Genomic DNA, 57,671 nt, shown 5'->3' with positions numbered 1-57,671 from the left:
CGTCCAGGCCCGGCTGGAAGCCGCCGGACACGCAGTGCTGCGGACGCGGGAGCCGGGCGGCACGCCCATCGGCGAAAAGCTGCGCTCCCTGGTGCTGGACCATGGCCACGGCGAGATCGACGCCCGCACCGAAGCTTTGATTTTTGCCGCCTCACGGGCGGCCCACGTCCAACAGGTGATCCTCCCGGCTCTGGAGCGCGGCGAGATTGTGCTGTGCGACCGTTTCATCGACTCGTCGGTGGCTTATCAAGGTGCCGGGCGGGAACTGGGCATCGCCGCGGTGCGGGACATCAACCTGTGGGCCACGGCTTCGCTGCTGCCCGATGTCACGGTGCTGCTCGATGTTGCGCCCCACGACGGCCGCGACCGGCGGCTGGCCGGCGAAGCGGCCGAAGACCGGCTGGAATCCGAGCCGGATGACTTCCACGGGCGGATCAGGGCCGCGTTCCTGGAACTGGCCGCGGCGCGGCCCGACGAGTACCTGGTGCTGGACGCCCGAACCGACCGCGGCGCCCTGACCGACGCCATCGTTAAGCGCATCGACGGGTTGCTGGCATGAGCGTCTGGTCCGATCTGCCCGGCCAGGCCGCTGTGGTGGAGCAGCTCAGCCGTGCCGCAGCCGCCGAGCGGCCCAACCACGCCTGGCTGTTCACCGGTCCGCCCGGCTCCGGCCGGTCCAATGCTGCACGGTCCTTCGCCGCCGCGCTGCTGTGCGAGCAACCAGATCCCGCCGCCCGCGGCTGCGGGGAGTGCCATGCCTGCCACACCGTTTTGGGCGGCACCAACGCGGACGTCTCCGCCATGGTGACGGAGAACGTGTCCTTCACCATCCGCGAGGTCCGCGACTGGGTCACCAAGGCGCAGGACAAACCGTCTTCGGGCCGCTGGCGCGTGATCATCATCGAAGATGCCGACCGCATGGCGGAGCGGACCACCAATGTGCTGCTCAAGGCCATCGAGGAGCCGCCGCCGCGGACCATCTGGCTGCTCTGCGCGCCGAGCCCGGCGGACGTACTGGTCACCATCCGCTCGCGCTGCCGCCCCGTGGGCCTGCGCATTCCCCCGGTGGGCGATGTGGCCGAACTGCTGGTCCGCCGCGACGGTGCCACGCCCGAACTCGCGGAGTTCGCCGCCCGGGTTTCGCAGAGCCACATCGGCGTGGCCCGACGGCTTGCCGCCAATGAGGACGCCCGCAGCCGCCGGGATACGATTGTCCGGCTGCCGCTGCGCCTGCGCGGCGTCTCCGATGCCGTCATGGCCGCCGGCGAACTGGTGGAAATCTCCAATGCCGACGCCGCCGCTGCCTCCGAGCAGCGCAACGCTGCCGAGCGCGAGGCCCTGCTGCACACCCTCGGCGCGCCGGAGAAAGGCACGTTGCCGCCAGCCATGCGCAGCCAGCTAAAGCAGCTGGAGGACGAGCAGAAACGACGGGCCAAGCGCAGCGTGAGCGATTCCCTCGACCGCGTCATGATCGACCTGACCACGTTCTACCGGGACGTCCTGGCCCTCCAGCTGGGCGCGTCGTCGGACCTGGTCAACGAGTACCTGCGGCCGGAGCTGACCTCCTACGCGGAACAATCGACCCCCGAGAAGACGTTGGAGAGGTTGGACGCCATCGCCCAGACCCGCAAACGGCTCAGCACCAACGTGGCCCCGGTATTGGCCATGGAGGCCATGGCAGTCAGCCTGCTCTGATTCTTGACCACAATCCAGGAGAACAATTGATGCGCACCCTACCGCGACGATCCGGCCCCAGCGCCAAAACCGCAGCGGCCGCCGTCGTGCTTTTCCTGCTGGCCGGGTGCGGGCTGCTGCCAGGCACAACTCAGGCCCCGCCGTCGCCGTCGCCTGAAGTGGTCGGCAGCGTGGACGAGCAGCTGAGGCCCTACTACAACCAGTCGGTCAGCTGGGAAAGCTGCGAAGGCCGGTTCGAGTGCGCGGACATCGAAGTCCCGGTCGATTATGCCGATCCGGACGGCGAGAGTATCAAGATCGCTGCGATCCGCAGCACCACGGACGGCGATTCCTTAGGATCCATCCTGCTGAACCCCGGCGGTCCAGGCGGTTCGGGCTATGACACCGTGCGTGGCTCGCTGGAGCAGATGACCACCGAGGAACTGCGCGGCAGCTACGACATTGTGGGCTTCGACCCCCGCGGTGTGAAGCGTTCGGCCCCGGTCACCTGCATGACCGACGCGGAGCGGGATGCCGCACGGGAGGTGCAGTATGACCTGGACAGCGATGCCGGCATCGCCGAAGCCAGGGAGGACGCGGCCGAGCTGGCCGAGAAGTGCGCGGCGAAGACCGGCGAAGTCCTGGCCCACGTGGACACCGCCAGCGCCGCCAAGGACATGGACATCATCCGCGCGGTGGTCGGGGACGCCAAGCTGAATTACCTGGGCTTCTCCTACGGCACCTTCCTCGGAGCAACCTATGCGGACCTCTTTCCGGAGCGGGTGGGCCGGATGGTGCTCGACGGGGCGATGGATCCGTCGCTGACCAATGAGCAGGTGACGCTCGGCCAGGCCAAGGCGTTCGAAGGCGCGATCCGCAGCTACGCGGAAAGCTGCCTGGCGTCCGCGGAATGCCCCCTGTCCGGAACCGTGGACCAGGCCGTCGGCCAGATCCAGGATTTGATCCAGTCCGTCGAGGCCAACCCGCTGACTGCCGAGGACGGCCGCCTCGTCACCGTGAGTACCTTCGTCTCGGGGTTCATCGTTCCGCTGTACAACGACGTGAACTGGCCGCTTCTGACCCGTGCGCTGGACGGCGCATTCGACGGCGATCCGACGGACATGCTGTACCTCGCAGACCTGGGCGCCGAGCGTCAGGCGGACGGCAACTACACCTCCAACAGCACAGCGGCCTTTACCGCCATCAACTGCCTGGACTATCCGATGGAATCCGATTTGGCGGGCATGAAGGAAAATGCGGCGGAACTAGAGGAAGCCTCGCCAACGCTGGGCCGGTACCTCGCCTACGGCGGCACCACCTGCGAGAACTGGCCGGCGGAGCCGGTGCGCACGCCCGCACCGGTTGACGCAGCGGGAGCGGATCCGATCCTGGTCATCGGCACCACCGGCGACCCGGCCACCCCGTACGAATGGGCCGTTTCCATGACGGATCAGCTGGAATCTGCCTCACTGCTGACCTACGAGGCGCAAGGGCATACCGCGTATAGCCGCGGCGACAGCTGCGTGCAGGACGCCGTGGACAGCTATTTCATCGAGGGCACGATGCCGGACGAGGGCACTGTTTGCTAAGCCGGTTTTGACCAGCGCGCCCTTGCTCTCCTATAGTTGTTCCTTGTGGATTCTGGCCGGTTATCCGGCTTGGAAGCCCGGCCTCCTTAGCTCAGTCGGTAGAGCGTTTCACTCGTAATGAAAAGGTCGCCAGTTCGATTCTGGCAGGGGGCTCCAGTTCAGGGGATTCGAGTTTGTCTCGAATCCCCTGAACACGTTAACGGCAAGTTTTGCTGCTGAATTGTTGGGTTCGGGCGGGGACGAGTTCTTCCCAGCCGAGGGGCGCCTGCAAATTTCGGGCGTCGGCTAGGCTGTCGTCATGCCCCGTCCTTCGACATCTCTCGCCGCTGCTGCCATCCTGCTTCTTGCGTTGACCGCCTGCATAGGCGGCGCGTCGACTGAATCAGCAAACCTGAACGAGACCGATCCGGCGCTCTGGGCGCGGACCGCCTTAGGAGATGACGAGTGGCAGGGGGCAGGAGCCTCGATGAGCGCCGGCGGCCTTGCACCGGGCAGTGACGCCGGGATGAGCTTAACACCGGAGAATCCCGGCTGGCACCGAATCGATATGGCCTGCAAAGGCCCCAGTTCCATGTCGGTGAAGATCACTGGGGCCGACAGTGAAATCAGTTCCGGCATCATTCCCTGCGGGGCGGCCGTTAGGACCACTGTGGAACTGCCCGCCACCCTAATCGATATAAAGGTGGACGGGGCGAACGCCAGAGGGATGTGGGCCGTGGCCATGGCGCCGACGGAAGCACCATAGCTCCCTGGCCGGTCGAGCCGATAACGAGAACCCGCCGACGGACCCGACATCAGATTCCCGACCACCACAGTGGATAGCCTGCCCTGCTAGCCGCCGAGGTACAACGCCGCTCCCACGATGACCAGCAGCAACCCGATCAGGCTCAGGCTCAGCAGAACCGTCCGCACATGCCCGAACGGTTCGCCGGGCCGCCGCGGCCGCGAGTATCGATACGCGATGGTGGGAAGTCCCAGAATCAATCCGAGCACGATGAGCACTATTGCCAGCTGCATGGGTTCAGGTTAGGTCAGACTTCGGGCCAATGGCGGTCCACAGCCGAATGGCTCCGCTATTGCCCGGCGGCGCCGCTACCGGGTTTCAAGGTAGCGCTGCGCGTCCGCGACGTCCTCGATCACGATATCGGCGCGCCGTCGTACGTTTTCAACGCTGGCCGAACCGCTGGAGGGTGCATCGGAGTGTCCGGGATCCAGCCGGATCATGGCGGCGGCCTGCGCGGCCGCGGCCAGGGAGTTGCCGGCCTTGGACAGGCAGCGGTGGACGGCGGCCAGGTTCCCGCCGGGGATATCCATGCCATCGCTCGGATACAGCTCGTGGGCTGCCATACAGTAGGCACGCACCCTGGGCAGCAGCGCGGCGAGTTCGTCGGCGATGACCAGGAGCTCGCCGTAGAGTTCCTCGTCTTGGACGCCTTCAAGAACCTGATGGTAGCGGTCCAGCCCGCGGCGGAACCGGTCATGGGTGCGCCGCCAGATGCCTTTGCCCAGTTCCTTATCGTCCCGCCGGGCCTGGCGGGCGGCTCCGAACAGCGCCACCGGGCTCAGAGGTACTGGCCCGGGGTGCGGGTGCCGGGACCGGCCGGGTTTTCCGATTCCGCTCCGTCAGCGCGGCGGGGTTCCCCGTCGTTACCAATGACCACGCCGGGGGCGACAACCGTGCCGGGCGGGAGCTGGCGCATCTGCATCCGCGCCGCCATCTGCTGAGTGGCGGCCTGCTGCGCGGCGATGGCGGTCTGGATACCGTGGAACAGCCCTTCGAGCCAGCCGACCAGCTGGGCCTGGGCGATCCGCAGTTCGGCGTCCGACGGCGTGGAGTCGTCGGTGAAGGGCAGGTTGATCCGGTGCAGTTCGTCGATGAGCTCCGGGGCCAGGCCATCCTCGAGTTCCTTCACAGAGCGTTCGTGGATCTCCGCCAGCCGGTTCCGCGCGGCATCATCCAGCGGGGCGCTGCGGACCTCTTCCAGCAGTTGGCGGATCATGGTCCCGATCCGCATGACCTTGGCGGGTTCATCCACCAGGTCATGGAGTTGCGAGCCCTTCTTGCCGTTTCGGCCCGCTTCGTCCCGGGTCTCGGCTTCTTCCGCGCGCTGCTGGTCAAGGGTGAGAGCTCCTTCGATGGCCGGTTCTTCCGTCTGAGGTATCTGCTCGTCGCTCATGGTTTCATCTTGCCAGAGGCCGAAGCTAAATCCAGCTTTGCTCCCACACAATCGCCCCCGCCTCACGATCGCCGGAAACTCCGCCGGAGTACAAACCGTCACAAACCGGCACCCGCCCCGAAGCCTCCGTGAGGAGCTCGAGGCGGGTGCCGCCGTCGTTATTCAGCTGTAAGCCGCTAGCAGCAGCGGCCTTCCGGATTGCGGTCCTGGCGGTCCGTCTTGTCCCGCCAGAACTCGCGCTCGGTCATGGGCGGGGTACCGGTGTGGGTCCGCGCGTGGTGGTCAAGATACGACTGGTAGGCGTTCTCGCCCATCAGGGACTTGAAGTACCAGACGAAGCCCTTCCAGCCGGCGTGTGCTTTGCCGGCGGCCTGGTTGAGTGCCTTGTTCGAAGACATGGTCATCAGTGCTTCGACCGCGCCAGCCGCTTGTCCTGGGGCAGTTCGTCCCAACGCTTCTGCAATTCGCGCTCCGGTGTTGTGGCGATGAATCCGGCCGGCGCGTAGGTGGCCGAGACGACGGCCGGGTCCTCATGCGACTTTTCGCCGCCGCGCTGCCAGGACTTGACGGTGGCGATGATAGCGGTGGCGATGACAATAATGGTCAGCACCACGAACACGATGGACAGCGTGCCCTGGACCCAGGTGTTCCGGACGACGGCCTCCATCGCTTCGACCGACCCTGCGTTGCCCAGGCTGGTCTCGCCGTTGGCCAGCGCTTCCTGGTGCGCGAAGTGGTTGGCCCAGTATCCCACCCGTACGTCCGGCGAGAAGATCTTCAGGATCGACGCCCAGATGGTGATCACTGCGGCGAAGGCCAGCGGGAGGGCGATGATCCACAGGTACTTGAATACGCCCTTCTTGGCCGCGATGGCCATGCAGACCGCGAGCGCGATCGCCGCGAGCAGCTGGTTGGCGATGCCGAAGAGCGGGAAGAACGTGTTGATGCCGCCCAACGGATCCGTCACCCCGAGTATCAGGATGTACCCCCAGCCGGCCACCATGATCGCCGTACAGATCCAGACCCCGGGGCGCCAGGACATGTCCTTGAACTTGGGAGCGAAGTTGCCGATGGTGTCCTGCAGCATGAAGCGGGCCACGCGGGTTCCGGCGTCGACGGCGGTGAGGATGAACAGCGCTTCGAACATGATGGCGAAGTGGTACCAGAAGGCCATCAGACCCACCCCGCCGATCAGGCTTTGCATGATCTGGGCGAGGCCGACGGCGAGGGTCGGGGCGCCGCCTGTTCGTGAGACCACCGACTCCTCGCCGACGTTGGCTGCCAGCTGGGTCAGCATGTCCGGGGTCAGGTTCACCCCGGCCAGGCCCAGGCCGTTGACGAAGGCTACCGCACCCTCCACGGTGCCGCCGGTTGCGGCGGCCGAGGAGTTCATCGCGAAATAGATGCCGCGGTCAATGGAGATCGCGGCGACCAGGGCCATGATGGCCACGAAGGACTCCATCAGCATGCCGCCGTACCCGATGAACCGGGTCTGCTTCTCCTTGTGGACCATCTTCGGCGTGGTGCCCGAAGAAATCAGCGCGTGGAAACCGGAGAGGGCGCCGCAGGCAATGGTCACGAACAGGAACGGCCACAGGGAGCCGGGTACTACCGGCCCATCGGTCCGGCCGGCAAACTCGCTGATGGCAGGGATGTTGATTTCCGGACGCACCAGCACGATGGCTACGGCCAGCATGACGATGGTCCCGATCTTCATGAAGGTGGAGAGGTAGTCGCGCGGGGCCAGCAGCAGCCACACCGGCAGCACCGCGGCGATGAAGCCGTAGATGATGATGCCCCAGGCGATGGTGATGCGGTCCAGCGTGAAGACGGCCACGCCCCAGTCGGTTTCGGCGATCATGCCGCCGCCGATGATCGCGGCGATCAGCAGCACGAAGCCGATGATCGAGATTTCGCTGACTTTACCGGGGCGGATGAACCGCAGGTAGATGCCCATGAAAATGGCGATCGGGATGGTCATGGAGACCGAGAAGACGCCCCACGGGGATTCGCCCAGCGCGTTGACCACCACGAGGGCCAGGATGGCGACGATGATGATCATGATGGCCAGCGTGGCGATCAGGGCGGCGGTGCCGCCGATCAGGCCGAGCTCCTCGCGGGCCATCTGGCCCAGCGAGCGTCCGCCGCGGCGCATCGAGAAGAACAGCACCAGGTAGTCCTGCACCGCACCGGCCAGAATCACGCCGATGATAATCCAGATGGTACCCGGCAGGTAGCCCATCTGGGCGGCCAGGATGGGACCGACCAGCGGCCCGGCCCCGGCGATCGCCGCGAAGTGGTGCCCGTACAGCACCCGCCGGTCCGTGACCACATAGTCTTTGCCGTCTGCTTTGTACTCCGCTGGCGTGGCCCGCTTGTCGTTGGGCCTGGTGATCTTGTTCTCGATGAACTTCGAATAGAAGCGGTAGAAGATCAGGTAGGTGCAGACCGCGGCAAAGACGAACCAGATAGCGTTGACGGTTTCGCCCCGCACAAAGGCGAGCATCGTCCAGGCCACGCCGCCCAGCAGCGCGATGGCTATCCAGATGGCGATCTTCAGCGGCGGCCACCGGCGCTCCTCGGCGGCGGCGATTTCCGGGTCGAGGGCTACCGGCGGAAGGTTCGGATCCTGGACCAGGACATCTGAGTCACGGTCCGGATCCGGCGCGGATCCTGCTGTTGGTGTATGGCTCATCATTGCTCCCTGTTGAGACGCACGGCGGATAAAAAGCGTACTTATCAGCAATCTAACAGCCACGTGCATCAAGTCACAGGGATTCGGACTCCCAATAGCCGAGCAGGCTGGAGTATGCGCCCAGCGGCCCTCCGCTGCGGGGGTCCGCCGGGTTTCCCCCTTGCCAGGCGGCGCTAGTCGGCCGCGGTGGTGAGCAGGATCTTGCCGATGTGCTCGCCCGAATCGAAATACTCGTGCGCCTCGGCGGCCGAATCCAGCGGATAGGTCCGGCCCACCTGCGCGGCGATATCCCCTGAGGCGACCAGCGGCCAGACATGGGTCATGACCGCCCGCACAATCGCGGACTTCTCCTCCACCGGCCGCGAACGGAGTGTGGTTCCTATGACGGCGGCGCGCTTGGACATCAGCTGTCCGAGGTTCAGTTCCGCCTTGGCGCCGCCCTGCAGCCCGATGACGACCAGCCGGCCGGAGGTGGCCAGGGCATCCAGGTTGCGTTGCAGGTATTTCGCCCCGACGACGTCGAGGATCACGTCAGCGCCGCGGCCACCGGTGGCTTCCATGACCCTGGCGACAAAGTCCTCTTCCTTGTAGTTGATCAGGACCTGGGCACCCAGGGGACGTACGACGTCGAGCTTGGCCTGGGAGCCGGCAGTCACCATGGGCAGGCCACCGAACGCGCGGACCATCTGGACCGCCATCGTGCCGATGCCGCCGCCGCCGCCGTGGATGAGCACGCTTTCGCCCGCCTGCACCCCGGCCGCCATAAAGAGATTGGAGAAGATGGTGGCCGTCACTTCCGGCAGCGCCGCGGCGGTGACCAGGTCCACCCCTTCGGGCACGGTCATGAGTTGGCCTGCAGGCACCGCAACCTGCTCCGCATAACCGCCGCCGGCCAGCAAGGCACAGACCTCGTCGCCGACCTGCCAACCGTTGACGTCGTCACCGAGCGCAGCGATGCGGCCGGAAACTTCCAGGCCGGGAATGTCCGAGGCGCCGGGCGGCGGCGGGTAGACTCCGCGGCGCTGCTGCACGTCCGCGCGGTTCAAACCGGCGGCAACGACGTCGACAATCACCTCGCCCGGCTTGGGCACCGGCGGCTGGACCTCACGGACCTCGATGACCTCGGGACCGCCTGTGCCTTCGTAAAAAACCGCCTTCATTCACGCCTCCTGGTGCACGCCGAAAACCGGCCGGAGTTTTGATATCTCCGGCCCCTCCGTGACACACTACTAGGCAGGGAAGGTTGTCCGAGCGGCCGAAGGAGCTGGTCTTGAAAACCAGTAGGCGGTAACCCCGTCTCATGGGTTCAAATCCCATACCTTCCGCTCCCTGTTACTCAAGGGCCCCGGTTCCGGGGCCCTTGAGCTATTTAAGCGCCGACACTGTTCCGCGGGCTGCGACTTTTGTCAAGACTTCCCGAGCGACACGGAAGTTCCGAAGCCCTTCTTTCACAGAACTATTCCCTTGGTACTACCCGCGCGGTAACCTCTCGTTCATCCTGCTGGGCTGGGATGGTCAGGTGTGCTCGCACACCATCACTGCCTTGCTGCCGGACCGGCTCGCCTTGGGTGCCGTCCTCCGGCACACCTTTATGGGGAACCGAAACTGGAGATACCGTGCCAAAGGCTGCTTCATCTATGAAGGCCACGCTGGGCGCTGCATTGTCGATCGGCCTGCTGGCCGTTCCCTTCGCAGTCCTGCCCGCCGTGGCAAATGAATCCGACCCGGAACCGACCACGGCCTCGTCGCCTGTGGTGACCGGGCAATCCGGCACCGAGACCGCGCCGGCGACCACTCCGGCAACCGGACCGGAAGAGGGCGCCGATCTGGAGGACTCCGGCACTTCCGAACCTGCTGCGGAAGCCCCCGCAAGCGGACCTGCACAGGCGCCTGTGGAAGCGCCCGCTGAAGACCAACCGGTTGAAACTCAGGACGTCGGCGACACCTACGAGCTGAACCTGCTGGGCATCAACGACTTCCACGGCCGCATCGACGACAACACGGTGAAGTTTGCCGGCACCGTCGAACAGCTGCGGGAGCAGAACCCGGATGGCACGCTCTTCACTTCGGCCGGCGACAACATCGGGGCTTCCCTGTTCGCCTCGGCTTCCCAGGACGACCAGCCGACCATCGAAGTCCTGAACGCGCTGGAATTGGCGACCACCGCCGTCGGCAATCATGAATTCGACAAAGGCTTCGCAGACTTGAACGGGCGGGTTTCCGCCAACTCCAGCTACCCGCAGCTTGGCGCCAACGTGTATACGCAGGGCACCATGACTCCCGCGCTGCAGGAATACGCCCTGGTCGAGGTGGCGGGACTGACGGTTGGCGTCATCGGTGTGGTCACGCAGGAAACCTCGACGCTGGTCAGTCCCGGCGGCATTTCCACGCTGGACTTCGGCGATCCGGTTGCAGCTGTCAACCGTGTTACTGCCGAGCTGACAGACGGTACCGGCGACGAAGCAGACATCATCCTGGCGTCGTACCATGAGGGCGCCGCCACCGGTGCGAGCCTGGACGCTGCGCTGGGCAGCGCCGTCTTCGCACGCATCGCCAACGAGACCTCCGCCGAGGTGGACGCGATCTTCACCGGGCACACGCATCAGGCCTACACCTTCGACGCTCCGGTACCGGGTGCCACCGGCGAAACACGGCCGATCGTCCAGACCGGGCAGTACGGCGGGAACATCGGCCAGATCCAGCTCAGTGTCACCGAGGGCGAGGATAACGGCGAGGCGACCTTCGATGTTACGAGCTACGAGATGGCCCTTGTACCCCGAGTGGCGATCCCGGACCAGGACGCTGCGAACGCGGATGAGCTGAACAAGGCCCTCGATGACGAGCTGGCGAAGAAGTACCCCCGGGTAGCCGAAGTCCGGAGGATCGTCGACGCCGCCCTGGCCGAAGCCGAAGTGGTGGGGGCACGGCAGGTCGGCTCCGTGACGGGCGATATCACCACGGCCTTCACGCCCGACGGCGAGGACGAGGATACGCTGCCTGAGCGCGACGACCGCGCCTCCGAATCCTCGCTGGGCAACCTGGTGGCGGACTCGCTGGTGGAAACACTCTCCGCCGAGGGACTGGGCGGCGCCGAGATCGGTGTAGTCAATCCCGGCGGCCTGCGCTCCGAGCTCTATTACGCGCCTGACGGAACCATCACGTTCGCCGAGGCCAACGCGGTGCTGCCGTTCGTAAACAATCTATGGACCACCACGCTCACTGGCGCCCAGTTCAAGACGCTGCTGGAGCAGCAGTGGCAGCTGGATGCGGACGGCAATGTGCCCAGCCGTCCGTTCCTGAACCTCGGCCTTTCGGACAACGTCAACTACACCTACGATCCGGACGCCGAACAGGGCAACCACATCACCGGCGTGTGGATCAACGGCGAGCAGTTGGACGAAGCCCGCGAGTACCGGATCGGCACGTTCAGCTTCCTGGCGCAGGGCGGAGACAACTTCCACGTCTTCAACGATGGCACCGATACCCGGGATTCCGGTCTGATCGACCGTGACGCGTGGATCGCCTACCTGGAGCAGGACAGCCCGCTGTCCCCGTCCTTCGACCGCCGCGCGGTGGCCCTGACGGGTGCGCCCGCCACGGTTGAGCCGGGCCAGCAGGTGTCCTTCGAGGTCTCCAAGCTGGACCTGACCTCGCTGGGCGCTCCGGTCAACACCGAGCTGACCCTGCGCTACGAACCGGCCGACAGCGGCGCCAGCGCCTTTGCCCGCTCCGTTCCGGCCGCAGCGCTGCCCACCACGCTGGGCACTTTCGACGTGATTAACGGGGCCGCAACTGTCTCCTTCACCGTTCCGGACGAGCTGAGCGGGGGCGTCTTTACGCTCACCGCATCCGAGTCCGGCACGCTGGTGCGGCTGCCGATCGAGGTCCCGGTGGCTGAACTTCCCGCCGATGACGGCCGCGGCCAAAACGGCGATGATGCCGGCAATGACCAACCCGGTGATCGGGCCGATGACAATGCCGACGACCTGCCCGGCGTTGCAACCGGTCCGAACAACGACGGCGGCGCTCTCGCCTACACGGGTGTCAGTGGCGTCCTGCCGCTCGGAATCGGCGCGCTGGTGCTGCTTGCCGGCGGAACCGCCGCCGTAATTGCGGCCCGCAGACGCGGCCCGGCGGATTCCGCCGAGCACTAACACCACGCCAGTGAGGGTTTTCTTCTGCGGAAGGAAACCCTCACTCTTGTGCCCGAAGACCTGCCCATCCTTGACCCCCAACCAAGAGGAAGAGAACAATGACCTCCAAGTCAGGTAAGACCGCGACAGGCAGATCGGTGCTGGGTGCGGCGGTCGCCGCAGGCCTGTTCGCCGCGACGCCGCTGGCCGCGTTGTTGGCACTCCCGGCGAGCGCGGCGGAACCGGCGGACACCGCCGTCGTTATCAATGAGGCGTATGTCAACGGCGGAAGCCGCAATGCGCCCTACACCCATAAGTTCGTTGAGCTGTTCAACACAACGGACTCCCCCGTCACCTTGGACGGCATGTCCCTGCAGTACCGCTCGGCCACAGGCATCAAGAATCCGAACGGCGTGGTGCCGTTGCGCGGCACGATTCCGGCCAACGGCTACTTCCTCGTCGAGGGCGGCAGCAACGCCGATAACGGTGTTGCTCTGCCGGAGCCGGACATCAGCAGCGGCGCGCTGAATCCGGCCGGTGCGTCCGGCACCATTGTGCTGGCCGACCAGCCGGGAACCTTGGACGGGCTGGCTACCGGTTCGGTGACCGATGACACGCGGGTACTGGATCTACTGGGCTACGGCAGCTCGAACACCTTCGAGACCGCGGCCGCGCGATCGCCTGGCGGGACCGCCAACCCGCTCTCGATGAACCGCACCGGTGGCGTGGACACCAACGACAACTCCGCCGACTTCACGTTGAGCGACCAGGTCACGCCGACCAATTCCGGCGGAACCGGCGCCGAGCCCCAGCCCGAGCCCGAGCCGGCCGAGGAACGGACCATCGCCGAAATCCAGGGCACGTCGGACGTCTCGCCCCTGGCTGGGAAGAACGTGACAACCCGCGGCATAGTGACGGCGGTGTACCCGGAGGGCGGGTTCAACGGCTACTACATCCAGACGCCGGGTACCGGCGGCGACATAGCAGAAGGCCATGCGGCCTCCCACGGTATCTTCGTCTTCTCCTCCGCCACGGTGGACGAGGTTGCCCTTGGTGACCACGTCGAGGTCACCGGCGGGGTCAGCGAATACTACGGGCTGACCGAACTGACCGTTGAAGAGGACGGGCTGGTCCTGCTGGACGAACCGGCTGAGCAGGTGAAGCCTGCCGCCATCGAGTGGCCCGCCAGCGACGGCGAGCGGGAGAAGTTCGAAGGCATGCTGCTCGACCCGCAGGGCAGCTTCACCGTGACGGACAACTACTCGCTGAACCAGTACGGCGAGATCGGCCTGGCCGCCGGCGACCAGCCGCTGGTCCAGCCCACCGCCGTCGGCGCCTACGGCTCGGACGAGTTCTGGGCTGAAACGGAGAAGAATGCCGCGCATTCCGTGACCCTGGACGACGGTGCCAGCACCAACTACCTGGGCTCCGACGCCAACAAGGACATCCCGCTGCCGTATCTGACCCCGGAGACCCCTGTCCGGGTGGGCTCACCGGCGTCCTTCGACACGAACGTGGTGTTGGACTACCGGTTCGGCCTGTGGCGTTTCCAGCCGCTGACCCAACTGACCGCAGCCAACAGCGAAACGGTCCAGCCGGCGTCGTTCTCCAATACCCGCACCTAAACGCCGGAGGACGTAGGCGGCAACGTCAAGATCGCCTCCTTCAACGTGCTGAACTACTTCACCACCACCGGCGACCAGCTGGACGGTTGCAAGGCCTACACGGACCGGGACGGCAACCCGGTCACCGCCCGGAACTGCGATGCGCGCGGCGCTTACGACGCCGAGAACATGGAACGGCAGGAGGCCAAGATCGTCGCCGCGATCAACGCCCTGGACGCCGACGTCGTCGCCCTGGAGGAGATCGAGAACTCCGCACAGTTCGGCAAGGACCGCGACGACGCCCTGGCCACGCTGACCGCCGCCCTGAACGAGGGCCTCGCCGCCGCCGGCGAAGATGCAGCATGGGACTACGTCCGTTCGCCGGAAGAGCTGCCTGAGCTAGAGGACGAGGACTTCATCCGCACGGCCTTCATTTACAAGAAGGACGCCGTGCAGACAATCGGCGATTCCGTCATCCACAACGACACCGATGCCTTTGCCAACGCCCGCAAGCCGCTCGCTCAGACCTTCAAGGTCAAGCATGGCGGCGCGGACACGAAGTTCATTGTGGTTGCCAACCACTTCAAGTCCAAGGGCTCGGCTCCGTCCTCGGGCGAAAACGCGGACCACGGCCAGGGTGCGTGGAACGCAGCGCGCACCGAGCAGGCGGCATCCCTGGTGGACTTCGCCGAGTCGATGCAGGAGCGGTCCAGCACGGAGAAGGTCTACCTCACCGGTGATTTCAACTCCTATGCGCAGGAAGATCCGATCCGCGTCCTGACGGAGGCCGGCTACATCGACCAAGGCGGCAAGACCGGCGAGCACAGCTACAACTTCGACGGCATGGTGGGCTCGCTGGACTACATCTTCGCTTCGCCCGCGGCCGACGCCGTGGTGGAAGGCGCGGACATCTGGAACATTAACTCGGTCGAATCGATCGCGTTGGAATACAGCCGGCACAACTACAACGTGACCGATTTCTACGCCCCGGACATGTTCCGGGCCAGCGACCACGACCCGATCGTCGTCGGCTTGGACCTGCCGACCGCGCGGGACAAAGCGCACGGCAAGCGGTAGGGGCGGGAGGAAACCTGTCAGGCGGCGCCCGCGGCAGAGCCAGCCTTTGCCCGGGCGGCACCGGAGGGCTTGGCCGCGTCCAGAATGGCGCGCGCAATATCGTCCGCGTCCTTCAGGGTGCGGCTGCCCTGGCGCACCGGCGCACCGGCTTCCGCGGCAATGGATGTCCCCCACTGCACCGAGGACAGCTGCAGTCCCAGCACGTAGAGGTTCTCCACGGGCCGGCCGTTGACCCCGATGGGGCGGTACGGCGGCCGGGTGACATCCAACCCCGACGTCGGAACCGGCGCCCCTTCGGCACCGAGCATCTGCTTGGGCCGGACCAGCCCGGCCTCCAGCAGGTGGCGCAGCAGCGCGGAGCGGTTCTGCGCCACCCGGTTGGCCGGCATCATGGCTTCCATCAGATACGTCGCGGAGTACGCCGCGCCGTCAACCCAAGGCGACGTGGCGCGGAACCTTCCGGTCTCCGGATCCACCTCGAACTGCGGGTCCGGTCCCACGAACTCGACGATTCCGGCGCGGGCGAGCGCCGCCAACTGCTCGATCCGCAGGGCCGGGGGCCCGCTCGCGAGGCCTTCCACCAGCGGTTCGAACCAGCCACGCAGCTCGGCGAGCCAGGACTCATCGGTCAGTCCGCCGTCGGCCACAATCTCCTTGAGCAGACTGCGCCCCGCGTTCAGCGCTCCGATGGCCATCTTCAACGGGTCGTCCTCGCCCAGCGCCGAGCCGGCCGCATCTGCCTCTAGATAAGCCACCATGGCTTGCTGGTACTCCTGCGCGGAGGCGAACTTCCGTCCGGCGAAAGGTCTGGCCAGCGCCTCGACGTCCAGCAGCCTTCCGGGCTCAATATGTTCGTCCAGGTACCCGCGGATACGGTTGCGCAGGGTCGGGCTGCCGGGAACGGTTTTCTGGTCCAGCAGCTCCTGAAGCCCGGCAAGGAACTGGCGCGGATTCCCGTTGATGCTCCCGGGCTCCACCCTCGCCAGCGTGGCATAGTACGTCCACAGTACGTCACGCTGCAGCAGCGGCCACAGGTCGTGGTCGAAACCCGGCTGCACACCGGCGTCCGCGAAGAGCCGCGCGGCGGACGGCGTGAAATAGCGAAGTTCGACGCCGGTGGGAAGGTACGTCTGCAGCCTCGCCTTGGCACGGTACGGGGTGCCGCGGCGGGAACCGGCCACCAGCTTGGGCTCCTTGCCGGAGGGTACGTACCGCATGGGTTCAGTGTCCGACGCCGGCAGGAACGATCCGCCCCGGCCTTGGGTCAGCTGGATCATCACGTCAAAGAAGTTCAGGCCCATGCCGCGGACCAGCATGGTGCGGCCGGCCGGGATGCGGCTGAAGTCGAGGTCCGCCGGCACATTCGGCGGCAGGTAGTGCAGGCCGTACCGCGCGGCTTCGTCCTGCAGGTTCTGCTGTTCCGGGTTCAGCGCGGCAGGCAAATGCCCCAGCGCCAGTACCACGGCGTCCGCATCCAAGGTGGTGCCGTCCGCGAGGGCCAACCGGCTGGTCCCGTCGAGCCGGTGCAGGTGGGTGGCCTCGGTCGCGTGGACGTGGACCACCACATGGTTTCCGGCCGCCTCGTTCAACCGGGCGAACGTCCAGGCCAGGTACCTTCCGTACAGTGTCCGGCTGGGGAAGTCCGAGGCCGTGAGCGACCGGGCCTCGTCTACGTCCTCCGGCGGGACATCGCTGATGCTCCCGGCAACGACGGCGGACCGCCATCCCTCAAAAGACATTCCGGCCACCGCTGCGGCTCCCAGTTCCCCGGTCGGCACCACGGTGGGAAAGAGCGAGGGAGTGTTCATCAGGAACAGGCGGGACTGGCCGGCACGCCAGACATGGCCGGGGCCCGGCGGGTACGGATCGATGAGGTGGATGTGCACTCGGCCGGTCTCGCCACGGTCCCGGTGATTGGCCACCAAGCGTTCCAGCACGGAGGTCCCGCGTGGGCCCGCGCCCACGACTGCCACCCGATAGCCGCGCTGAGATTCCATGCCTTCTAGCGTAACCGGGCCCGGGCATCGGCCCGCTCCGGGCCCCTCCCGGCTGCTCCCACCAGGCCGCGACGGCCCGATTGCCCGACCTTGCCTAGGATGGGAAGCATGACTCAGGAGCCTACCCACCTGCCCGACGACGAATTCCGCTGGCTCGAAGACATTTACGGCGAGAAACCGCTGGACTGGGTCCGCGACCAGAACGCCCGTACCCAAGCCAAGCTGGTAGACGAGAAGTTCCTTCAACTGGAGCAAAGCGTGCTTGAGGTACTGGACTCGGAAGACCGCATTCCGGCCGTCACCAAGCGGGGCAACTTCTACTACAACTTCTGGCGGGACAAGACGAACCCCCGCGGCCTCTGGCGCCGTACCACGTGGGAGAGCTACCTGCAGGACTCGCCCGAGTGGGACGTTTTGCTCGACGTCGACGCGCTGGCCGCGGCCGAAGGTACGGAATGGGTCTTCGCCGGTTCGCAGTTCCTCCGCCCCGCGGACGGCACCAGCTACCGGCGCGCGCTGCTGCGGCTCTCCCCCGACGGCGGGGACGCGGTCACGCTGCGCGAGTTCGACGTCGAAACCCGCAGCTTCGTGGACGGCGGCTTCGAGATTCCGGCAGCCAAGACCTACGCCAGCTGGCTGGACGAGGACACCATCCTGCTCGGAACGGACTTCGGACCCGGCAGCATGACCACGTCCTCCTACCCGCGCACCAGCCGCATCCTACGCCGCGGCCAGAGCCTGGCGGACGCCGAACCGTACTTCGAGGTGCCCGCCGAGCATATGCTGGCGCAGGCCGTCCACGATTCCACACCCGGATTCGAGCGCGAGATCGCGGTAGACGTGATCGACTTCTTCAACTACCGCAACTACCTCAGGCGCGACGGCGGATGGCTGCCCATCGACGTGCCCACGGACGTGGAAGTCGGCCTCCACAAACAGTGGCTGACCCTGCGCCCGCAGACCGACTGGCAGCCTTCCGGCACCGGCACCACTTATCCGGCGGGCTCGCTGCTGGCGGTCGGGCTCGAAGCTTTCCTCGCCGGCGGGCGCGACCTCATCGCGCTCTTCACGCCGGATGCCGGCACCTCGCTGCAGTCCTGGAGCTGGACGCAGAACTTCCTGCTGCTGAACCTGCTGCAGGACGTCTCCTCGCAGGTGCTGGTCCTGGACCCGGCGAAAGACTGGACGTCAGCAGAACTCGACGCCTGCCCGCCGCTGCACTCGGTGGATGCCTCGGCCGTGGACGATGAGGACAGCGACGACTACTGGCTGGTGGCCACGGGTTTCCTCACGCCGTCCACGCTCTCCCGCGGCACCGTTTCAGGCGGGCCGGCGACGGCGGTGAAGTCGTCGCCGTCGTTCTTTGATGCCTCCGGCCACACGGTGGAGCAGCATTTCGCCGTGTCCAAGGACGGCACCAAGATCCCGTACTTCCAAGTGGGGCCCAGAGACCTTACGTACGACGGCGGCAATCCCACGCTGCTCTCGGGTTACGGCGGGTTCGAGGTTAGCAGGACGCCCGCCTACAGCGGAACCGTCGGGCGGGCCTGGCTGCAGCCGCGCACAGCAGACGGACGCGGCGGAGTGTACGTGCTCGCCAACATCCGAGGCGGCGGCGAGTATGGCCCGTCCTGGCACCGCGCCGCACTGCAGGCAAACCGGCACCGCGCCTACGAGGATTTCGCGGCCGTCGCGCAGGATCTGATGGACCGCGGCGTGACCCGGCGGGAGCGTCTGGGCTGCTCGGGCGGTTCCAACGGCGGGCTGTTGGTGGGGAACATGCTCACCCGGTACCCGCATCTGTTCGGGGCGGTCTCCTGCGGGGTACCGCTGCTGGATATGGCCCGCTACACGAAGCTGTCCGCGGGGTACTCGTGGATTGCCGAATACGGCGACCCGGAGGACCCGGCCCAGTGGGACTTTATCCGCACGTTCTCGCCGTACCACCTGCTCGAGCCGGGAACCGACTACCCGGACACCTTGATCTGGACGGCAACCTCGGATGACCGGGTCGGACCGGTGCAGGCGCGGAAGATGGCGGCCCGGATGCGGGCCATGGGTGTGCAGAATGTCTGGTTCCACGAAGCGCTCGAAGGCGGCCACGCCGGTGCCAGCGACAATAAACAGGCCGCCCGCCTGCAGACGCTGTCCAACACCTTTTTGTGGAACGCGCTCACCGATTGATGCCTGGAGCACGGCGGCGGAGACCGCCTGTTGGCGCCCGTTTTGATCTGGCCCGGTTATCTGGGTAATCTTGATGGGCTGGCAACAGCATCTTGGAGACGTGCCAGAGCGGCCGAATGGACTTCACTGCTAATGAAGGGTCGGGGTTAAACTCGACCGGGGGTTCAAATCCCCCCGTCTCCGCGTTTGGCCCCTGCAGTTCCGCGAGGAACCGCAGGGGCCTTTTGCGTTTCCGCATTGTATTTCCGCAGGGTCCGTGGCCGGTGCCCGCCCGGCGGCCGGGCGGGAGCCTGCTCAGTCCCGCGGCATCAGGCCTTCAGGGCCAGCGCGAACGGCAGCACGGCTTCGGCTCCGGCCCGGCGCAACGTGCGGCCGGCAACCGTCACGGTCCACCGGCTGTCGGCCAGATCATCCACCAGCAGAACCGGCCCCGGGTTGTCCGCCAACCATTCGGCTCCACCGGCCGGCACATCGAACTGGTCCCAGACGTCGGCCAAGCGGTACGCGCTGTTGCCGCCCGGACCGCTCTTCGGACCACCGCCGGACATGGACAGAGCGCCCAGGTAGGGCATCCGCCCGATGCTGGCCAAGCCCTCGGCCAGCGACCCGACCAGTTGCGGGCGGGTCCGGGACGGCACGCTGACCACCGCGACGGGCCGCTGGGCCCAGCCCCATTCCGCGAGCACTCGGACGCAGGCCTGGAGGGTCAGTTGGTCCAGCGGTTGGTCCGGTGTCTGTTCGGACAACAACTCGCGCAGTTTTCCGCCCCAGCCCAGATCCGTCAGGCGGGCCAACGCACGTCCGGGCAGGTTCGCTTCCGCCGGTCCGATCTTTCCTTTGACTTCCACACCCAGCCGGTTCATGCCGGTGGGCCACATGGCACGCGGATCCAGTTCGACGCCCACCCGGTGCAGCGCCGCATCGGCGCTTTGGGTGGCAGACTCGGCCACCGATTCTGCGTACCAGCGGCCGGCGCAGTTGTCGCAGCGGCCGCACGGTGCCGCCGCAGGATCATCCAGCTCGCGGGACAGGAATTCCATCCTGCAGCCGGTGGTGCTCTCGTAGTCCAGCATGGAGTTCTGCTCGGCGACGCGGGCCTTGGCAATTCGCTCGTAGCGCTCGCGGTCATAATCCCAGGGCTGTCCGGTGCCTTCCCAGCCGCCCGAAACCCGCTGCACGGCCCCGTCCACGGCCAGCACCTTGAGCAGCAGCTCCAGCGGGGAGCGCTTGAGATTGACGCGGGTTTCCAACGCCGCGGTGGACAGGACTGTCCCGGGCTGCGCCAGTTCCCGAAGCACTGCCAGCGCGGTGTCCTCGTTCGGCATGGACGCGGTGGCGAAGTACTCCCAAATGTCGCGGTCTTCGCGGCCGGGCAGCAGCAAGACATCAGCGTTCGGCGTTCCACGGCCAGCGCGGCCAACCTGCTGGTAGTACGCCACCGGTGACGACGGCGCCCCGAGGTGCACCACGAATCCTAGGTCCGGTTTGTCGAACCCCATGCCCAGGGCGCTGGTGGCGACCAGTGCCTTGACCCGGTTGTCTTTCAGCGCAGCCTCGGCAGCCTCGCGGTCTGCCGGGTCCGTCCGGCCGGTGTAGGCGAGCACTTCGTGGCCCGCTTCGCGCAGCAGCCGGGCGGTATCCTCGGCGTTGGAAACGGTCAGGGCGTAGATGATGCCGCTGCCGGGCAGCTCGTGCAGATGCGTCAGCAGCCAGCCCAGCCGTGCCCTTGCATTGGGCAGGCGCAGCACCCCCAGCCGCAGCGATTCCCTGGCCAGCGGACCGCGGATGGTCAGCACCCGTCCGCCGGCAGCAACGTCACCGGCAAGGGCCGCGGCCCCGAGCTGTTCTTCGATGTCATGGACCACGCGCGAGTTTGCGGTCGCGGTAGTGGCCAGTACGGGCACGGATGCGGGCAGCTGCTCAATCAGGTCCCGGATGCGCCGGTAGTCGGGGCGGAAATCATGGCCCCAGTCCGAGATGCAGTGCGCCTCATCGATCACCAGCAGGCCCGAACTGCGGATCAGTTCCGGCAACTGTTCATCCCGGAACCGCGGATTGTTCAGCCGCTCCGGGGAGACCAGCAGGACATCCACGCTGTTGCCCGCCAGTTTGGCGCGGATATCGTCCCATTCCAACTGGTTGGCCGAGTTGATGGCGGCGGCGCGGACCCCGGCGCGTTCGGCCGCGGAGACCTGGTCCCGCATCAGCGCGAGCAGCGGGGAGACGATCAGGGTCGGCCCGGCGCCCCGGGCACGCAGCAGCAGGCTTGCCACGAAGTAGACGGCGGACTTTCCCCAGCCTGTCCGCTGGACCACCAGCGCTCGCCGGCCACCGGCAACCAGAGCTTCCACAGCCTCGAACTGCCCCGAGTGGAACTGCGCCTCCGGATTTCCCACCAGCCGGCGGAGGATTTCGGTTGCTTCTTCCCGAAGGTCGGTTACCTGTCCGGTCATGCTCTGCAAATCAGCCATTACCCCAGTATTACAGCCGCGCCTGACAGTCCTGTCGGTTATCCACAGGGGTTCCTTATAAGCTAGGGCGGTGACGAGTCTCGATCTTAGTGTTTCTTTCCAGGAGTCCTTCAAGGCGTACGACGTGCGCGGCATCGTCGGCAAAACGATTACCGCGGCCACGGTGGAGGCCACCGGCGCCGCGTTCGTGGACGTCCTCGGACTGGCCGGTCAGACCGTCCTGGTAGGCGGCGACATGCGCCCGTCCTCCCCCGAATTCGCCGAGGCCTTCGCCCGCGGTGCCGCGGCCCGCGGGGCGAACCCGAAGATGCTGGGCCTGATCTCCACGGACGAGCTCTACTTCGCCTGCGGCACGCTGTCCGCGGCCGGTGTGGTCTTCACCGCCTCGCACAACCCGGCCGAATACAACGGCATGAAAATGGCCCTGCCCGGCGCCGTCCCGGTCTCCTCCGACACCGGCTTGTTCGAGATCCGCGACACCGCCGCCCGCTACCTCGCCGACGGCATCCCCGCCTCCGCCCCCGGCACGCGCAGCGAACAGGACGTGCTGGCCGACTACGCCGGCTACCTGCGCTCCCTGGTGGACCTGACCGGTTCCCGGCCGCTGAAGGTGGTGGTCGACGCGGGCAACGGCATGGCCGGGCTCACCACCCCCGCAGTCCTGGGCGACGGCGTGCTTCCGGCCCTGCCGCTGGAAATCGTCGAGCTGTACTTCGAGCTCGACGGCACGTTCCCGAACCATCCGGCCAACCCGCTGGAACCGGAAAACCTGCGCGACCTGCAGGCCGCCGTCGTCGCGCACGGCGCGGACATCGGCCTGGCGTTCGACGGCGACGCGGACCGCTGCTTCGTGATCGACGAGACCGGCAACCCGGTCTCCCCCTCCGCCGTCACCGCGCTCGTGGCCCGCCGCGAAATCGCCCGCGCCAAGGCCGCCGGCGAGGACACCCCGGTCATCATCCACAACCTGATCACCTCCCGCGCCGTGCCCGAACTCGTCGCCGCCGACGGCGGCCGCGCCGTGCGCACCCGGGTGGGGCATTCCTTCATCAAGGCCGTCATGGCCGCCGAGGGCGCCGTATTCGGCGGCGAGCACTCCGCGCACTACTACTTCCGCGACTTCTTCAACGCCGACACCGGCATGCTCGCCGCGATGCACGTCCTGGCTGCCCTCGGCGAACAGGGGACGCCGCTCTCGGCCCTGGCGCACGAGTACGAGCCGTACGTTTCCTCCGGCGAGATCAACTCGAAGATCGAGGACAAGGACGCCGCCGTCGGCCGCGTCCGCAACCGGTTTGCCGGCGAGGACGTGGACATCGACGAACTCGACGGCGTGACCTTCACCGCCCGCGACGGCTCCTGGTGGTTCAACCTCCGCCCGTCCAACACCGAACCCTTCCTGCGCCTGAACGCAGAAGCCACCGACACCGCAACACTGGACAAGGTCCGGGACACCGTCCTGGAACTGGTAAGGGAATAACCAATGAGCACAGAGGGCACTTCGTGGCGCGAAGGCATAGAACCTGAGGTCCTGAATGACATCGACACGCTCTTCGGCACCGGCCTGGGCATGGCGCAGGAACAGCTGGAAGAACACGGCGCCTTCCTGCCGGTCGGCCTGGTGATGACCAACGACGGCGAGCTGCGGCTGATCGCCGTCCAGCCCGAGGACATTGAGGGCGATGAAGAATCCGACGAGGTGGACGCGGATGCCATGATCCAGGACATCTACACCGCGCTGCAGCAGGAGAAGTCGCAATTCCGCGCCATCGCAGTGATCAGCGACATCTACCTGCCCGACAATGACACGGACGCCATCCACGTCGCCACCGAGCATTCGTGGGGCGCCGCCATCGCGGCCATCCAGCCCTACAGCCATGACGACAACGGCGAATGGACCTACCCGGAACCGTTCATCGACCCGCAGGACCGGATTGTCTGGCCGCCGGCCTAACCCGGGCGGAGCATCAACGCAGCGGCGTTAGAATGCCTGCATGCGGATCAATGCCTTCTCTGACGTGTGCCTGCGCGCCCTCATGCTGCTCAGCGCCTCGCTCGATGGCGAACTGCTGACCACCCAGGCCATCGCCGACGGCGTCGGGACTCCCTACAATCACGTAAGCAAAGCGGTTCTGAAACTGCGCTCCCTCGGCCTCGTGGAGGCGGTCCGCGGCCGCTCCGGTGGCGTGCGTTTGAGCGCCAAAGGGCGTACGACGACGGTGGGCTGGCTGCTGCGCGAACTGGACGAGCGCGAAGACGTCGTCGACTGCGAAAGCGCCGCCGGCAACTGCCCGCTGAGCAACAACTGCAGCCTGCGCGGGGCCGTGCGCCGCGCCCGCGAAGCCTTCTACCGTGAACTCGACGATCTGGTCGTCTCAAGTTTGCCCCGTCAGGGCCAAATGGAGCCGGTCTTTGTGATGTTGAACACACGCCGCCCGGCTTAACCGCGAAAAATCAAGGAGTTTTCTACACGCGGTAGAAATGTGGATTCAAACCGGCATTTGGAATGCTACTTTTGAGCCATCAACCACCTTCTGACCCAAGGAGTAACGATGCTCTCGGAGAAATCCCGCCCCATCATTGAAGCCACCCTCCCCCTGGTGGGCGAGCGGTTGGGGAGCATTACACCGAACTTTTACAGCCGCCTGTTCGCGGCGCATCCGGAACTCCTGCACGGGCTTTTCAGCCGCGCCAACCAGCGCAACGGGGAGCAGCAGAAGGCCCTGGCCGGCTCCATCGCCGCCTTCGCCTCCGCCATGGTCGCCAACCCGGACCTGGTCCCCGAGACCATGCTCAGCCGCATCGCCAACAAGCACACCTCGCTGGGCATCACCGAAGACCAGTACGACATCGTCTACAAGTACCTCTTCGAAGCCATCGCCGAAGAGCTGGCCGATGTGATCACCGCCGAGATCGCCGAAGCCTGGACCGAGGTCTACTGGCTGATGGCCAACGCCCTGATCAAGATTGAAAAGGGCCTCTACGCACAGCAGGCCAATGACAAGATGTGGATGCCGTGGCAGGTCGTGGAGAAGAACCCGGCCGGTACCGGCTCCATGACGTTCGTTCTTGAGCCGGCGGACGACACCCCGGTCACGGCCGCCCGCCCCGGCCAGTTCGTCAGCGTCAAGGTCCAGCTGCCCGACGGCCTGCGCCAGGTCCGCCAGTACTCGCTCTCCGCCGACGTCGACTCCACCGACCGCCGCGTCTTCACCACCAAGCTCGACGACGGCGGCGAAGTCTCCCCCGTACTCCACCGCAACGTCCAGGTCGGCGACGTACTCGAGCTCTCCAACCCCTACGGCGACGTCACCTTGGACGAGGGCGACACACCGGTGGTCTTCGCGACCGCAGGCATCGGCTGCACCCCCTCCGCCTCAGCGCTGCGCTCCCTCGCCCGGCAGGGTTCCAGCCGCGAAGTAATAGTTCTGCACGCGGAAAAGAACCTGGAAGCCTGGGCCCTGCGCGACCAGATGGTCAACGACATCGAAAAACTCGACGGCGCCAACCTCAAGCTGTGGCTCGAAGAACCGGCCGAAGGCGCGAACACAGGCTTCATGTCCCTGCAGGATGTCGAGCTTCCCGCCGATGCCTCCGTCTACGTGTGCGGCCCGCTGCCGTTCATGAAGTCCATCCGCAGCCAGGCGATCGACGCCGGGATCCCCGCCACCAAGATCCACTACGAGGTCTTTGGCCCGGACCTCTGGCTCGCCTCGGCCAACTAACGCCCTTCGAAGAACCAGCCATCATCCCAAACGGACGGCGGCCCGGAAACGACCGGGCCGCCGTCGTTGTTAACACCCAACGTCAAGCATGCCCATCGCCGTCAGGAAGGACCAGGCCTGCCGACCCATCTACCAGCACCTGCTGGCCGTCCTGCAGCACCTTGGTTCCGGTGCCGGTTCCCATCACCGCGGGGATGCCGTACTCGCGGGCCACGATCGCGGCGTGCGAGCCTAGGCCGCCGGCATCCACGACGACGGCGGCGGCACGCTGGAACAGCGGCGTCCATGAGGGATTGGTGTACGGGCACACGAGGATCTCCCCGCTGGCCAAGGTGCCGAAGTCTGCCGGCGAGCGGATCACCCGCACCCGTCCCGCCGCCCGGCCCGCACTGGCCGCTGTGCCGGAGACGAGGGCATTCCCGTGCCGCCGCCTGCCAGGGAAGAGGGCATCCATCGGCAGCAGCGGGATGCCTTCAAGCTCACGGCGTTTCGCCTCGCGCGCCAGCACCACGCGGCGGTATCGCCCGCGTTCAGCCGCCGGCAGGGCCCCCTCGTACCTTGTCATCGCCTGGAGTTCGTTGAAGCGCAGGTGATGGACCTGGTCCGCGTCCTCCAGCACCCCGGCCGCGGCCAGCCGCTGCCCGAGCTCCAGCAGTGCCCGGCGCAGCGGCGGCAGCAGTTTGGTTGCATAAAAGTGCGAGTCTTCGCGGAACGCCGTGCCGGTCTTAGATGACGTGACGGCGCTAAGGACCTGACGCCTGAGCGGTTCGAACCGGAGGGCAGGATGCCTTTCCAGTTCCCGCAGCGCCTGCCCCGTCTGGTCAGCGCCCTGGTGCCGCTCGCCCAGCATCGCTTTGACCAGACTCAGCACAACGTCGGGAGCCGCGGACCATGTGGGCGCGCTGCTGAGGACCACGCTGACCGTCTCGCGGTGGCCGTACTCCGCCACAAAAGCATCGAAATCCGCGCGGAATCCGGCGAACTCCGGCTCCAGCAGCCGGACAAGCAAGTCTGCCGGGGCCAGCTCGTTGAACGCTGCGGACAGGTCGGCGTTGGTCCGAACGCCTTCCGCGAGCTGCTCGAGACCGCGGTTGGCCTGGCTGGTACGGGTCTCAGCGCCGGCGATCAACGCAGCGGCCAGCCGCGGTTTGCCCAGCAGCAGCAATAACAACCGCAGCTTGCCCTGCGGAATGAAGGCGCCGGGCAGATAGGCCGCCCGCAGTTCGGTAATCCAGTGAATCGCGGCGAAGGCGTCCTCGGCCAGCCGGATGACCTCCTGCCAACGCAGCGGCTCGGGATCCCGCGCATTCAGCTGTTCCACCTCGGCCAGGAATGCGGCGAACCGGCCGTCCTCGGTCCACTTTTCCGGCTTGAATCGGTGGACGCGCAGGGCAATGGACAATGGCGCGACCAGGGTTCGGAGTGTGGGCCGCGGGATCGGCGGAACCAGCCGGACCACGACCCCGTCCTCTTCCGGCAACAGTTGTTCAATGGTCGGGAACCGCACGCCGACGCTGCCCGCCATGCCCCGAAGCATGGCGCCGATTCCCCGGTCCATCCAGCCGGAGACGTCCAACGGGTACGGACGCTGCGTGAACATTTCCAGAAAGAAGGGCCCCATCAGTTTCTGGAACCGGTTCAGTTTAAGCGGCTGCGGCGGCAGGGCTGTCATCGGACGGGACTGAAGGATATAGACCCGGCCCCCGGCAACAGCCCACTCCATGTCCTGCGGCCGGCCGAACAGCTCCGCCGACTGCCTCGCTAGCCACGCGAGTTCCGCGAGCTGTGCCGGGCTGAGTGACGGCTCCAGGTCCGCGGTTCCTTGGTCCTCGCCGGTTCCGCCGTCGTCGTACGCGTGAATCACTACTTCGCGTCGACCAGGGGCGTAAGCCATCAGCCGTCCGGCACCGTCGAGAACGTAATGGTCCGGCGTGACCAGGCCGGAGACCACTGCTTCCCCCAACCCGCTGCTTGCATCCACGACAATTTCATCCCGCGCACCGGTTACCGGGTTAGCACTGAACATCACTCCGGCAATCTCTGCCGGAACCATCTCCTGAACGACGACGGCGATGGCCACCTCATGCGCGTCGATCCCCTGCCGCTGGCGGTACGCGATCGCCCGGTCCGTCCAGAGCGAGGCCCAGCAATCCGTCACGGCCTTGATCACTGCGTCCTCGCCGACAACATTGAGGTACGTGTCCTGCTGCCCTGCGAAGGCTGCGCCCGGCAGGTCCTCGGCTGTGGCACTCGAACGCACGGCCACCGGCTTCGACCCCAGCTGCGCATAAGCATCCGCTACTGCCGCCCGGATTTCTGGCGGAACGGCCGTGGCGGCAAATTCCGCTCTGATGCTGGCGCCGTCAGCGCCGGATTGCAGCAGTTCTGCCAGTTTCGCGCCCAGCGGGGTGGAGCCCAGCAGGGCGGCGTAGGCCTGGGTCGTAACGACGAAGCCGTCCGGCACCGGAAAACCGTTTCGGATCAGCTCACCGAGGTTGGCGCCCTTGCCGCCCGCCACGACAATATCCCCGGCACTGAACCCGGCCAAGCGTCCTACAAATGGGCTTTTTGTCATTCCGAGGCTCCTCCGGGGGGTCGCGGACGGCGGGTCCTCTACAAGATACGCCCGAAGCCAGTTAAAGGAAGCAGGCACCGACGCATTTGTCGGGACCTGCTTCCGTACGGCCTAGCGGCAGGGAACCTTACACGTCGAAGCGCTCCTGCAGCACCTTCAGCTGTGCGGACAGCTGTTCCGGCAGGGACTCGCCGAAGCGGGCGTACCATTCCTCGATGCCCTTGAGCTCTTCGGCCCATTCAGCAGGATCAACCTTGACGGCTTCTTCAACCTGTTCCGGCGTCATGTCCAGACCGGTGAGATCGAGGGAGTCCGGCGTCGGCACGAAGCCGATCGGCGTTTCCGTGGCGTCGGCCTTGCCTTCGATCCGCTCGATGGCCCACTTCAGCACTCGGGAGTTGTCCCCGAAGCCCGGCCAGGCGAAGCCACCGTCGGCCGTGCGGCGGAACCAGTTCACCAGGAAGATCTTGGGCAGACGCTCCTGATTGCCCTTGCCGGAAACGGTGATCCAGTGGCGCAGGTAATCTCCGGCGTCATAGCCCATGAAGGGCAGCATGGCCATCGGATCACGGCGGACCACGCCCACGGCACCGGCTGCAGCAGCAGTGGTTTCCGAGGACAGCGTGGAGCCCATGAAGATGCCGTTGGTCCAGTCGCGGGCCTCGGTGACCAGCGGGATGGTGGTCTTGCGGCGGCCGCCGAAGAGGATGGCGTCGATAGCCACGCCCTGCGGGTCGTGGTACTCCGGTGCCAGCATGTCGACCTGGTCGATGGGCGTGCAGAACCGCGAGTTCGGGTGCGCGGCGGGACGTCCGGCCTCCGGGGTCCATTCGTTGCCCTGCCAGTCGGTCAGGTGCTCGGGAACTTCATCCGTCATTCCTTCCCACCAGACACCGCCGTCGTCGGTCAGTGCCACGTTGGTGAAGATGGAGTTGCCCTTGGCAATGGCGCGCATGGCGTTGGGGTTGGTGCTCCACCCCGTACCCGGCGCAACACCGAACAGGCCAGCCTCGGGGTTGACCGCCCGCAGCTCGCCGTCCTTCCCGAAACGCATCCAGTTGATGTCGTCACCGAGGGTCTCGGCCTTCCAGCCTTCGATGGTCGGGTCCAGCAGGGCCAGGTTGGTTTTGCCACAGGCAGACGGGAATGCCGCCGCGACGTGGTACGCCTTGTTCTCCGGGCTGGTTAGCTTGAGGATCAGCATGTGTTCGGCAAGCCAGCCCTCATCGCGGGCCATGACGGACGCGATGCGCAGGGAGTAGCACTTCTTGCCCAGCAAAGCGTTGCCACCGTACCCGGAACCGTACGACCAGATAGAGCGCTCCTCGGGGAAGTGGACAATCCACTTCTCCTCGTTGCACGGCCACGGCACATCCTGCTGACCCGGCTCCAGCGGAGCACCGACGGAGTGCAGTGCCGGCACGAAGAAGGCATCCAGCTCTTCGATCTTGCGCAGCACATCCGAGCCGATGCGGGCCATGATGCGCATGGAGGCGACCACGTAAGCGCTGTCAGTAATTTCGACGCCGAACTTCGGATCTTCTGCGTCCAGGTGCCCCATGACGAACGGGATCACGTACATAGTGCGGCCACGCATGCTGCCGGCGAAGCGCTCCCGCAGGATGCCCTTCATCTTGGCCGGATCCATCCAGTTGTTGGTGAAGCCGGAGTCGCGTTCGTTCTCCGAGCAGATAAACGTCCGCTCTTCGACGCGGGCCACGTCCTTGGGATCGGAGGAGCCGGCAAAGGAGTTCGGGAACAGCTCGGGGTTCAGGCGCTTGAGCGTGCCTGCCTCGACCAGTTCATCCGTCAGTTGCTTGTACTCGGCTTCAGACCCGTCCACCCAATAGACTGAGTCAGGCTGCGTCAGCTCGGAAACTTCGGCAACCCAGGCCAGAAGCTTGGCATGTGTAGTTGGTGCGTTCTTGAGTGTTTCGTCAAGAACCGGCTGACGCGCGTTATCGCCCATGACTCTTCCCTTTCTCGGGCCAGTGGTGTGTATTGATGCTATGGGCCATGGAGTAGACCGGACTGCAGCTTTGTAACGCGCAGCACTGTTCAGGAGTAGTGTCAACCGCGGAAAATCAAGGTTTTTCGATTCGAGCGCCGCGGATTAAGTGATAAAGGTCATATAGACCGGTCTAGTTCACAATCGTCACCGATCGCCGAAACACGGAGTCATCCGCATGATTCCGCGGGTTTTAAGGAGTGGCAAGCCTCACCCCAGCGCCGATTTGGTGACCGGAAGGAAACACGCTAGAGTTATATCCGGCCGCGAGGCCAAAGCGCCCATAGCTCAGCTGGATAGAGCGTCTGTCTACGGAACAGAAGGCCGGGGGTTCGAATCCCTCTGGGCGCACCATTCAAGATGAGGCCCGGTCAACATTTGACCGGGCCTCATTTTTGTTTCCGGAACCGTCAATGCGCGAACGGTCTCTTTTGAGGCTGGCCTATCGCACCAGCTGACACCCTAAACACCACTCGGCCGGCCGCTTGCGAAACTTCTAATGAGCCACCTGCTTGCTCACGCCCAGGACTGCGGCAATGGCCGCCCAACTGACGTCGGCGTTCCGAGCTTGCAGCACCCGGTAGTGCTCCTGCCGCTCCAATTGCAGTCAGGCCTTGCGGACTGCACCGAGTTCCTGCAGCGGTTCGCGACCTTCGGCCTGGCGGAGATCAGTTTTCGAGGCCATGCGGTCAGGTACGTTGACGACATTGGCGCGTTAATCGTTAGAAGGGTGGTGGGGTGTAGAGGTCCGGTGGTGGTGGTTCGGTTGGTGGGCGGATGGACCAGCTGTTTTCGGGGGTGCTGGTCCATTCGTGGCCGGTCCGCGATTTCCAGGTGGTGCTGCCGTCGGGATATTGGGTGACTGTCCAGCCGCCGGCGTGTTTGGCAATGTGTTCGGGTTTGCAGAGCGCTTTGAGATTTCCGAGCACGGTTTTACCGCCGTCTTCCCAGGCGATGGTGTGGTCGACCTCGCAGAACCGGGCTTCCACGTGGCAGCCGGGGCCGCTGCAGTGCCCGTCGCGTAACCGGACGAGGCGTTTGAGCCATTCGGGCGGGTGCCGCAGGTCTTTCGCGGCCGCGACCGCGGTGCGGTACTCATCGGTCAGCACCAGCAGCCAGGATTTCGCGAGCCCGGCGAGGTTGCGGGCCATGTCCGGCGGGATCGGCCCGTACCCGGCGAGTTCGCCGGGCTCCTCGCTCAACCCCGCCGCGGTCTCCAACGACAACGTGACCGCGACACTGGCCGTGATCCCGGCCCCCGCCCCCGTCCCCGTGCCGGCACAGGTGCCCGTGCCGCTCCCGGTACCCTTGCAGGTTCCGTTCCCGGTGACTGTGCTGCCGTTGCAGGTGCAGCCGCCGGTGCGGGTGCCGGGGTTGAGGAGCAGGTCGGTGATGACGTCGGCGCGCAGCTGGGGCAGGGTCCGGGCTTCTTCGGGGCCCTGCAGCTTCTTCGCGAGGGCCTGGACGAGGTTGAACACCATGACTGCCTTGTCCGCGGCGCAGCGGAACCAGACTTCGGCCATCCCGTCATCCTGTGGCACGAGGCCGGCATTGCGGGACCGGTCCGCGCGTTCGTGGCGCACGGTGAGGGTTTCCGGGTGCAGCCGTTCACGGGCCTTGCGGGCACGGGCCTGCACACTCTCCACCGTGATCTTGCCGGCCTGGGGCAGGACGGCGGCCTCGAACGCCGGCAGCAGGTCCTCGGGCAGGTCCTGGGAACCGCGGGCGATCGCGGTGGCCCGCGGCAGGTCCAGGTGGGGAGCCTAGAGATTTCGGACAGTGGACCCTCATAAAATTAGAGGGACTACTGAAATGAGGAACGTGCAGAATGTCTGCATCACAACGACGGTTCACCCAGGAATTCAAGGACGATCTGTGCCAGGAGGTCATCACAACCTCCAAGACAATCAAATCCGTTGCCGAGGAGAACGGCGTCGGGGCCGAGACTCTGCGGACCTGGCTGAAGAAATACCGTAACGCCGGAAACGTGCCCGATGAGGACGAGGCCCTGAGCGTCTCCGAACGAGCAAGGCTCAAGGAACTCGAGCGCGAAAACCGCGAGCTGAAAGCCGAGGCCGCGTTCCTAAAAAAAGCCGCAGCATACTTTGCACGGGAGCCACGGTAGTGGCGAAGTATGAATTCATCGACTCCCAGCGCAACGACCCTGCCGGCACCAGTCCGGTGGTGAAGATGTGCCGGTGGCTTGGCGTCTCCGCGTCCGGTTTCTATAACTGGCTCTCCCGCCCGCTCTCGGCCACCGCGGCCCGCCGGCAGGCGCTCACCGCCCGCGTGCGGCACTTCTTCACACGATCCGACGGCACCTACGGCTACCGGCGGATCCACGCCGATCTGGCCGACGAGGGCACCGGGTGTTCGCCGGAGCTGGTGCGCCAGATCATGCGCGATGAGAACCTCATCCCGTGCCAGCCGCGCCCGTTCAGGACCACGACCGAGGCCGATGCCGACGCTGCGGCAAAGATCCCGGATCTGATGAAGCGGGACTTCAGCGCGGACCGGCCCGGGACCAAGTTCGTCGGCGACATCACCTATATCCACACCTGGCAGGGCTTCGTCTATCTGGCCACCGTCATCGACTGCTACTCCAAGAAAGTCGTGGGCTGGGCCATCGCCGACCACATTCGTGCGGAACTGGTCGAGACTGCCTTGCGCAACGCCGCCGAGACGAGCGTGATCGAGCCCGGCGCGATCTGGCATTCGGACCGCGGCAGCCAATACACCTCCGCCTCGTTCCGGGCCCTGGTCGCGGGACTGGGCATGCGGTCCTCGATGGGCCGGACCGGGGTTTGCTGGGATAACGCGATGGCCGAATCCTTCTTTTCCGCTCTGAAAAACGAGCGTGTTTACCGCACGGTCTACGCGACGAAGACTCAGGCCCGCAGGGACGTCATCCGCTATATCGAGGGCTTTTACAACTCCCGCAGGAGGCATTCCGCACTCGATTACCGGTACCCCAACAACGTCCACTACAGTTACCAGCAGCCAGCCCTGGCAGCATAGGAAACCGCTAATTCCGCTGTCCGAAATTCGCTAAGCAGCCCAAGGTTCCCGGCGGCCATCGCCTCCACCGTGGCCGGCAGATGCCCGGACAGCTGCGCGGCCTCGGCCATGTCCTTCAGCGCGCTGCCGCGGGGCTGGGCCAGGGCCGCGGCGATCTCCGTCGCCGCGCAGGAGGAAAACCCGTGCGCGTTGCCGGTCTCGGCGCCCTCGGCCGGACGCAGCTCGGTGAACCGGTTCAACGCCTTCACCCGGCCCGACTGCAGCCACGCCACGGCCTTCGCCGACGCCTGCAGGTAATCAATGGTCCCGACATCATCGAGGCCCTCCGGATCAATCCGCTCCAGCACCCCGGCCAGCGCCGCCGGCGCGAGGGTCTCCCAGCCCTCCGGCAGGCCCGGCACCTCCGGCAGGACCGCGGCCGCAGCCAGCACCGCGGCGGCTTCCTCGGCCGCTTCGTCGAACGGCCCGGTAAGCCGGCCGCCGAAGGCCAGGTTCTCCCCGGCCCAGGCATCGAGCAGGAGTTTATGCAGCATGATTTCCAACAGCGAACTCCCCGCCAAACCGAGCGCCCGCAAACCACGGTCCCGGTCCGGCTCCGGCGCCGGTATGAAATCAAACTGGAAGCCATCCATACACCCACCCTACGAACCGCCTATGACAGTTTGTGAGCGCGCACACACCATGGGTGGAAGCAGCAGACAACTTTCCGGCCGCCGCACTTGGCTTGGCTGAACCACGCTGACCAGGGCGACGTGATGCCGGGCTTGCCGCTCAGCGGCGCACGACGAAGCGCGTCAGCTTGGCGTCCCGGCCGTCGAGCTCGGCCCAGCTTTTCTCATGTTCGAACACCGTCAGGCCGGACGTCGGGTAGTGCGTGGCCATGTCCATCACCGACTCCTCGTCCGACTCGACCGATGCAAGCCGCATGGCCAGGTTCTGCACCGCGGGCATGTGGCTGATCACCAGCAGGCTCGTGATGGTATCGGGGAGTTGGTTGATCTCGCTGAGCACCTGCGTGGCCGAGGCTTCGTAGATTCCGTCGGACAGCATCGGGGTGGGCGCCTTGTCTCCGAGCTCGTTGCAGATCCAGGTGCAGGTCTGCCGGGTGCGGAGCGCGGACGAGCACAGAATGAAGTCGGGAATATGACCCTGCTCCACCATCCACCGGCCGATCAACGGCGCCTCGTTGTGCCCGCGTTGGGCCAGGGGCCGCTCGTGATCGTCCACGCCCAAAGGCCAAGCGGCCTTCGCATGGCGCAGGATCAGCAGCTTCTTGATGTGGTGCTCGCTCATCCTCCGAGTCTAGCTGTGGCCCCGTCAGGCCCCTTGTGCCGGGACTGGGCACCTGCAAGGCTCGGAGCATGGCGGATCAGACGATGAAGGTGGACGTAATAGTCATTGGCGCCGGCGCCGTCGGCGAGAACGCGGCCGAACGCACGGCGCGCGGCGGCTTGAAGACGGTCCTGATCGAGAAGGCGCTCGTGGGAGGCGAGTGTTCCTACTGGGCGTGTATGCCTTCGAAGGCACTCTTACGTCCCGGCAAGGCAGTTAATGCCGCGCGAAGCATAGATGGCGCCAAGCAGGCGGTAACCGAGTCGCTGAATGTGGATGCCGTGCTCCAGCGCCGGGACGGTTTTACTTCACACTGGGACGACAAGTCACAGGTGGAGTGGGTGCACGGCGCTGGCATCGAACTGCTCCGAGGTACGGCCCGGCTGACCGGTGAGCGTATGGTGGAACTGGCTGCGGAGGACGGTACAACCACCTCCATCGAGGCGGGCCACGCCGTCGTACTGGCCACCGGCTCAGTGCCCACCGTTCCGCCGATCGAGGGTTTGGACAGCGTGGACTTCTGGGGCACGCGCGAAGCCACTGCATCGCAGGAGATCCCGCAAAACCTGCTGGTGCTCGGCGGCGGCGTTTCCGGGGTGGAGCTGGCGCAGGCCTATGCGCGGCTGGGAGCAGCCGTCACGCTGGTTGCCCGCGGTGACCTGCTGGCCAATTATCCGGAACCGGCACGCCGCCTGGTGGAAGCCGGCCTGCGCGAGGACGGCATCGATGTCCGGCTGCACACCACCACCCAGAAGGCAGCGCAGGATGAATCCGGCATCCATTTGACGTTGATACCAACAGATAACGACGGCGGGGCCGCGCCTTCGATAGTCAGCGGCGCCAAGCTGCTGGTTTCCACCGGCCGCCATCCGGCCCTGATCGGCCTGGGTCTGGAAAATGTCGGCGTCGTTCCCGAGGATCTGGAGACCGATTCCAGTGGTCAGGTGGCCGGTGTGGAAGGTGGCTGGCTCTACGCTGTCGGGGACGCCGCGGGAAAAGCGTTGCTGACCCACCAGGGGAAGTACGAAGCCCGCGCCGCCGGCGAGGCAATCTCTGCAAGGGCCGCGGGCGACTTGGACGGCGGGAGGCCGGAACCATGGAGCCGGTTCGCCGCCACGGCCGACGAGGCTGCGGTACCGTCCGTGGTGTTCACCGATCCGGAAGTGGCGATGGTCGGGCTGACCCTTGAGCAGGCGCGGGAGGGCGGCGCCAGTGCCAGGGGCGTAGAGCTGCCGATCGCCGTCGCCGGTTCGGCGCTGCACGCGGACGGCTATGCCGGCTGGGCACAGCTGGTGGTGGACGAGGACCGTAAAGTCCTTCTCGGCGCCACCTTCGCCGGCCCCGATGTCAGTGAGTTGCTGCATGCGGCCACGATCGCCGTCGTCGGCCAGGTTCCGTTGGACCGCCTCTGGCATGCCGTTCCGGCCTATCCCACCATCAGCGAGGTCTGGCTCCGGCTGCTCGAGGAATACGGCCTCTAAACGACGCACGCGCCTGGAGGCTTCAAGCGCTCGGCGGGCTTAAAGCGGCGAGGGCGCCTCCTTGTGGAGACGCCCTCGGGCCAAAAGCAAGACTTAGATGGAGTACTCCGGGGCTGCCCAGACGACAACCTCGGGGTGCTCGTAGAAGCGGTAGCCCTGGCCGCGGACGGTGCGCACGGTGTTAGCCAGGCGCCCGAGCTTGGAACGCAGGCGGCGGATGTGAACGTCGATGGTGCGCTCGTTCGGCACCTCTTCGGCGTTCTTCCACAGACCGGAGAGCAGTTCGTCGCGGCCCACGGTCCGGGTGGCATTTTCCACCAGGTAGTTAAGCAGTTCGAACTCCTTGAACGTCAGGTTCAGGGTTTCGCCATCCAGGTGGACCTCGCGGCGGGAAAGATCGATCAGCACGCCGCTGGGACGGCTCGACTGCTGCGCCGTGTGCACCGTGCGCTGCTGAACCTCGGTCCGGGGACGGCGGCTGACGGTCGGATCGCCAAGGGCCTGGCGGACGACGTCGATATTCTCGCCCTGCGCGTCGGCAGGAGCCAATGCGACGGCGGCGTGGCTTTGCGCTCCGGGAACCAGCGTCTGGACATAAGAGCGGATCTGGGAAGCAAGCTGTGTCAGCGACGTACCGGCTGCCGCGGCGGCGGATTCGTCCAGGCCTACATACAAAACAAACCCGCGAGCAACAGTGTCAGCTGACACTGCCTGCGGGCCTGGTTCACCATTGGGGGTAATCACCGGAGTGGGAGCGGTGGTCGGGTTGGCGGCATCGCCGTCGAATTGCCCGGGAACGGCGCGGAGCACACGGTACTGCTGGGCGGGATTGGCCTGGGTCGCGCCGTACTGCGGGCGGTTAAAGCCCTGGCGCTGCGCTGCGGCGGCCCGGTTCTGGGCGTTGCGGACGGAGATGTGGACGTATCCGGATGAAACTGACATGTTCTAAAACCTCATATGTGAATGGCCGTCATCGCGGCGCGAATGCATGGGTATGCCCGCACGGGATGCTGTTTGCCCGCCATCGGACAGATGAATTGCCTGAATAACTCTTGGGTGGTGAGTTAGGCCTGCATTCGACAACAGCACAGAGTCCATCCGGAATGGGATCCGGTGAGGATTGCTGCGGCTGCAGATGCTGTTGAAATGTTGTTCACGTCTCTGATTTTGTCCGTAATAAACGGTACGTGCAAGTAACAAAAGCCGATTCGTCTCGCATCGTGAGATTTCCGGGCCTTTTGTGTTCCAACTCACATTCAAGGTCCTGAATAAATATAAGGCAGCTTATTGCGGCGATCCCGAGGATGCAGGGCATATTCATGCACGTTAACGGAATGTATATGCAGTTTGAACGATCATAGTCGCCCGCGATGATGCAAGTGTCCCACTATATGGACCGCTGACGCATTCTCGGCGGGTGTAGCACAAACGGCTGGAGGTGTTTCTCAGGTTCAGATCAGCCGGCGATGCCGTAAAGCCGGTCCCCCGCATCGCCGAGGCCCGGGACGATATAGGCATGCTCGTTCAGTCGTTCGTCCACGGAAGCCAGCACGATAGTCACGTTTTCCGCTTCGCCAAGTTCGGCCTCGAGCATCTTGAGACCCTCGGGGGCGCCGAGCAGGCAAATGCAGGTCACGTCGGCGGCGCCACGCGCGAACAGGAACTTGATCGCTTCGCGCAGGGTGCCGCCGGTGGCCAGCATCGGATCCAGCACGAAGACCTGGCGGCCTGTCAGATCAGCCGGCAGACGCTCGGCATAGGTGATGGCCTCGAGTGTCTCCTCGTTGCGCGCCATCCCGAGGAAACCGACCTCTGCGGTGGGAACCAGTTTGGTCATACCTTCGAGCATGCCGAGCCCCGCGCGGAGAATGGGCACCACCAGCGGGGTGGGCTTGGTGAAGGCCGTCCCAACGGTCCTGGTCACGGGCGTCTCGATTTCCACCGGTTGCGTGCGCACGTCCCGCGTGGCTTCATACGCCAGCAAGGTCACCAGTTCTTCGGTCAGTTGGCGGAAAACGGGCGACGGCGTGGTCTTGTCGCGGAGAACTGTGAGTTTGTGGGCAACAAGAGGGTGGTCCACTTCGAGTACGCGCATGCGTCAAAGTTACAGTCACCCCGAAGCCAGCACAAACAATCCCGTTCCGTCCGAAACCGCCCGGAGTCCTCCGAAGTTGTCCGGAGCAGTGCCCGCGGCAACAATTGAGCACATGATGCCTGCCGATCCGCTGCACAGCGAGTGGATGGACCTCGCCCTGGAGCAGGCGCGCCTTGCCCTCGCCACGGCGGACGTGCCGATCGGCGCCGTCGTTATCGGTCCGGACGGCACGGTCATCGGTTCGGGCCGGAATGAACGCGAAGCCCACCACGACCCCACCGCGCACGCGGAAATCGTTGCGATCCGCGAGGCGGCGCGGAAGCTGGACTCCTGGCGGCTGGAGGGCTGCACCCTGGTGGTCACGCTGGAGCCGTGCGCCATGTGTGCCGGCGCGGTGGTTCTTGCCCGGGTTCCCAAGGTGGTTTTCGGTGCGTGGGATGAGAAGGCCGGGGCCGCCGGCAGCGTGTTCGATATCCTCCGCGAGCGCCGGCTCAACCATTGGGTAGAGGTCCATCCCGAGGTCCGCGCCGATGAGTGCGGGAACCTGCTGCGGCAATTCTTCGAAGCCCACCGCGACTAGCCATCGCGCCGATAGCAAGTAGGCTTGGTATTTCCGGAACCCGAAAGGATAGCGATGACTCACCAAGAAAACGGACACCAGGAAGTAGCCAAGATCCTCAAGGATGCCGACATCGCGGTGCTGACAACGGTGAACGCCGAAAACCAGCTGGTCAGCCGCCCGCTGGCCCTGCAGGCAGTCGAGTTCGACGGCCTCCTTTGGTTCTTCACCCAGGACCCCTCCCCCAAGGCCGACGAAATCCGCGCCAACCAGCAGGTCAACGTCTCGGTCCACGCCGGCGGCGGCTATCTCTCCATCTCCGGTACCGCGGACATTGTGCACAACAGGCCGAAGATCGATGATCTGTGGAGCGCCGCCGTCGAGCCATGGTTCGAGAACGGGAAGGATGATCCAGCTGTCGCCCTGATCCGGGTGGCGGCGGACACTGCCGAATACTGGACGGCCGACTCCCCCAAGGTTGCCACCCTGTTCAAGCTCGCCAAGGGAATGGTCACCGGTGAACAGCCCGACGTCGGTAAGAACGACGTCGTCGAGATGTAGCCGCGCTTGGGAGACATTTACAGCCGGCGCCGGGCCGCGGACGAGCCGCTGATGCGCCGTTTTGGGCCACAGCCCAACTACCGGTAAAGTTGACGCGTCTGGTGACGTGTCCGAGCGGCCGAAGGTGCAACACTCGAAATGTTGTTTGGTGTAACAGCCAACGTGGGTTCAAATCCCACCGTCACCGCCACTGATAGCCCCGCAACCCTCACGGTTGCGGGGCTATTGTTTTGTCCCGCCGCGTCGAGACGCAGACCCGTGGATAAGCTGGAGCGGTGCAGACGGGTTTGAGCAGCAGAATGGACCAGGCCGTCGCAACGCTGGCGCCGGGCTACTTCGCGCTGGTCATGGGCAGCGGCATCGTTTCCATCGCGCTGCAGATCCAAGGCTTCACGACGCCATCGTTAATCTTGCTGGCGGTTTGCGCCTCCGGCTACGTACTGCTGCTGGCGCTGCACGTGCTGCGTCTGGTGCGCCATCGCCACAACTTCTCCGAGGACTTTAACGATCCACGCCGGGGCTTCGGATTCTTCACATTCGTCGCCGGAACCAACGTGCTGGGCATCCGCCTCTCCATGGATGGCCAGATCGGCTGGACCACCGGCTTGCTCGGACTCGGCTTCATCGCCTGGCTGTTGCTCGGCTACGTGGTGCCCTGGACGGCGGTGCTGGCCAGGACCGCCCGTCCGGTAACGGCGACGGCGAACGGCACGTGGTTCATCTGGGCTGTTGCCGCGCAGTCCTGCGCCGTGGCTGCCGCAACGATTGAACCGGCCCTGCCGTCGCTGCGCCGCGAGCTCGCCGTGGTGGCGTTGTTCTGCTGGTCCATCGGCATCTTCCTCTACGCGGCGTGCGGCATCTTTGTGGCGTTGCGCATGATGCTCTACCGGCTGAAACCCGAGGACCTGACCCCGCCTTACTGGGTGGCGATGGGCGCGATGGCGATCTCCGTGGTCGCGGGCGCCCGGATTGTGGAGATGGAGGATGCCCCGATGGTCAACGCTACCCGTGGCCTGGTGGCCGGGCTCTCGGTGGTGTGCTGGTCCTTCGCGACCTGGCTGATTCCGGCCCTCATCGCCGCCGGCTGGTGGCGGCACTTCCGGCATCGCGTGCCGCTGCAGTACGACGCCACCTGGTGGAGCATCGTGTTCCCCGTCGGGATGTACGCCGTCGCCTGCCTCACCCTCGGCCAGGCGGACAGCCTGCCGATTGTCGAGGGGATCGGCGCGGTCTGGATCTGGGTGGCCTGCGCCGTCTGGCTCACCACTTTCACGTTTATGTGCCTGCACCTGCGCGCCACGCTGTTCCGCCGCGGCCCCCGGCCGGATCCCGCTGCGGCCTGACGAATTCCACTTCCTCGGCGGCGATCACTAAAGTTGGACCATGGCCGACTCCCTCACCACCACCGCCACGGAACATATTGGTGCCGCGGGCGAAACGATCCCGGACGCCTACTACATCCGGCTGGACGACACCCGCTTCCACTCGACGCTGCACTCGCAGGGTGCCTGGAATGCGCACGAGCAGCACATGGCCAGCGCTTCGGGCCTGCTGATCCACGCGGTCCAGCAGAACCATCCGCGGCCGGAAGTCGCCCTGAGCCAGGTCACGTTCGAGATCCTCGGCGTCATCCCGGGCGGCGAAATCGAAGTGACAACCGAGGTAGTCCGACCCGGCCGCACCATCGAACTGATCGAGGCGACGCTGAGCGGCAACGGCCGCCCGGCCATCCGCGCCCTGGTCTGGCGCCTGCTCACCGGTGACACCAGTGAAGTGGCCGGCGGTGATGGCGGCCAGCTCAAGCCGCCCGCCGAATGCGCACCCTATGAAATGGACTCAGTCTGGGACGGCGGCTTCATCGCGTCCACCGAATTCCGTGTCGCGGAGCGGTGCCGTCCCGGCAGCGGCGCCGCTTGGATACGCACGCCATACGCGATTGTGGACGGCGAGGAGTCCGAGCCCATCGCCCGCTTCATGGGCCATGTTGATACGGCCAACGGGATTGCGGTCCGGCAAAGCCCGCGGGAGTACATGTTCCCCAACCTGGACCTGACCGTGCACTTGTTCCGCCAGCCCGAGGGCGACTGGACCGGCATGGACACCCGCGTGCACTTCGGCGCGTCCGGCGTCGGCATGACCGCCACGGACCTTTACGACGAGCGGGGCCTGGTGGGCAAAGCCGCGCAGATCCTCACCGTGCGTAAGTTCCCCGAACCGAAACAGTAGGCGCCGACCGCCGCAGCGAGCGACGTCGACGCAGCTCACCTTTGCGGGACCTGCAGCGGTTTTCCACAGGCGGGTGAAACCTTCAACTGAGCCATGGCCTAGGATCAAAGTGGGGGCCGCCGGAGTGACGCACCAGACAACGGCGGTTGTCTGTCCTGCCCAGTCTCGCAAAGAAAGCAGTCCGCCGTGGAGTTACTCCTGCCAGCCGTTCTCGTCGTCGTCGTTCTCATCATTATTGTCAGTCTCATGCGCGCCTACCGCGTGGCCGGTCCTTCCGAGGCACTGATCATCACCGGCCGGGGCGGCCAGGATGACCAGCGGGTGGTCTCCGGCGGACGCGTCATTGTCTACCCGTTCATCCAGCGGGCTTACACCATGTCGCTGGCCTCGCGCCAGATCCGGGTGGAAATCGACGGCATCTCGAAGAACGGCATCCAGCTGTCCCTCACCGGCGTTGCGCAGGTCAAGGTCGGCGGGGACGAGGTCTCCATCCGCCGGGCCGCCCAGCGTTTCCTGAACCAGCAGGACCAGATCGACCACTACACGCAGGAGATCCTGGCCGGCTCGCTGCGCGCCGTCGTCGGAACGCTGACCGTGGAGCAGGTCATCCAGGACCGAGCGTCCTTCGCCGCCTCGGTTTCCGAAGAGGCCGAGCACTCTATGAACAACCAGGGCCTGGTCATCGACACGTTCCAGATCTCGGCTGTGGACGACGACGGCGACTACATCAATAACATGGGCCGCCCGCAGGCCGCCGAGGTGGCCAAACTCGCCGCCATCGCCGAGGCGCAGGCCACGCGCGAGGCCTCCGAGGCACAGGCACTGGCCGACGAGAAGGTTGCCATCGCCCAGCGCACGCTGGCCCTGAAGCAGGCCGAAATCAAGGAAGAGACCGACGCCCGGCTGGCCGCTGCCAACGCCGCCGGCCCGTTGGCCGAAGCAGCGCAGCGCCAGCGGATCCTGGAACAGGAAGAACTTGTCGCAGTCCGTCAGGCCGAGCTGAAGGCCAAGCAGTTGGACACCGAAGTGCGCCGGCCGGCCGACGCCGAGCGTTACCGCCAGGTGCAGATCGCCGAGGCCGCCAAGACGCAGGCCATGCTGGCCGCCGAAGCCGAACTGGCGCGGCGTGAAAACGAAGCCAAGGCCGTGGAGCTTGAAGGTGCCGCCAAGGCCGCCGCCATCCGCGCGCAGGGTGAAGCAGAGGCCGCATCCACACTGGCCAAGGCCGAGGCCTACAAGCAGTTCAACGACGCCGCCGTGCTGGACCGGATGCTGGACACCCTCCCGCAGATCGCCCGCGAGCTGGCGGCGCCGTACGCCAACATCTCGGAGCTGAACGTCATCTCCAGCGACGGTGAGAGCAAGCTCAGCCAGAACATCTCCACGAACCTGGTGGAAACGCTCTCCATGCTCAAGACGATGACCGGCGTGGACCTGACCGACGTCGCCCGGAACATGACGGCCGAAAAGACATCCAAGGCGGGGGCTAACGGAACCGGCAAGGATCTGCTTGCGGCCTCCGACAACCACGAGCACGCCGGCAGCTAGCGATGCCATTCTTGGCCCGGCGGGGCGTCTTGTTGCCCGCCGGGCGGCAGCCGGATGACAAGATAGTCCAATGGCACTTCGCATTCTGACCGTCGGCCGCAAGCACGAGTCCTGGGTGGCCGAGGGGATCGACCGCTACGAGAAGCGGATGAAGAAGCCCTTCGATGTCACCTGGCTGCCCATCCCGCATTCCGCCCGCGAGCACGACGCTGCCCGCAAGGAGGAATCCGAGCAGCTGCTGGGCAAGCTGGGCGGGAAGTACGCCAACGACTTTGTCATCCTGCTGGACGAACGCGGCAAGAATATCGACTCGCCCACGTTGGCCAGCACGCTGCAGGCGCCGCTGGATACCTCGCGCAATATCACGTTGATCATCGGCGGCGCCTACGGCGTGGACCAGAGCATCCACCAGCGCGCTGACTTTGTCTGGTCGCTGTCCAAACTCGTTTTCCCGCACCAGTTGGTCCGGCTGATCCTGATCGAACAGCTCTACCGGGCTCAGGAAATTGCAAGCGGCCGCCCCTACCATCACGAGTGAGGCAACAGGGGCTTTGCCGGACGCCTGATTTCAGGCCCGAGGGTCCCTGGCCGCTAGACTTTTACAGACTGTAGAAGAGCGGCAGGAAGGGAGGCAGCGCATGCTATCCGCAGCGCCCGTCCGCCCTGTCCCCGCCAGCCTAGCCCCAGTCCGTCTGCTCCGCGCTGCCGCCGTAAGCGCGACCGTGCTGTGCCTCGCAGCCGCCGCGCACGTGGCCGGCGGTGGCACTATCCCGGCCGCCGGCGTCGTTATTGGCCTGAGTGTGCTGACGCTGCTTCCGGTGACCTTGCTCGCCGGCCGCAAACTCGGGGTCACCACGATGGCCGCCATCCTCGCGGGCAGCCAGCTGGCCCTGCACCAGGCCTTCACCGTTCTAAGTACGACGGCGGTGTGCACCGAAGCGGGTCACCATGCCTATGCGGGGGCAGGGTCGCTGGAATGCGTGGCCAATGCCGCCGGTGCTGCTGGTGGTGCTGCACACGCACCGGCCGAGCATGGTGCCGCCATGGTCGTCGCCCACGTGCTCGCCACCGCGCTGACCGGGCTGCTCCTGGTCCGGGGCGAAGAGGCCGTCTGGGCGCTTGCCGCCTGGCTTCAGCCGCTCGCCAAGCTGCCCTCCGCCGTCGTTCTTCCCATCCGTCCCGCCCCTACCGCACCGGCCCCCGGTACGCTGCTGCTCCCGCGGACCCTGTGCCAGCTGACGCTGAAGCCGCTGCGCGGACCGCCGGCGCTTTCCTTTCACTAAGCCACCCGGCTTGCAGCGTTCCGGGCAACAGCCCCGTCCACCGCCCGCAGGCCATCCAGCTCACGCGCCCTACTTGGCGCACCCTGAAAGGTATTAGCCATGACCACCCAGACCACCCAGACCACAAACCCTGCCCGCACCGCCGGTGAAACCCGCACCAACCGCCGCCCGGCGCGCACCCTGCGCACCGGGCTTGCCGCCGCCGCGACGATCGGGCTCCTCGGCTTCGGTGCCGCCGCAGCCTCCGCGCACGTCCACGTCACCCCGGACAGCACGGCAGCCGGCTCCTCGTCCCTGCTCACCTTCGACTTCTCGCACGGCTGTGAAGCTGCGCCGACCACCGAAATCGCCATCAGCCTGCCGGAGCAGATCGACGACGCCACACCCACGGCGCATCCGGGCTGGGACGTCGAGAAGGTCGAAGAGACGCTGGAGACGCCGAAGAAGCTTGAGAACGGCACCACCATCACCAAGCGGGTGAGCCAGATCGTCTACACCGCCAAGGAACCGCTGGCCGACGGTGTGCGCGATGCTCTCCAGATCCAGGTCCAGCTGCCCGCGGCCGAGGGCGAAACGCTGGCATTCCCCGTGCTGCAGACCTGCACCGAGGGATCCACGGACTGGGCGCAGGTCGCCGAGGCGGGCCAGGACTCCCACGATCTGGAGTCCCCCGCGCCGTCGTTCGCGGTGACAGCAGCCGAGGCCGCAGGCCACGGCCATGGCACGGCCGAGGGCGCCGCCGACACGGAGCAGGTGTCGAACACCTCCGCGGCCGGTGCCCGTGGTACCAACGACGGCGGTGCGGCGACGGCTGGCTGGGTCGGCCTCGTAGCCGGGCTGCTGGGGCTGCTCGCAGGCGCCGCGGCGCTGGTTCGGACCCGCGGGGTGAAGAAGTAACGAACGCTCCGCAAAAAGTCGGCGAAACCCGGTCCTTGGCGGTCGGGTTTCGTTGACTCCGGGCCGGCTGGCCGTACGCTGGTGTCATGGTGAAACGTAACAGGCTGCCCGGTGCAGCAGCGGCAGTTCTGATGGGTTGTGCTGTACTGCTGGCCGGGTGCGGCCAGCCGGAATCGCAGGAACCCGCCGGCAGTGCTCCGGCGACCTCGTCCGGCTCCCCCGAGGCCTCGGAGCAGGCCTCCGGCTCGGCGGAGGGGTCCGGCTCCGCCGCAACCGAAAGCACGCCCGCGGAGGAAGCAGAAACGTCTGCCCCGGCTGCCGAAGAGACGGATGCTCCTGCCGAGGGCACCGCCGAAACCGGCGAGTGCAAGGCGGACCAACTGGAGGCCGCCATCAAGACCGAACCGGGTGCCGGCGCGGCCGGCAGCGTCTACCGCAGCCTGGTGGTAACCAATATCGACGCCGAGGACTGCACCGTCCGCGGCTACCCTGGAGTGTCCTACGTGGACGCCGCCGGCAACCAGGTCGGTGCGCCGGCGGACCGGGACACGGCAGCGGAAGCGGTGACCGTAACGCTGGCACCCGGCGAATCCGCCGTGGCCCAGCTGCAGCAGACCAACGCGGGCAACTACGGTCCCGAATGTAACCAGGCGGAGGTAGCCGGGGTGCGCGTCTACCCGCCGAACGATACCGCCTGGCTGACCGCGCCGCAGGAGACCATCGGCTGCGCCAACGAGGCCGTGGTGCTCATGACGGTCGGCACTTTTGTGGCCGCATAACCGCTTACCGGATGCATCCTGTCAGTGGCGGGCGATAGTCTCGAACTATCGAAAACAGCTCGCCGGTTCTGTCCAGGTTCTCCCCGGCCACAAGCGCGTGGTTCGCCGGGGCCTTCAGCGCGCCCACGGATGCGCAGGAGGGCGCCTGGAACGCCATTTCGGCCGGCTCCCATGCGCTGGTGGTCGCCCCTACCGGTTCCGGCAAAACGCTGGCGGCCTTCCTCTGGGCGCTGGACAGCTTCATCACTGCGGCCGAGCAGCCCCCGGAACTGCCGATCGACGAGCTTCCGGCCGGCAAGCGCGGCAAAAAACCCTCCCGGGGCACTAAGGTCCTCTACATCTCGCCGCTGAAAGCCTTGGGCGTGGACGTGGAACGGAACCTGCGTGCCCCACTGATAGGCATCACCCAGACCGCCAGGCGCCTTGGCCTGCCCGCCCCTGACATCACGGTAGGCGTGAGGTCCGGGGACACCCCGGCGTCGGACCGGCGCAGATTGCTCACCCATCCGCCGGACATCCTGATTACGACGCCGGAATCCCTGTTCCTGATGCTGACCTCCAGAGCGCGCGAAACTTTGGCGGCCGTGGACACGGTTATTGTGGACGAGGTCCACGCCGTCGCCGGGACCAAGCGCGGCGCCCATCTGGCCCTCTCACTTGAACGGCTGGATGCGCTGCTGCCGAAGCGTGCCCAGCGGATCGGGCTTTCGGCCACGGTTGAACCGCTGGATACGGTCGCCCGCTTCCTCGGCGGCAGCGCGCCGGTGGAAATCGTGGCGCCGCCGTCCCAGAAAAAATGGGATCTGACCGTCTCCGTCCCGGTGGAGGACATGACGGCGCTGGCGGCACCGTCGGCGGAGGAACCTGGGCCTGGCGCCCAGCCGGCGTCCATTTGGCCGCATGTCGAAGAGAAGATCGTGGATCTGATCGCCGCGAACCGGTCCACCATTGTTTTTGCCAACTCCCGGCGGCTCGCCGAACGGCTCACGGCACGGTTCAACGAAATCTGGGCCGAGCGCCAGGCCGCCGCCGAGGTGTGGGCGGCGGAACAGCCACCGGATGATGCCGGCGCTGCTGCTTCGCCCCCGCACATGCCCGCCCAGATCATGGCGCAGGCGGGTTCGATGTCCGGCGCGGAGCCGCTGCTGGCGCGTGCCCACCACGGTTCGGTCAGCAAGGACCAGCGCGCCCTGATCGAAGATGACTTGAAGTCCGGCCGGCTGCGCTGCGTGGTCGCTACTTCCAGTCTGGAACTGGGTATCGACATGGGCGCCGTGGATCTGGTGGTCCAGGTGGAGTCCCCGCAATCGGTGGCCAGCGGGTTGCAGCGCGTGGGGCGGGCCGGGCACCAGGTCGGCGAGACCTCGCAGGGCGTCCTGTTCCCCAAGCACCGGCAGGACCTGGTGAACACCACCGTCACCGTTGAGCGCATGCTGGCCGGACGCATCGAGCCGCTCTACATTCCGGCGAACCCGCTGGACATCCTCGCCCAGCAAACGGTCGCGGCCACAGCGTTAGGTCCCGTAGAGGTAGAGGAATGGTTCGACGTCGTACGCCGTTCCGCACCCTTCGGCACTCTGCCGCGCTCGGCCTTCGAGGCCACCCTGGATCTGCTTGCAGGCCGCTACCCCTCGGACGAGTTCGCCGAACTGCGCCCGCGGATCATCTGGGACCGCGTGGCCGGAACCATTACCGGGCGTCCGGGCGCGCAGCGGCTGGCGGTTACCTCCGGCGGCACCATTCCGGACCGCGGGCTCTTCGGCGTGTATCTGGTGGGCTCCGAAGACGGCGCGGGCAAGGGCGGCAGGCGGGTCGGCGAGCTGGACGAGGAGATGGTCTACGAATCGCGCGTCGGGGACGTCTTCGCGCTGGGCGCCACGAGCTGGCGGATCGAAGACATCACCCATGACCGGGTGCTGGTCTCCCCCGCCTTCGGCCAGCCCGGCAAGCTCCCGTTCTGGAAGGGGGATTCGCTCGGCCGGCCGGTGGAGCTGGGCCGCGCGCTGGGTGCTTTTGTGCGCGAGCTGGCCGCAACGGCCGAGGAGCCGGCGCTGGAGCGGCTGCGCGGAAACGGCCTGGACGAGTGGGCCGCCGCCAACCTGGTGGCGTATCTGGCCGAGCAGCGGCAGGCCACGGACGTGGTGCCGAGCGACCGGGTGCTGGTGGTGGAGCGCTTCCACGACGAGCTCGGCGACTGGCGGGTGGTGCTGCACAGTCCGTTCGGCATGCCCGTGCACGCACCCTGGGCCCTCGCCGTCGGCGCCCGCTTGCACCAGCGCTACGGGCTGGACGGCTCGGCGATGGCCGCGGATGACGGCATTGTCCTGCGCGTGCCCATGATGGAAGACGAGCCGCCGGGCGCGGACCTGTTCCTGTTCGACCCGGAGGAGCTGGACCAGATTGTCACGGCCGAGGTGGGCGGCTCCGCCCTGTTCGCATCCCGCTTCCGCGAATGCGCCGCCCGCGCCCTGCTGCTCCCCCGGCAGAACCCGGCCAAACGCACCCCGCTGTGGCAGCAGCGCCAGCGCTCGGCCCAGCTGCTGGATGTCGCCCGGAAGTACCCCACCTTCCCCATCGTGCTCGAAACCGTGCGCGAATGCCTGCAGGATGTCTACGATCTGCCCGCGTTGAAAGGCATCGCCTCGTCCATCGAGCGCCGGGAACTGCGCCTGGTCGAGACCACCACGCCGCAGCCTTCGCCGTTCGCCCGCTCGCTGCTCTACGGCTACGTGGCGTCCTTCCTCTATGAAGGCGACTCCCCGCTGGCCGAGCGGCGCGCGGCGGCCCTCTCGCTGGATCCGTCGCTGCTCAATGACCTGCTGGGCCGGGCCGAACTGCGCGAACTCCTGGACGCGGACATTATCGCCAGCACGGAACGCGAACTCCAGCGCCTCAGCGCGGACCGGAAGGTCCGCGGCATCGAGGGCATCGCGGACCTGCTGCGGCTGCTCGGACCACTCACGACGGCGGAAATCGCCTTGCGCGTCGAACTTCCCGAGGGTGCCGGGCCAGCAGACGCCGCGACCCCGACGCCGGATAGCGAGGCTGGGGCGGACGGTGCCGCCGTGGCCTACGTCGAGCCGCTGCTGGCGGAACTGGCCAAGGCCAACCGCGCACTCAAGGTGGGCGTTGCCGGCGTCGGGCGTTGGGCCGCCGTCGAAGACGCAGCGCGGCTGCGCGACGCACTAGGGGTGCCGCTGCCGATGGGAGTCCCGTTGGCGTTCATCGAGCCGGTGGCGGACCCGCTCGGAGACTTGGTGGGCCGGTATGCCCGCACGCACGGACCATTCACCGCACCGGAATGCGCGGCCCGGCTGGGGCTCGGCGTGGCCGTGGTGGACACGGCGCTGCGCCGGCTGCTCAAGGACGGGCGCGTGGCCGAGGGCGAGTTCCGTCCACCGGAAAGCGCCGTCCCGCCGGTCACCGGCGTGGTGGAGTGGTGCGACGTCGAGGTGCTGCGCAAGATCCGGCGCCGCTCGCTGGCTGCCCTCCGCCAGGAGGTGGAGCCGGTGGATCCGGCCACCTACGGCCGGTTCCTGCCGGTCTGGCAGAACGTGGGTTCCGGCCTGCGGGGGCTCGACGGCGTGGCCACCGTGATCGACCAGCTCTCCGGCGTCCCAGTTCCGGCGTCGGCCTGGGAGCCGCTGATTCTGGGCACCCGGGTGACCAATTATGCGCCGTCGATGCTGGACGAACTGACTGCTACCGGCGAGGTTCTGTGGGCCGGGGCCGGATCGCTGGCCGGAAACGACGGCTGGATCACGCTGCAACTGGCCGAGAACGCCCCGCTAACGCTGAATCCGCAGCCCGATTTCGAGCCCAGCGTGCTGCAGTACGAGCTGCTGAACCTGCTTGCTTCCGGCGGGCAGTTCGGCGGCGCCGCCTTCTTCTTCCGCCAACTCGCGGATGCGCTGGCCGCCGGCGGCACCCAAGCGGCGGACGCCGACGTGGTGACCGCCCTGTGGGAACTGGTCTGGGCCGGGCGGATCACCAATGACACATTCACCCCGGTGCGTGCCCTGCTCGCGGGCGGGACCACCGCGCATAAGCAGCGGCCATCCGCGCCGCGGGCCCGCTCGGCACGACTAGGCCGGATCGGGCGGATGCACGGGCTCGGCACGGGGACCGGCCTCGGGTCGGGAGCCGGGCTTAGACCGGGCGCCGGGGCGGGTCACGCCGGCCGCGCCGCCCTCCCGCTCGCGGCGGGGCGCTGGTCGCTGCTGCCGGCGCCGGAAGCGGATCCGACCATCCACGCGCATGCCACCGCAGAACTGATGCTGGACCGCTACGGAGTGGTGACCCGCGGATCGGTGGCCAACGAAGGGATTCCGGGCGGCTTCGGGCTGCTCTACAAGGTGCTGGCGCGGCTGGAGGAAACCGGGCGTTGCCGGCGCGGCTACTTCATCGAGCACCTCGGTGCCGCGCAGTTCGCCGTCCCCGCCACCGTGGACCGGCTGCGTTCCTTCAACCGCGATGCGCAGCTGGCCGAGCAGGCCCCGGCCGCGCTCGCCCTGGCCGCCACGGATCCGGCCAATCCCTACGGGGCGGCGTTGCCCTGGCCGGCCCAGGACGGCGGGCATCGGCCGGGCCGCAAGGCAGGTGCCCTGGTAGTGCTGGTGGACGGGGAGCTGGCGCTGTATGTGGAGCGTGGCGGCAAGACGTTGCTGACCTTCACCGAGGATCCGGACGCGCTGACGCTGTGTGCCGAGGCTTTGGTGGGCATCATCCGCCGCGGCGCCGCGGACAAGATGGCGGTGGAGAAAGTCAACGGCGCACCCGTGCTGGACACGGATGTGGCGCGGGCACTGACCGGCGCAGGCTTCTACACCACGCCGCGGGGGCTGAGGTTCCGTGCCTGAAGGGGACAACGTCTGGCGCACCGCGCGCAGCCTGCATGCGGCGCTGGCCAGCCAAGTGCTGCTGCGCTCGGACTTCCGTGTGCCCAAGCTGGCCACCCTGGACCTCGCGGGCAACACGGTGGACAACGTTGTCTCTCGCGGCAAGCACCTGCTGATGCGCACCTCCGGTCCCGCCGGGGAACTGAGCATCCATTCCCACCTGCTGATGGACGGCAGTTGGCGGGTCTACGCCCCGGGCCAGCGGTGGAACAAGCCGGCATTCCAGGCCCGGGTGGTGCTGGAGACGAAGCCGGCCACTGCCGTCGGGTTCCTGCTGGGCATCCTCGAAGTGGTCCCGACCGCGGAGGAAGCCCAGTCGGTGGGCCATCTGGGGCCGGATCTGCTCGGCCCGGACTGGGACGCGGACGAGGCGCTGCGGCGGCTGCGCTCGGACCCGGAGCGCAGTATCGGCCTGGCGCTGCTGGACCAGCGGAACCTGGCCGGCGTGGGCAACGTCTACCGCTGCGAGCTCTGCTTCCTGGCCGGAGTGCACCCGCTGGCGAAGGTAAGCCAGGTACGAGACCTGCCTAGGATCGTGCAGCTGGCCAAGACCTTGCTCGAAGCGAACAAGGACCGTAACCGGCGCAACACCGTCGGCGGGCCGGCGGGCCGGAACGCGAGTCCGGTCTGGGTCTACGGCCGCGCCGGGCAGCCCTGCCTGCGCTGCCGCACCCCGGTGGTCCATACCAAGCTGGGCGAGACGGAGCTAACGGAGCGGGACCTGTATTTCTGCCCGCGCTGCCAGCCCGAGACCATATGATTAGCAACGGAACGCGAGAAGGGGGACTATGAGCTGGGTCGAGACCATCCCGGCCTTCGTGACGGCCGTGGTGCTGGTCTTCGGACCCGGCCTGCTCTGGGGCAGCGTCCTGGGACTGCGCCGCCTGGCACTGGTCGCCGTGGCCGGTCCGTTCAGCGTCACCGCCATGGTGGTCGCCGCCGAATTGGGCGGGCTGACCGGATTGCCCTGGGCCTGGCCAACGCTGCTGCTGGTCACCGTGGTCGTTGCGGTTGCCCTGTGGTGGCTGCGGCGGCTGATGCGCAACCGGCTCCACCGCGAACACACCGCGGCCTCGGCCCCGGCGCCGTGGCGGACGGTGGCGATTACCTGGGCCGTCTCCGCAGTGCCGCTGGCCGGCTATATGCTCTGGATCATCGGCTCGCCGGACAACATCGCGCAATCGCACGACAACATTTTCCATCTCAATGCCCTGCGCTATATCGCGGATACCTCCAACGCCTCCTCACTGACGCTGGGTTACCTGGGCACCACCGACCAGGGAGTCTTCTACCCGGCCGGATGGCACGCGGTGGTTTCCCTGGTCATGACCACCGCCGGCCTCCCCGTGGCTGCTGCCATCAACGTCACCAATATTGTCCTCATCACCGGCATCTGGAGCACCGGCTGCCTCTTCCTGGTCAGCCGCATCACCGGCGAACGCATGATGCCGCTGCTGGTGGCCGCAGTACTTACCACCGCCTTCAGCAGCTTTCCGTACCTGCTGCTGGAATTCGGCGTGGTCTATCCATTCATGCTCTCCATCGCGATCCTGCCCGCCGCCCTGGGCCTGGTGATCCAGTTACTGCGGATCGGCCTGCCCGGCACGATCTCCACCGAGGGCAACATCGTGCTGCTGGTCGGGCTGATACCGGGCATGGCGCTGGCGCACCCGGCCACCGTGATGGGACTGCTGGCGCTTGCGACGCCGATGGTGCTGGCTGCGGCGTACGGTGTCTCCCGCTCGGGTACTTCACGCGACAAGACGAAAGCCGGGCTCGGCACCGTGGCCTACCTGGTCGTAGTCGGTTTCCTGTGGGCGGTGCTCCGGCCGGCACGCAGCAGCTCGGAAAACTGGGACAACCTGGGCAACGCGCTCCTGGCGCTCTGGGAGGTGGTGGTGCACGCCCCGCTCTACCGGCCCATCGGAATCCTGGCGACGGTACTGACCATCGTGGGGGCCGCCGTCGTACTTAATGTGCGCAAGCACCGGTGGGTCCTGGGCATTTATCTGGTCGCCGCCGCGATTTTCGTAATAGGAAACTGGAAGGAAGCCCCGCTGATCCGCTGGCTGGTGGCCGGAATCTGGTACAACGACTTTTTCCGGATCAGCGCCATGCTGCCGGTGGCCGGCATCCTGATCGCCTCCCTGGGCGGCGTGGCGCTGGCCGGGACGGCGCGGTCCTTCTTCCGGGCCTGGCTGGCGCACAAGGACAAGAAGCAGCCGGTGTGGTTCCGGCCGGCCGCCACTGCGGTGCTGACCATCGTGGCGCTGGCGGTCGCACCGCTGTTCGCTGCTCAGCGCAGCATCCAGGAAGCTGCGTTCAAGTACCGGTTCACGGACGATTCGTACCTGCTGACCGAGGACGAACTCGCGCTCATCAAACGGCTGCCCGAGCATGTGCCGGCAAACGCCGTCGTCGTTGGCGATCCGATGACCGGTGCATCCTTGTCCTACTCGTACACGGGGATCCAGACGCTGCTGCCTTCCGGCACTACCTCCCCCGCAGTCAACGGAAAACTCATTCTTCAAAAGCTGGACGAGATGGACTCGGACCCGGCGGTCTGCGAAGCCGTACGCGCAGCCGGCGTGGGATTTGTCCTGGACTTCGGCACGAGTTCGGTCCACCCGGGCGAAACCAGCATCCAGCCGGGGCTGCGGGATCTGGGCGCGGAAAACGGTTTTGAGCTCGTGGACAGCGAAGGCGACGCCGCGCTCTACCGGATCACCGGCTGCAGCTGAGCGGACGGGCCGAGGTGGCTGCGAGGTGGCTGTCGGGTTGCGGTGCCGGGCGCGGTACCGGGTGCAATGGATGCCGGTGCGGTGATTGCCGGCCGCGGGCTAGCCTTCGCAGTCCTTGCAGTAGAAGAGGCCGTCCTTTTCCCTGGCGAGCATGGAATGGTGCCGGATCAGGAAGCAGGAGGCACAGGTGAATTCGTCCTCGCCGGGCGGAATGATTCGGACCTGGAGCTCCTCGCCGGAAAGGTCGGCGCCGGGCAGTTCGAAGCCTTCTGCCGCGTCGGCTTCGTCCACTTCGATTTCAGGTGACCGGCTGTCGCCTTTATGGGCTTTCAGCTCCTCGATGGACTCTTCCGGCTCGTCCTCGGTCGATTTTCGCGGTGCATCGTAGTCTGTAGCCATCGCGGGCCTCCACTTCAAATGTTGACAGTCCTCGTACGCTTCAGCACGCTCCCGCAAGAACGTTGGTTCCCCACTATAGGGCAGGTGCCGGGGTCGCTGTCATCCCTTTCCGCCGGAATAGCAGCGGCGCTGCGGGCGGGCGTGGGCAGCGCCAGCCGGACAGGTGCTGTGCCGGGCGCCGGTACCCTTGAAGGGTGATGAAATCCCCCCTCCCCGTGCGCGACGGCGTCAACGCCACCCGGCTGCGCCTGCCTGACAACGGACCTTGGCAGACCGCGCTGGACTACATGCTGCACCGCTGGGGCCATGTGGATCCGGAGGGCATCAAGGACCGTTTCGACCGCGGTGAGATTGTCGGCGAGGGCGGTGTGCGGTTGCACCGGGACACCGCGCTGGAGGAGCACACGTTCATTTGGTATTACCGGACGCTGCCGGCCGAGGAGCGCCTGCCGGTGGAGTTGGACATTCTGCACCAGGACGAGAACATCCTGGTGGTGGACAAGCCCCACTTCCTCCCGACCACGCCGGGCGGGACCTACATCAGCGAATCCGCCCTGGTCCGGCTGCGCGTCCAGCTCGATATCCCTGACCTGATTCCCATGCACCGGCTGGACCGCCTCACGGCCGGCGTGCTGCTCTTTTCCACCAACCCCGCCACCCGCGGCAGGTACCAGGTGCTGTTCGAGAAGCGCCGCGTGGAAAAGGAGTACGAGGCAGTAGCTTCGGTAGACCAGCGGCTTGAGTTCCCGCTCGATGTGCGCAACCGGATGGTCAAGTCCCGCACCTACCTGCTGGCCGAAGTAGTGGAAGGCGCGTTCAACGCCGAGACCCGGATCGAGCTGGAAGAAACCCGCGGGGTACTCGGCAAGTACCGGTTGGAACCGCATACCGGCAAGACCCACCAGCTGCGCGTGCATATGGCCTCGCTGGGAGTGGGCATCCTGCACGATCCGTTCTACCCGGTCCTGCTGGACAAGGCCCCGGACGATTACAGCCGGCCGCTGCAGCTGCTGGCCCGGGGCATCCGGTTCACCGATCCCCTCTCCGGCGCACCGGTCGAATACCGCAGCCGGCTGGAGCTTTCCGAATGGGCAGCAGCGGCCGCTCCGGAGCCCGCAGGACGCTGAGCGGGACGTGTCATAAGCCGACTGATCATTTCGGCTCAGCCCCTTACACGGCCGCAGCTACATGGTTAAAGTCGAAGGAACGAGCCGCTGTCCGATCGGGCCGTGGGCTGTGGGCTGTGGGGCGGAGGTTCGGCCGACCAGTGCTGCACGCCGACAAGGGAGCCTCGACATGTTCCACCGCAACGTAGCCGAGAAGATCCACCTCATCGAGCACGCCAATGTGAACCTGTACCTCGTCGAGGACGGCGACCAGATCATGCTGGTTGATTCCGGCCTGCCGGCCATGTGGAAGATGACGATCGCTGCCCTCCGCGAGCTTGGCCGTTCGCCGCGTGACATCTCCGCGCTGGTCCTGACGCACGCGCACTTCGACCACCTCGGGTTCGCGGCCAGGCTCCAGCACGACCTCGATGTGCCGGTCTACGCGCACCCGGGAGACAGCTATATCGCCGAGCACCCGTACCGGTACAAGCATGAAAAGAACCGGCTGACCTACCCCGTGAATTACCCCGGCTGCATTCCGATCCTGGCCCGGATGACGCTGGCCGGGGCGCTCAACGTCCGGGGTGTCAAGGATCTTCGCGTACTGGGGGCCGAGGCCGGCCTACAGCTGCCCGGCGCACCGGCGGTTATCCATACCCCAGGCCACACTGAAGGCCACTGCGCACTCCACTTTCCGGAACGGGACACCGTCATCACCGGAGACGCTTTGGTCACCCTCGATCCATACACCGGCAAGCGCGGCCCGCACATTGTCTCCGCGGCGGCCACGGCAGATACCCGACAGGCGCTGAAATCGCTCGAACTGCTGGCCGAAACCGGCGCCGGCACAGCCTTACCCGGCCACGGCGAACCGTACCGCGGCGGAGTTGCCTCCGCAGTGGACGAGGCCCTGCGACGCGGCGCCACCTAGTACCCGGAGTCAGGACGGCAAGGGCAGGAAGGCAGGCGCGATGGAATCCGTGGTGGAAGTTGACCCGGACGATCTGTACGGACTGATCGCGGCCTTGACGCACGACCAGTGGCTGCTGGCCCGTCCGCGCATCCGTGTTGCCGTGGCCTACCGCGGCCACACCTCCGCAAAGCGTGACCTGTCTACTGGACTCGTGCGGCTGCGCGGGGACTCCAGTGCCGAGGTGGAACCTCATTTGATGCGCAACTTCCGCAAGTACGCCCACCGGGACACCGCCCCCGGAGACTCGGACTGGAACTGGCTGAGTGTCGCCCAGCACTACGGCTTGCCGACGCGCCTGCTCGACTGGAGCCACTCCCCCTACGTCGCGCTGCACTTTGTCACCAGGGACACCTCCCGCTATGACGAAGACGGCGCGGTGTGGTGCGTGGATTATGCGGCGGCCCATGAACTACTGCCGCAGGAACTGCGCAACGAGATCCAACCGGCCGGCGGCGGGCTGTTCACTACGGAGATGCTCTCCCGCTCGGCCTACACACTTTTCGAGTTCGATCGGTTTCACGACGACGACGGACACAGCATCCCGTTGTTTTTCGAACCGCCCTCGCTGGACGAGCGCATTGTGAACCAGGCCGCAATCTTTTCCACCATGTCCGGCGCCATGGCCAGCCTGGACGACTGGTTGCAACGCCACCCTGAGCTGTACCGGAAGGTGATTGTTCCCGCGCAGCTCAAATGGCGGATCCGGGACCATCTGGACCAGGCAAACGTGACCGAACGCGTACTGTTTCCCGGCCTCGACGGACTGTCCCGCTGGCTGCGTCGCTACTATAGTCCGCGCGACCCGGTACGGAACCCTCGCGACGCCTGAGGAAGCGGCCACGCCTGGGTCCACGGCGAGCGCTATTGGCCCAGCAGGCTCCGATGGACGCCACGGAAGGTCTCGGCCAACCCGGCAGAAAACAGCACGAACTCGATGAGTTGGATGCCGCCGTCGTACTTCATGGCCTCTCCCAGCCCGGCAAGGGCTACGCTCCCGCCGTCCCAGCCGTAGACCCCGGCGCTGATTGCCGGGAAGGCCACGGACCGTGCGCCCAGCTCATCGGCCACGCGGAGGCTCTCGCGGAAGCAGGAAGCCAGTAGCGCCGGATCATTCTGGCCTGCGTGCAGGTTAGGGCCCACGGTGTGGATGATCCAGCGGGCGGGCAACCGGAAGGCCTCGGTGGCGACGGCTGATCCTACCGGCAGACCGTCGGGCAGCTGCGAGGACCGCAGTTCCCGGCACGCCGCCAGCAGCTCCGGACCGGCGGCGCGGTGGATGGCGCCGTCCACTCCTCCCCCGCCCAGCAGGCTTGAGTTCGCCGCGTTGACCACGGCGTCCACCTCGCGGCGGGTGATGTCACCTTCGAGAATCCTTATCTCCATACTTTGTACTCTGCCATCGGCGGGGCATTGCCGGTAGATTGGGGAGGTGGAAATCCCCGAAGGGCCGTGGCAATGGCTGTATTATCCGATGACCTTGCTGATGGTCGTTCTGGATGCCCCCATGCCCGCCGCGCCGTCGGAAATCATGGTCATCGGCGGAGGAACGCTGCTGGCCCACGGCGAGCTGATCCTGCCGTTGGTGGTCCTGACCGCGTTCGCCGGCAGCATGACCGGGGACATGCTGCTGTTCCTGCTCTTCCGCGGCGGCATCAACACCCTGCTCAACCGGTACCGCTGGGGCCGCAGGGTGGACCGTGCCGTCACCCAGGCGCTGGAAAAGGCCGGTCGGTCCTCCACCTATGCCGCCATTGTCGCCGCCCGCTTTATCCCCGGCGGCCGGACCGCGTCTGTCGCGGCAGCCGGCCTGGCGGACGTCCCGCTGAATGCGTTCCTGGTGTTATCCGCCACCGGCTCCACTAT

General features: G+C 66.4%; 46 protein-coding genes, 5 tRNA genes and 1 pseudogene (2 of these 52 running past the window's edge). 35 read left to right on the top strand and 17 right to left on the bottom strand.

The genetic code is table 11. From position 1 onward, the window contains the following. The 5 genes from tmk to J5251_RS06835 form a co-directional block, all read left to right on the top strand. A protein-coding gene (gene tmk, locus J5251_RS06855) for a dTMP kinase (RefSeq protein ID WP_208575603.1) crosses the window boundary here: on the top strand, positions 1-559 show its 3' portion. It extends 101 nt beyond the left edge of the window; 559 of the gene's 660 nt are visible here — the last part of the coding sequence; its start codon lies beyond the left edge, outside the window; it ends in the stop codon at positions 557-559. Beyond that, positions 556-1,695, top strand: a complete 1,140-nt coding sequence (locus J5251_RS06850; RefSeq protein ID WP_139006837.1) for a DNA polymerase III subunit delta' — start codon at positions 556-558, stop codon at positions 1,693-1,695. Before tmk ends, J5251_RS06850 begins: the two co-directional genes overlap by 4 nt. Before the next feature lie 29 nt (positions 1,696-1,724). Beyond that, complete coding sequence (locus tag J5251_RS06845) at positions 1,725-3,263, top strand: alpha/beta hydrolase (RefSeq protein ID WP_208575602.1); 1,539 nt, start codon at positions 1,725-1,727, stop codon at positions 3,261-3,263. An 80-nt stretch (positions 3,264-3,343) separates the two neighbouring features. After that, positions 3,344-3,419, top strand: a tRNA-Thr gene (locus J5251_RS06840). Between the two features lie 142 nt (positions 3,420-3,561). Next, positions 3,562-4,008, top strand: coding sequence for a hypothetical protein (locus J5251_RS06835; RefSeq protein WP_208575601.1), 447 nt, complete (start codon positions 3,562-3,564; stop codon positions 4,006-4,008). Positions 4,009-4,094: 86 nt separating this feature from the next. Here the strand turns inward: J5251_RS06835 and J5251_RS06830 are convergent, their stop codons facing one another. The 6 genes from J5251_RS06830 to J5251_RS06805 form a co-directional block, all read right to left on the bottom strand. After that, a complete protein-coding gene (locus J5251_RS06830; RefSeq protein WP_139006840.1) occupies positions 4,095-4,280 on the bottom strand; it encodes a hypothetical protein in 186 nt (61 codons plus the stop codon). A gap of 75 nt (positions 4,281-4,355) precedes the next feature. Next, entirely contained in the window at positions 4,356-4,820 is a 465-nt protein-coding gene (locus tag J5251_RS06825) for a hypothetical protein (protein ID WP_208575600.1), read from the bottom strand. A 5-nt stretch (positions 4,821-4,825) separates the two neighbouring features. After that, entirely contained in the window at positions 4,826-5,440 is a 615-nt protein-coding gene (locus J5251_RS06820) for a bacterial proteasome activator family protein (protein WP_139006842.1), read from the bottom strand. A gap of 176 nt (positions 5,441-5,616) precedes the next feature. Then, on the bottom strand, positions 5,617-5,838 hold the full coding sequence (locus J5251_RS06815; RefSeq protein WP_139006843.1) for a YbdD/YjiX family protein: 222 nt from the start codon (positions 5,836-5,838) through the stop codon (positions 5,617-5,619). A gap of 5 nt (positions 5,839-5,843) precedes the next feature. After that, a complete protein-coding gene (locus tag J5251_RS06810) occupies positions 5,844-8,138 on the bottom strand; it encodes a carbon starvation CstA family protein (RefSeq protein WP_139006844.1) in 2,295 nt (764 codons plus the stop codon). Positions 8,139-8,308: 170 nt separating this feature from the next. Next, entirely contained in the window at positions 8,309-9,295 is a 987-nt protein-coding gene (locus tag J5251_RS06805; protein WP_139006845.1) for an NAD(P)H-quinone oxidoreductase, read from the bottom strand. A gap of 77 nt (positions 9,296-9,372) precedes the next feature. Here J5251_RS06805 and J5251_RS06800 point away from each other — a divergent pair. From J5251_RS06800 to J5251_RS20570, 4 genes and pseudogenes are all read left to right on the top strand, one after another. After that, positions 9,373-9,460 (top strand) — tRNA-Ser (locus J5251_RS06800). Positions 9,461-9,751: 291 nt separating this feature from the next. Then, positions 9,752-12,289, top strand: a complete 2,538-nt coding sequence (locus J5251_RS06795) for a 5'-nucleotidase C-terminal domain-containing protein (RefSeq protein WP_244250834.1) — start codon at positions 9,752-9,754, stop codon at positions 12,287-12,289. A 98-nt stretch (positions 12,290-12,387) separates the two neighbouring features. Then, positions 12,388-13,893: a lamin tail domain-containing protein gene (locus tag J5251_RS20575; protein WP_348272969.1), complete on the top strand. Its 1,506-nt coding sequence runs from the start codon at positions 12,388-12,390 to the stop codon at positions 13,891-13,893. Between the two features lie 15 nt (positions 13,894-13,908). Continuing rightward, positions 13,909-14,949, top strand: a pseudogene (locus tag J5251_RS20570) (ExeM/NucH family extracellular endonuclease); the annotation flags it as partial. 17 nt (positions 14,950-14,966) lie between these two features. On the opposite strand, the gene J5251_RS06785 reads toward J5251_RS20570, so the two are convergent. Further along, on the bottom strand, positions 14,967-16,946 hold the full coding sequence (locus tag J5251_RS06785) for an FAD/NAD(P)-binding protein (RefSeq protein ID WP_139006848.1): 1,980 nt from the start codon (positions 16,944-16,946) through the stop codon (positions 14,967-14,969). 108 nt (positions 16,947-17,054) lie between these two features. Here J5251_RS06785 and J5251_RS06780 point away from each other — a divergent pair, with 108 nt between their 5' ends. Both J5251_RS06780 and J5251_RS06775 read left to right on the top strand, forming a co-directional pair. Next, complete coding sequence (locus J5251_RS06780) at positions 17,055-19,130, top strand: prolyl oligopeptidase family serine peptidase (RefSeq protein ID WP_139006849.1); 2,076 nt, start codon at positions 17,055-17,057, stop codon at positions 19,128-19,130. Between the two features lie 94 nt (positions 19,131-19,224). Further along, positions 19,225-19,313 (top strand) — tRNA-Ser (locus J5251_RS06775). A gap of 125 nt (positions 19,314-19,438) precedes the next feature. Here J5251_RS06775 and J5251_RS06770 read toward each other — a convergent pair. Beyond that, positions 19,439-21,601 (bottom strand): RecQ family ATP-dependent DNA helicase, encoded by a 2,163-nt coding sequence (locus J5251_RS06770; RefSeq protein ID WP_432264414.1) that lies wholly within the window; start codon positions 21,599-21,601, stop codon positions 19,439-19,441. Positions 21,602-21,671: 70 nt separating this feature from the next. On the opposite strand from J5251_RS06770, the gene J5251_RS06765 reads away from it, so the two are divergent. From J5251_RS06765 to J5251_RS06750, 4 genes are all read left to right on the top strand, one after another. Continuing rightward, positions 21,672-23,081, top strand: a complete 1,410-nt coding sequence (locus J5251_RS06765; RefSeq protein ID WP_139006850.1) for a phosphomannomutase/phosphoglucomutase — start codon at positions 21,672-21,674, stop codon at positions 23,079-23,081. Positions 23,082-23,084: 3 nt separating this feature from the next. Continuing rightward, complete coding sequence (locus J5251_RS06760) at positions 23,085-23,555, top strand: hypothetical protein (RefSeq protein ID WP_139006851.1); 471 nt, start codon at positions 23,085-23,087, stop codon at positions 23,553-23,555. Between the two features lie 40 nt (positions 23,556-23,595). Further along, positions 23,596-24,045, top strand: coding sequence for an RrF2 family transcriptional regulator (locus tag J5251_RS06755; protein ID WP_208575598.1), 450 nt, complete (start codon positions 23,596-23,598; stop codon positions 24,043-24,045). A gap of 108 nt (positions 24,046-24,153) precedes the next feature. Then, positions 24,154-25,326, top strand: coding sequence for a globin domain-containing protein (locus J5251_RS06750; protein WP_208575597.1), 1,173 nt, complete (start codon positions 24,154-24,156; stop codon positions 25,324-25,326). An 82-nt stretch (positions 25,327-25,408) separates the two neighbouring features. Here the strand turns inward: J5251_RS06750 and J5251_RS06745 are convergent, their stop codons facing one another. Together J5251_RS06745 and J5251_RS06740 are read right to left on the bottom strand one after the other, a co-directional pair. After that, positions 25,409-27,901 carry a PEP/pyruvate-binding domain-containing protein gene (locus tag J5251_RS06745; RefSeq protein ID WP_208575596.1) on the bottom strand — a complete coding sequence of 831 codons (2,493 nt, stop codon included), beginning with the start codon at positions 27,899-27,901 and terminating at the stop codon, positions 25,409-25,411. 127 nt (positions 27,902-28,028) lie between these two features. Next, complete coding sequence (locus J5251_RS06740) at positions 28,029-29,870, bottom strand: phosphoenolpyruvate carboxykinase (GTP) (RefSeq protein ID WP_208575595.1); 1,842 nt, start codon at positions 29,868-29,870, stop codon at positions 28,029-28,031. Positions 29,871-30,186: 316 nt separating this feature from the next. Between J5251_RS06740 and J5251_RS06735 the strand changes: the two genes are divergently transcribed. Continuing rightward, positions 30,187-30,263: transfer RNA gene (locus tag J5251_RS06735), tRNA-Arg, on the top strand. A gap of 368 nt (positions 30,264-30,631) precedes the next feature. Here the strand turns inward: J5251_RS06735 and J5251_RS06730 are convergent. Continuing rightward, on the bottom strand, positions 30,632-31,603 hold the full coding sequence (locus J5251_RS06730; protein WP_279633622.1) for an HNH endonuclease signature motif containing protein: 972 nt from the start codon (positions 31,601-31,603) through the stop codon (positions 30,632-30,634). A 134-nt stretch (positions 31,604-31,737) separates the two neighbouring features. Between J5251_RS06730 and J5251_RS06725 the strand changes: the two genes are divergently transcribed. Then, positions 31,738-32,927 (top strand): IS3 family transposase gene (locus J5251_RS06725; RefSeq protein WP_139007412.1). Its coding sequence is split into 2 segments (ribosomal slippage): positions 31,738-32,008 and positions 32,008-32,927, totalling 1,191 coding nucleotides; the frame shifts between segments, so codons are not numbered across the junction. Here the strand turns inward: J5251_RS06725 and J5251_RS06720 are convergent. Then, a complete protein-coding gene (locus J5251_RS06720; protein ID WP_208575593.1) occupies positions 32,900-33,559 on the bottom strand; it encodes a hypothetical protein in 660 nt (219 codons plus the stop codon). The two genes, J5251_RS06725 and J5251_RS06720, sit on opposite strands and share 28 nt — an antisense overlap. A gap of 139 nt (positions 33,560-33,698) precedes the next feature. Further along, complete coding sequence (locus tag J5251_RS06715; protein WP_139004201.1) at positions 33,699-34,220, bottom strand: SixA phosphatase family protein; 522 nt, start codon at positions 34,218-34,220, stop codon at positions 33,699-33,701. Between the two features lie 68 nt (positions 34,221-34,288). On the opposite strand from J5251_RS06715, the gene J5251_RS06710 reads away from it, so the two are divergent. Further along, entirely contained in the window at positions 34,289-35,740 is a 1,452-nt protein-coding gene (locus J5251_RS06710) for a dihydrolipoyl dehydrogenase family protein (protein ID WP_208575592.1), read from the top strand. 93 nt (positions 35,741-35,833) lie between these two features. On the opposite strand, the gene J5251_RS06705 is transcribed toward J5251_RS06710, so the two are convergent. Together J5251_RS06705 and upp are read right to left on the bottom strand one after the other, a co-directional pair. Then, positions 35,834-36,682, bottom strand: coding sequence for a winged helix-turn-helix domain-containing protein (locus J5251_RS06705; RefSeq protein WP_208575591.1), 849 nt, complete (start codon positions 36,680-36,682; stop codon positions 35,834-35,836). Between the two features lie 514 nt (positions 36,683-37,196). Continuing rightward, complete coding sequence (gene upp, locus J5251_RS06700) at positions 37,197-37,835, bottom strand: uracil phosphoribosyltransferase (RefSeq protein ID WP_139004198.1); 639 nt, start codon at positions 37,833-37,835, stop codon at positions 37,197-37,199. 112 nt (positions 37,836-37,947) lie between these two features. On the opposite strand from upp, the gene tadA reads away from it, so the two are divergent. From tadA to J5251_RS06635, 13 genes are all read left to right on the top strand, one after another. Beyond that, positions 37,948-38,415, top strand: coding sequence for a tRNA adenosine(34) deaminase TadA (gene tadA, locus J5251_RS06695; protein WP_208575590.1), 468 nt, complete (start codon positions 37,948-37,950; stop codon positions 38,413-38,415). 54 nt (positions 38,416-38,469) lie between these two features. Continuing rightward, positions 38,470-38,955 carry a pyridoxamine 5'-phosphate oxidase family protein gene (locus J5251_RS06690; RefSeq protein WP_208575589.1) on the top strand — a complete coding sequence of 162 codons (486 nt, stop codon included), beginning with the start codon at positions 38,470-38,472 and terminating at the stop codon, positions 38,953-38,955. 100 nt (positions 38,956-39,055) lie between these two features. Then, positions 39,056-39,145 (top strand) — tRNA-Ser (locus J5251_RS06685). 85 nt (positions 39,146-39,230) lie between these two features. Next, on the top strand, positions 39,231-40,298 hold the full coding sequence (locus tag J5251_RS06680; RefSeq protein WP_244250833.1) for a tellurite resistance/C4-dicarboxylate transporter family protein: 1,068 nt from the start codon (positions 39,231-39,233) through the stop codon (positions 40,296-40,298). Between the two features lie 40 nt (positions 40,299-40,338). Next, on the top strand, positions 40,339-41,181 hold the full coding sequence (locus tag J5251_RS06675) for a thioesterase family protein (protein ID WP_208575588.1): 843 nt from the start codon (positions 40,339-40,341) through the stop codon (positions 41,179-41,181). 186 nt (positions 41,182-41,367) lie between these two features. Next, positions 41,368-42,729 (top strand): flotillin family protein, encoded by a 1,362-nt coding sequence (locus J5251_RS06670; RefSeq protein WP_240792954.1) that lies wholly within the window; start codon positions 41,368-41,370, stop codon positions 42,727-42,729. 70 nt (positions 42,730-42,799) lie between these two features. Further along, positions 42,800-43,267: a 23S rRNA (pseudouridine(1915)-N(3))-methyltransferase RlmH gene (locus J5251_RS06665; RefSeq protein WP_171059278.1), complete on the top strand. Its 468-nt coding sequence runs from the start codon at positions 42,800-42,802 to the stop codon at positions 43,265-43,267. A 100-nt stretch (positions 43,268-43,367) separates the two neighbouring features. Continuing rightward, positions 43,368-44,012 (top strand): hypothetical protein, encoded by a 645-nt coding sequence (locus J5251_RS06660; RefSeq protein ID WP_208575587.1) that lies wholly within the window; start codon positions 43,368-43,370, stop codon positions 44,010-44,012. 99 nt (positions 44,013-44,111) lie between these two features. After that, a complete protein-coding gene (locus tag J5251_RS06655) occupies positions 44,112-44,909 on the top strand; it encodes a YcnI family copper-binding membrane protein (RefSeq protein WP_208575586.1) in 798 nt (265 codons plus the stop codon). A gap of 86 nt (positions 44,910-44,995) precedes the next feature. Further along, complete coding sequence (locus J5251_RS06650; RefSeq protein WP_208575585.1) at positions 44,996-45,688, top strand: DUF4232 domain-containing protein; 693 nt, start codon at positions 44,996-44,998, stop codon at positions 45,686-45,688. A 47-nt stretch (positions 45,689-45,735) separates the two neighbouring features. Continuing rightward, on the top strand, positions 45,736-50,547 hold the full coding sequence (locus J5251_RS06645) for an ATP-dependent helicase (RefSeq protein ID WP_208576070.1): 4,812 nt from the start codon (positions 45,736-45,738) through the stop codon (positions 50,545-50,547). Then, positions 50,540-51,346 (top strand): Fpg/Nei family DNA glycosylase, encoded by an 807-nt coding sequence (locus J5251_RS06640; RefSeq protein WP_208575584.1) that lies wholly within the window; start codon positions 50,540-50,542, stop codon positions 51,344-51,346. The genes J5251_RS06645 and J5251_RS06640 overlap by 8 nt, the downstream gene beginning before the upstream one ends. Positions 51,347-51,374: 28 nt before the next feature. Then, entirely contained in the window at positions 51,375-53,327 is a 1,953-nt protein-coding gene (locus tag J5251_RS06635) for a DUF6541 family protein (protein WP_139004189.1), read from the top strand. A 99-nt stretch (positions 53,328-53,426) separates the two neighbouring features. Here J5251_RS06635 and J5251_RS06630 read toward each other — a convergent pair whose 3' ends face one another. After that, complete coding sequence (locus tag J5251_RS06630; RefSeq protein WP_208575583.1) at positions 53,427-53,726, bottom strand: DUF4193 domain-containing protein; 300 nt, start codon at positions 53,724-53,726, stop codon at positions 53,427-53,429. Between the two features lie 197 nt (positions 53,727-53,923). Between J5251_RS06630 and J5251_RS06625 the strand changes: the two genes are divergently transcribed. From J5251_RS06625 to J5251_RS06615, 3 genes are all read left to right on the top strand, one after another. Then, positions 53,924-54,853, top strand: a complete 930-nt coding sequence (locus J5251_RS06625; protein WP_208576069.1) for an RluA family pseudouridine synthase — start codon at positions 53,924-53,926, stop codon at positions 54,851-54,853. Between the two features lie 169 nt (positions 54,854-55,022). Then, positions 55,023-55,766, top strand: a complete 744-nt coding sequence (locus J5251_RS06620; RefSeq protein ID WP_208575582.1) for an MBL fold metallo-hydrolase — start codon at positions 55,023-55,025, stop codon at positions 55,764-55,766. 40 nt (positions 55,767-55,806) lie between these two features. Beyond that, a complete protein-coding gene (locus tag J5251_RS06615; RefSeq protein WP_208575581.1) occupies positions 55,807-56,637 on the top strand; it encodes an FRG domain-containing protein in 831 nt (276 codons plus the stop codon). A gap of 32 nt (positions 56,638-56,669) precedes the next feature. Here the strand turns inward: J5251_RS06615 and J5251_RS06610 are convergent, their stop codons facing one another. Beyond that, positions 56,670-57,191, bottom strand: a complete 522-nt coding sequence (locus tag J5251_RS06610; RefSeq protein WP_139004185.1) for an O-acetyl-ADP-ribose deacetylase — start codon at positions 57,189-57,191, stop codon at positions 56,670-56,672. A 46-nt stretch (positions 57,192-57,237) separates the two neighbouring features. On the opposite strand from J5251_RS06610, the gene J5251_RS06605 reads away from it, so the two are divergent. Continuing rightward, positions 57,238-57,671 carry the 5' portion of a DedA family protein gene (locus J5251_RS06605; RefSeq protein WP_139004184.1) on the top strand. Its footprint extends 190 nt past the window's final position, so 434 of the gene's 624 nt are visible here — the first part of the coding sequence; it begins with the start codon at positions 57,238-57,240; the stop codon falls past the right edge of the window.

Origin of the sequence: Arthrobacter crystallopoietes, assembly GCF_017603825.1 — a bacterium.
GTDB lineage: Bacteria > Actinomycetota > Actinomycetes > Actinomycetales > Micrococcaceae > Crystallibacter > Crystallibacter crystallopoietes_B.
Note: the sequence above shows the minus strand (reverse complement) of the source record. Positions and strands in the feature narration are given on the sequence as shown.

Coding starts and splice junctions, on each gene's coding strand:
- J5251_RS06850 (WP_139006837.1), top strand. CDS start 556: ATGAGCGTCTGGTCCGATCTGCCCGGCCAGGCCGCTGTGGTGGAGCAG.
- J5251_RS06845 (WP_208575602.1), top strand. CDS start 1,725: ATGCGCACCCTACCGCGACGATCCGGCCCCAGCGCCAAAACCGCAGCG.
- J5251_RS06835 (WP_208575601.1), top strand. CDS start 3,562: ATGCCCCGTCCTTCGACATCTCTCGCCGCTGCTGCCATCCTGCTTCTT.
- J5251_RS06830 (WP_139006840.1), bottom strand. CDS start 4,280: ATGCAGCTGGCAATAGTGCTCATCGTGCTCGGATTGATTCTGGGACTT.
- J5251_RS06820 (WP_139006842.1), bottom strand. CDS start 5,440: ATGAGCGACGAGCAGATACCTCAGACGGAAGAACCGGCCATCGAAGGA.
- J5251_RS06815 (WP_139006843.1), bottom strand. CDS start 5,838: ATGTCTTCGAACAAGGCACTCAACCAGGCCGCCGGCAAAGCACACGCC.
- J5251_RS06810 (WP_139006844.1), bottom strand. CDS start 8,138: ATGATGAGCCATACACCAACAGCAGGATCCGCGCCGGATCCGGACCGT.
- J5251_RS06805 (WP_139006845.1), bottom strand. CDS start 9,295: ATGAAGGCGGTTTTTTACGAAGGCACAGGCGGTCCCGAGGTCATCGAG.
- J5251_RS20575 (WP_348272969.1), top strand. CDS start 12,388: ATGACCTCCAAGTCAGGTAAGACCGCGACAGGCAGATCGGTGCTGGGT.
- J5251_RS06785 (WP_139006848.1), bottom strand. CDS start 16,946: ATGGAATCTCAGCGCGGCTATCGGGTGGCAGTCGTGGGCGCGGGCCCA.
- J5251_RS06780 (WP_139006849.1), top strand. CDS start 17,055: ATGACTCAGGAGCCTACCCACCTGCCCGACGACGAATTCCGCTGGCTC.
- J5251_RS06770 (WP_432264414.1), bottom strand. CDS start 21,601: ATGGCTGATTTGCAGAGCATGACCGGACAGGTAACCGACCTTCGGGAA.
- J5251_RS06760 (WP_139006851.1), top strand. CDS start 23,085: ATGAGCACAGAGGGCACTTCGTGGCGCGAAGGCATAGAACCTGAGGTC.
- J5251_RS06755 (WP_208575598.1), top strand. CDS start 23,596: ATGCGGATCAATGCCTTCTCTGACGTGTGCCTGCGCGCCCTCATGCTG.
- J5251_RS06750 (WP_208575597.1), top strand. CDS start 24,154: ATGCTCTCGGAGAAATCCCGCCCCATCATTGAAGCCACCCTCCCCCTG.
- J5251_RS06745 (WP_208575596.1), bottom strand. CDS start 27,901: ATGACAAAAAGCCCATTTGTAGGACGCTTGGCCGGGTTCAGTGCCGGG.
- J5251_RS06740 (WP_208575595.1), bottom strand. CDS start 29,870: ATGGGCGATAACGCGCGTCAGCCGGTTCTTGACGAAACACTCAAGAAC.
- J5251_RS06720 (WP_208575593.1), bottom strand. CDS start 33,559: ATGGATGGCTTCCAGTTTGATTTCATACCGGCGCCGGAGCCGGACCGG.
- J5251_RS06715 (WP_139004201.1), bottom strand. CDS start 34,220: ATGAGCGAGCACCACATCAAGAAGCTGCTGATCCTGCGCCATGCGAAG.
- J5251_RS06710 (WP_208575592.1), top strand. CDS start 34,289: ATGGCGGATCAGACGATGAAGGTGGACGTAATAGTCATTGGCGCCGGC.
- J5251_RS06705 (WP_208575591.1), bottom strand. CDS start 36,682: ATGTCAGTTTCATCCGGATACGTCCACATCTCCGTCCGCAACGCCCAG.
- upp (WP_139004198.1), bottom strand. CDS start 37,835: ATGCGCGTACTCGAAGTGGACCACCCTCTTGTTGCCCACAAACTCACA.
- tadA (WP_208575590.1), top strand. CDS start 37,948: ATGATGCCTGCCGATCCGCTGCACAGCGAGTGGATGGACCTCGCCCTG.
- J5251_RS06690 (WP_208575589.1), top strand. CDS start 38,470: ATGACTCACCAAGAAAACGGACACCAGGAAGTAGCCAAGATCCTCAAG.
- J5251_RS06675 (WP_208575588.1), top strand. CDS start 40,339: ATGGCCGACTCCCTCACCACCACCGCCACGGAACATATTGGTGCCGCG.
- J5251_RS06665 (WP_171059278.1), top strand. CDS start 42,800: ATGGCACTTCGCATTCTGACCGTCGGCCGCAAGCACGAGTCCTGGGTG.
- J5251_RS06660 (WP_208575587.1), top strand. CDS start 43,368: ATGCTATCCGCAGCGCCCGTCCGCCCTGTCCCCGCCAGCCTAGCCCCA.
- J5251_RS06655 (WP_208575586.1), top strand. CDS start 44,112: ATGACCACCCAGACCACCCAGACCACAAACCCTGCCCGCACCGCCGGT.
- J5251_RS06650 (WP_208575585.1), top strand. CDS start 44,996: ATGGTGAAACGTAACAGGCTGCCCGGTGCAGCAGCGGCAGTTCTGATG.
- J5251_RS06635 (WP_139004189.1), top strand. CDS start 51,375: ATGAGCTGGGTCGAGACCATCCCGGCCTTCGTGACGGCCGTGGTGCTG.
- J5251_RS06630 (WP_208575583.1), bottom strand. CDS start 53,726: ATGGCTACAGACTACGATGCACCGCGAAAATCGACCGAGGACGAGCCG.
- J5251_RS06625 (WP_208576069.1), top strand. CDS start 53,924: ATGAAATCCCCCCTCCCCGTGCGCGACGGCGTCAACGCCACCCGGCTG.
- J5251_RS06620 (WP_208575582.1), top strand. CDS start 55,023: ATGTTCCACCGCAACGTAGCCGAGAAGATCCACCTCATCGAGCACGCC.
- J5251_RS06615 (WP_208575581.1), top strand. CDS start 55,807: ATGGAATCCGTGGTGGAAGTTGACCCGGACGATCTGTACGGACTGATC.
- J5251_RS06610 (WP_139004185.1), bottom strand. CDS start 57,191: ATGGAGATAAGGATTCTCGAAGGTGACATCACCCGCCGCGAGGTGGAC.